This is a genomic window from Neisseria sp. P0020.S003 (assembly GCF_051957095.1).
Lineage (GTDB): Bacteria > Pseudomonadota > Gammaproteobacteria > Burkholderiales > Neisseriaceae > Neisseria > Neisseria subflava.
Genome location: NZ_JBQCWU010000002.1, coordinates 57,672 through 113,630 on the forward strand (window position 1 = coordinate 57,672; position 55,959 = coordinate 113,630).

Consider the following 55,959-nt stretch of genomic DNA (forward strand, 5'->3'; position numbering starts at 1 on the left):
TTGAAGGACGCATTGAAAAACTTGACGCCGCCGCTTCGGACGAATATTTTGAAAGCCGCCCGTATACCAGCCGTATCGGTGCATGGGCAAGCGCGCAAAGCGAAGTGATTTCCAGCAAAGCCGTATTGGTGGCCAAAGCCGCGGCCGTCGGTGTCAAACACCCCCTGCATGTTCCCCGCCCGCCGCATTGGGGCGGATACCTCGTTATTCCCGACCGCATCGAATTCTGGCAAGGACGCCCGAGCCGCCTACACGACCGCATCCAATACCGCTTAGTTGACGGCAACTGGATACGCGAACGCCTTTCGCCATAATTTTCGGATTTTCAAACAAAAATTTACTGGTTGAGTTACAATACAATCTTTCATCGGCAGGCCGTCTGAATTTGATTTTCAGACGGCCTTTTCCCCCAATCCAACCCCTGCCGCAAATGCCGCAGAAGAACCGCTTTTTCAAGCGAGTTAGGAAAAATCATGTCCAAACAGCCTTCCAGCAAACGCCAATGGCGCGACGGCGTATCATCTACCGCCAAAAAACCTTCTAAACCGGCCAAATCCTTTGCCAATAAAAAACGTCCCGACGACGAGCGAAAAACATCAGGCAAACCTTACGGCCAAAAAGTTTCAGACGGCCCCAAAGCTCAAAATACCGCCCCAAAACAACGAGCCGCCAAAGCCAAAAAACTGGTGGTCCGTAATCCCAACCAAAAAATCATGGAGCACGCCCGCGATTTGAAAGAACGCCGCAGCGACCTTTCACGCTTTGAACCCGAGCGCCTGCAAAAAGTCCTGGCCGCTTCCGGTGTCGGCTCACGTCGCGAAATGGAAGAATGGATCAGCAACGGCTGGGTAACAGTCAACGGCCGCGTAGCGCAACTGGGCGAAAAAGTTACGCCTGACGACCACGTTACCGTCAAAGGCAGCATCATCAAACTCAAATGGGCCGACCGCCTTCCACGCATCATCCTCTACTACAAACAAGAAGGCGAAATCGTTTCCCGCGACGACCCGCAAGGCCGCGTCAGCATTTTCGACCGCCTGCCGCAAGCAGCCAGCAGCCGCTGGGTAGCCATCGGCCGTTTGGACATCAATACCAGCGGCCTTTTGATCCTAACCACTTCAGGCGAACTTGTTCAACGCTTTGCCCATCCCAGCTTTGAAGTAGAACGCGAATACGCCGTGCGCGTATTGGGCGAGTTGACCACCGAACAAATGCGCGTCCTGACCGAAGAAGGTGTCATGCTCGAAGACGGTTTGGCTAAAGTAGAACGCATCTACGAACAAGGCGGTGAAGGCGCGAATAAATGGTACAACGTCGTCATCAAAGAAGGCCGCAACCGAGAAGTACGCCGTATTTTTGAAAGCCAAGGCCTGACCGTCAGCCGCCTCGTCCGCGTAGGCTTCGGCCCTATCGGCCTGCCAAACCGCCTCAAACGCGGCCAGTTCTACGAACTCAATCCGGCAGAAGTCGCCAACATCATCAAATGGGCGGATATGCTGCTGCCGGGCGAACGTCGCCGGAAGAAAAGTTAATGTAAGATAAATCGGGGCTCAGACTTTTGCAAAATCGTCTCAGCCCGACAAAATCTTGCCAAAGTCATAAAAATAGTGGGTATTGAAAGGATTTTCTTTATCCAACACATTCATCGGACTGCCATGTCCGACAAATAATACAGGCATTTTTTCATCGTTGCCTCCTTAATATCTGATGAGGCGGATTGTACGGATAAATGATTAAGCAATAAATCTCAATTTATGAACAACATATTTTCCCAGTAGGAAATGATGAAATATTCTTTGGGTTTGCTGCAAAGTTAAAAAGAGGTTCGAAGATTCGAATTTCGATAGCAATACCTAAATCAATCGAACAAATCTGCCTAAGAGCACTGCATTCTATGACTGATAACTCAATGTCAGAATATCATTTATTAATAGCAAATTATAAAAAAATGTTGTCTGAAAAATAAACTTGGTTTTCAGACGACATTTTTATCTTAGAAAGATTAGAAGAATTTTCAATATAGAGATGGTAGAGCAATATTATTGGCCATCTTTAAACTATAGTGGATTAACTTTAAACCAGTACGGCGTTGCCTCGCCTTGCCGTACTATCTGTATTGTCTGCGGCTTCATCGCCTTGTCCTGATTTAAATTTAATCCACTATATACATTCAGACGATTTTTATATATTAGATTGAAAATGTGCAACAACACATTTTGCACTCGGACAGTTTGGATGCGTGGCAGCATTTTCGATTGAAAATCCCCAATCTGTAATCATTTTCCTTGCAAAGGCAACTTTGTTTTTTCCCCGTCTTTTAACAGAGCCAGTTTCTTCGACAATCTCTTTGATTCTCTCCCAAGGCAATTCGGGCGTCTCCTCCGGGAAATCTTCTCCCGTAAAATCTCTAATATCTAAAAATTTTCTCATGGCTTGAGTATCTGCTAGAAACCATGCTTCTATCGCTTTAACCGCAATAAAATAGGCAGTAATTTTCGCGTGATTGATTCTTTCCTTAACATCTTCAACAGGGAGTCCGTCTGAATCCGTTAAAATATACAGTCTTTCTGCTCCATTTGCTTCCAAAACACCAATAAAGGGCTCAATATTACGAGGCAATAAATTACCTGCGCCCTTGGCATCAACAACAGGTTCAACCAACTCAAAACATTCCTGTGTAAAAAGTTCTTGAATGCCTCTGATTCGATAATAATCTTTTCGCATGACCCTTCAACAATAAATCCAACTTTTACCATGGCAATCCACCTCCCAGCAGATTAGTCAGCCAAGCCGTATCTAACGGAATTTTGTTTTTATCGACACCCGACTTCCGAACATCTTTAATTTGGGTTTTGCCTTGAGATTTACTGACAAAATATAATTCTTCCAATTCTAGGCTGCGCACTACCGATTCACTATGAGTTGTCAGAATAATGGGATGGTGAGTGCTTGCATGTTCACGAATAAAGTCAATGAGTTCGCTGATGGCTTTCGGATGCAAGCCTCGCTCAGGTTCTTCAATGATGGTAATACCAGGCTGTTTTACACGCGTTAAAACGGCAACTAGCAGGCACAAGGCATAAATTGTGCCGTCAGAAACCATATGGGCGGGAAAGCGATTGCCACTGTCTTCCTCAAAAAATAGCCCTTTTGAACTGTCTATATTTTGTGTTTTAACAGAAACTTTCTTCATTTCGGGCACAATCAGGCTCATCCATTCAATGATTTGCTCGCGTAATTCATTGTTTTTTTCAAGTTTTTCTAGAACTGCAGCAATATTGCTACCGTCACGATTAAGCTCCTCCAGATTGTTGGCGGTACTGCGGCGATTTTTGATGGTAAAAGGGTCAATACGAAATATTTTGACGTTTTTTAAACCTTGAAGTTCTTTATTTTGTCGGAGAAAACTGTCGTTAGATGAATATTTTTCATCTGTTAATAATTTTAATCCGATACCTGTCGTCACACCATTGATTATATCCTGACCGATTTGATCGCTATCTTTCATCGCGCCCCAGATAAGCCCCCCCAATGCACCTAGTAACCCTGCACCAATTAAATTATCTGATGTATTACTTTCTTTCTTTGCTTCTAGTTCGTTGCGGATTTTATCACTGTCAAAGATTATTTCCCCACTTTTAAGAATCTTTAGCGACTCTTCTTTGACTCTAGAAGCGATATTTTTCAAAGCAATCATTATTTCATATTGATAAATTTGTTTTTCAATTTCAAATTCTATCTTGTAGCTAATGTCTCCAGCCTTATGTTTAGGACTAATTAAATTTTCTATACTACCAAACTCAGATACCGCCTTGCTTACTCCCATATCAATCACTTTTGATAAAAATGCCAAGGCATCGACAAAATTGCTTTTACCCGTACCGTTTGCCCCCGCTAAAACCATAAAAGGAGAAACATCTTTTAGCTCTACATTTTGGATACTTTTAAATCCTTTAATTTCCAAATAGTTAATTTTCATTTTTAATTCTCTTGAATTTATCAACAAAACATGTTTGAAAGCATACAGAGCATTTCATAGGATGGCAACCTTTTTCTTGTGCAAAATCAATCTATATTATTGTTTTAAAAACATTATTCTTACATGAATTCTCAGATAAGTATCAACTTTGCTAGAACGCCGTTTTTAAAATATTGGTATAAAAATTTTTCCGAAACTCTTTTCAGACGACCTAGGCATCGCGTGGGTAGCACAGTATGAGCTTGGCGGATGCACTCAATTCTGGACAACTGGTCGAGCTGTTGCCCGAGCACGCCATTACTTACGAACCGCTTTACCTCTATTACCCCAGCCACCGCGGACATTCGAATGTGTTTAAGCTGATTGTGGATGCGCTGCGGGTGGAGGTCATCTGAAAATGCAAAAGCAGCCTGAGTTTCGTTTGCCGAAATGCAGGCTGCTTTCAAATAATCTCAATATGTCCGTCTGATTTTCAGACGACCTCTCCGTGCCGTCTTCATGACTGAGCGCTCTCGGAGTCCACGCCATTTATACGCGGATTAACTTTAATCACCATAACAAACGTCGTCTGAAAACCAAACTTCCAGTTTTCAGACGACGTTTTCAGTTCATAAACCGAAGCGTTATTTCTCTGCTTTCAACACCCGTTGACGGCGGGTTTCGCTCAATACCATGCCTGCGCTGACGGAAACGTTCATGCTTTCTACCGTGCCAAACATCGGAATCGATACCAGCATATCGCAATGTTCGCGCGTCAGGCGGCGCATGCCTTCGCCTTCGTTGCCCATTACCCAGGCCACGCTGTCGGGCAAGTTGCAGTGGTAAAGGTCGGAGTCGCCGCCCATGTCCGTGCCGACAATCCAAATGCCGTATTCTTTCAGCTCGCGCAGGGTGCGGGCAAGATTGGTTACGGTAATATACGGCACGGTTTCCGCCGCGCCACAGGCAACTTTACTGACGGTCGCATTCAGGCCGGCACTTTTGTCTTTGGGCGCAATCACGGCATGCACGCCCATCGCATCGGCGGTACGCAGGCATGCGCCGAGGTTGTGCGGGTCGGTAATGCCGTCCAATACCAGCAAAAACGGAGGTTCACTCAGGTTTTCCAACACATCTTCCAAGTGAACATGGTTTTTGGAAGCATCGATAAACCCTACTACGCCCTGATGGCGCGCCCCTTTACTGATGGCATTCAGGCGGTCGGCATCGGCAAAATGTACGCGCACGTTTTCAGAGGCCGCTTTATCCAATACATCGCGGGTGCGCGCATCGGATTTGCCCTCTTGGATATAGAGTTCGGTAATCGATTTCGGGTTTTGCCACAAACGGGCATTGACGGCGTGAAAGCCATAGATGAGTCGTTGGTTTGCCATGTTTTTGCTTTATCAAAAAATTCAGACGGCCATTATAACAAGTAAGGCCGTCTGAAAATTTTTTATTTCATCAAATAACCGAGTATACCCGAAGTGCCAACGCCGATTAATACCGTCACCAACATCGAAAACCGGCTGGCCGCCAATACCGTCAAAGCAATAGCAATCAGCTCATGCGGTTTATCTGATACAAAATAAGGCGCAATCACAGAAATCAACACACAGCCCGGCGCAGCCTCCATAACCACTTGCGCACGACGGCTCAACGTACGGTTGCGCAAGGCAAAAAAGCCGATTAATCGGGTTGAATAAGTAACGGCCAACATGCTTAAAAACAGCAGAAACGATTGCAGCGACAACAAATCCTTCATTTTTGCTCTCCCCACAAATACGCCGCCAACAAGCCAGACAACGTTCCGGCCGGAACATACCATGCACCATCCACGGTCAAATAGGTTACACACGCCACAATCAGGCTGACAAACCAAGGGCGTGAAGCCGCAAAGCTCTTCCACATACCGCGCAGCAACACCAAAAACACCGCAGGAAACGCCATGCCGAAGCCCCAAGCCGCCACATCGCCGAACATCGGGCCGACTGCCGCGCCAAATGCCGCAAAACCAATCCAAGTTACATACAAAATAAAACACACGCCGGCATAAAACGGCATATTGAACGCTGGCAAACCTGCCGCCTTACGCTTTTGAATTTCAGCAAACGCCATTGCCCAGCTTTCATCACACATAAAAAACAGCGCGGGCATCGCCTTTTTCAGCGGCATATCCCTCATATACGGTGCAATCGCCGCACCCATCAGTATATGGCGCGAATTGATCATAAACGTAACCGTTGCAATCAGCATAATCGGCAAAGGATTTGCCCACAAATTGACTGCGGCAAATTCCGAGCCTCCGGCAAAGTTCATGCCCGTCATCAGCAGCATTTCCAGCCAACTCATGCCTTTCTGCCCGCCCTGCATGCCCAAAATCAGCGCCCACGGCAACAAGCCGATCAGCATGGGCGATGTTTCTTTGATACCGCGCAGAAATTCTGAGCGAGGAGAAGCAGTGTGATTCATTTTGATTGGAATGGTTTATTAAAAAGAAGCGACGTATTATAAAGCAGGCCGTCTGAACAAGGTATAATACGGAAAAATTAGATTTATTTACGGAAACCGATATGACCCACACCGTCCATTTGCAGTTTGAAGAAATTGACAATACCGTGTTGCAACGCCTGTGCGGCGCGCTCGACAGCAATCTCGAAGCCTTAGGCAAAGCCCTTGATATCCAAATCAGCCGCCGCTTCGAGCATTTCACCTTCATGGGCGAATTGGCACACGCCGGCCGTCGTGCCTTGCTGTCGCTTGCCGAAGCCGCAGAAAAAGGCGACTTGGACGACAACGCCATCAGCCTCGCGGCCGTTGAAGCAAAAACCGCAGATGAAAAACACGAAGAAAAACACCACGACCAACAATACTATTTCCGCACCAAACGCGGCAGCATCGGCGGCCGCACCCCGCGCCAAAACGGCTATATCCGCGCCTTGCTCAACCACGATGTCGTGTTCGGCTTAGGCCCTGCCGGTACGGGTAAAACCTATCTTGCCGTTGCCGCCGCAGTCGATGCCATGGAAAAACACCAAATCGAACGCATTGTTTTGGTACGCCCTGCAGTCGAAGCAGGCGAAAAATTGGGCTTCCTTCCGGGCGATTTGGCGCAAAAAGTCGATCCCTACCTGCGACCACTTTACGATGCACTGTATGATTTAATGGGCTTCGACCGCGTAACCAAACTGATGGAAAAAGGTTTGATTGAAATTGCGCCGCTGGCCTATATGCGCGGCCGCACCTTAAATGGCGCGTATGTCATTTTGGACGAAGCACAAAACACCACGCCCGAACAAATGAAAATGTTCCTGACCCGTATCGGCTTCGGTGCCAAAGCAGTCATTACCGGCGACATCAGCCAAATCGACCTGCCGCGCAACATCAAATCCGGCTTGAAAGATGCACGCGAAAAACTGCGCGATGTAGAAGGCCTGTATTTCCACACCTTCACCAGCGAAGACGTCGTCCGCCATCCTTTGGTGCAGAAAATCGTCGAAGCCTATGAAGCAGCAGAAGAACAAGCTGAAAAGAAAAACGGCGAATAATCTTTTCAAACACTCAAGGCCGTCTGAAAATCAAATTTCAGACGGCCTTACTACATCATTCTCCCCATAATACTGCTATAATCCAAAAATCAAGTAAAACAACGACTTCAAAAGGAAAAATATGACCCTCAAGCCACCCGTCCGAATCGCCGTTACCGGCGCGGCAGGCCAAATCGCCTACGCCACCCTCTTCCGTATCGCCGGCGGCATCATGCTCGGACGCGACCAACCCATTATCCTGCAGCTGCTCGACCTGTCGCAGGCACAACAGGCATTGCGCGGCGTGATTATGGAAATGCAGGATTGCGCCTTCCCGCTCCTTGCCGACATCTTCGCGACAGACGACCCCGAAGTCGCCTTCAAAGATGCCGACATCGCCCTCTTGATTGGTGCACGTCCGCGCACGCAAGGCATGGAGCGCGCCGACTTGCTGCACGCCAATGGCGAAATTTTCAAAGTACAAGGCGCAGCGTTGAACAAAGTTGCCAATCGCAACGTTAAAGTCCTCGTCGTCGGCAATCCGGCCAATACCAACGCCTACATCGCCATGAAATCCGCACCCGATATCCCGCCGGAAAATTTCACCGCCCTGATGCGACTCGACCACCACCGCGCCGTCAGCCAAATTGCCGAAAAAATCAACCGCCCGATTACTTCCATCGAGCAAATGTGCGTCTGGGGCAACCACAGCCCGACCATGTACGCCGACTACCGCTACGCCACTAGCAACGGCGAGTCCGTCCAAGACATGATTACCGAACCCGACTGGAACACCGAAGTCTTCATGCCGAAAATCGCCGGACGCGGTGCCGCCATTATCGCCGCACGCGGCTCTTCATCTGCAGCCTCCGCCGCCAATGCCGCCATCTACCACCTGCGCGACTGGTTGCTCGGCAGCAGCGGTAAATGGGTGACCATGGGCGTTCCATCCGATGGCTCTTACGGCATTCCCGAAGGTTTGATTTTCGGCTTCCCCGTCATTTGTGACGAAGGCAGCTACCGTATCGTCCAAGGCTTAGATTTATCGGACGAATTCAGCCAAAAACGTATTGCCGCTACGCTGGCCGAATTAGAAGAAGAGCGTTCAGCCATCCAGGATTTACTCTAAAACAAAGGCCGTCTGAAAACCAAATTTCAGACGGCCTAAATAATTAAATGCCTGTTCTACAATCATTTTTAAAAACTAGAATGGCACTCTTTGTCCTTGTTTATCTTTAAGATGCCATTGACCTGACGGTGTACAACCGCCACCACTACCGCCGACAGCATAATGATCACAATTCGGGTCAAGCCGTTTCCCTTGAGAATATGAGCCATTTGTCAAACCGTTCCCATCAAAGGAACTGCATGCGCCGATAAAAGCTACACAAAACAGGACTAAAATTTTCTTAAACATTCACATTACCATTTTTTTGTGAAAGTAATACCAATCATAGAACTATGACTTTTGTTTTTTAATATAGTTCTTTAATTTTTGTTTTTTATGCAAATAATTAATAATGATATAAGATTGATTAGTAAGTTTTCTGCGTTTGAAAAAGGCCGTCTGAAATCAAATTTCAGACAACGTTTACCGTGCAGCCTTATTCCGCTACATCAATGCACAAATATTTCAGTTCCAAATACTCATCCGCACCATATTTGCTGCCTTCACGTCCCAAACCGCTGCGTTTCACGCCGCCAAACGGTGCCACTTCATTACTGATTAAGCCCGTATTGATGCCGACCATGCCGTATTCCAAGGCTTCGCCGATGCGCCATTGGCGGGCGGTATCGGAGGTGAAAAGGTAAGCTGCCAAACCGTATTCCGTATTGTTCGCAGCCTCGATGACTTCGGCTTCGGTTTCAAAACGGAACACCGGACACAAAGGCCCGAAGGTTTCCTCGCGAGCTACCGCCATTTGCGCCGTAACGCCGCTTAAAACAGTCGGCTCAAAAAACGTTCCGCCCAATGCGCTCCGTTTACCGCCGGTCAGACAACTTGCGCCTTTAGCCAATGCGTCGGCGATGTGCTGCTCGACTTTCTCCACTGCTTTTTCCTCAATCAGCGGTCCTTGGTTCACACCATCCTCCAAGCCGTTACCCAATTTGAGCGCGGCCACTTTTTCACTTAATTTGCGGCAAAATTCGTCGTAAATGCCGGATTGAGCGTAAACGCGGTTGGTGCAGACGCAGGTCTGGCCGCTGTTGCGGAACTTGCTGGCGAGCGCGCCTTCGACGGCTTTGTCCAAATCGGCATCGTCAAACACGATAAACGGCGCGTTGCCGCCCAGTTCCAAACTGAGTTTTTTAATGTCCGCCGCGCTGTCGGCAAAAATTTTCGCGCCAACTTCAGTTGAGCCGGTAAAGCTGATTTTGCGCACAGTCGGGTTTGTAGCAAATTCATGGCTGATTTCCGAAGCACTACCACTGACAACAGGCAATAAATCCTGAGGCACACCCGCTTCATAAGCCAGTACGGCCAACGCATACGCACTCAAAGGCGTGAGCGATGCAGGTTTGACGATCATCGCGCAGCCCACCGCCAAAGCAGGTGCAGCCTTACGCGCAATCATCGCAGACGGGAAGTTCCACGGCGTAATCGCGGCGGTAACACCGATAGGCTGTTTCAACACAACCAGTTTTTGCGACGCTTTCACACTCGTCAACACATCGCCGTCAATCCGCCGCGCCTCTTCGGCAAACCAGCGTACAAACGAAGCCGCATAATCAATCTCGCCGCGCGCCTCGGTCAAGCTTTTGCCCTGCTCCATCGTCATGATGCGCGCCAGTTCTTCTTTGTTTTCCTTCATCAGAAAATACCAACGCCACAACACATCGGCGCGCTCCAACGCAGTTTTTGCCGCCCACAATTTTTGTTCCGCCTCCGCCTTCTGAATCAGAAGCTTCAGGCCGTCTGAATCGGTCTTACGGACAAACGCCAAAGTCTCACCTGTTGCAGGATTATCAACTTTAATAGCATTTGGAATCGGAGAAAAGGAAATATCGGGATGGTTGAGCAAGCGGGCAAAATCTTTCATGAGAAACTAGCTTTCTAAAATCTGGAATATGTGTTCATTATCATATTCATGCCATGAAAGCGCAACTGAATCGCAAAATAAGACAACAGCAAAGGCCGTCTGAATATCTTACAGACGGCCTTTGCTTTAGCGACATCATATCCATCTTAATAACGAATGAAATACGATGATTAATACTCTACTTCAAAAGGATAGGACACATGTATGACAACAATTTGCTATAATACAAAACTCATTTCAACCCTCATTCGAAATTCCATTTTCAGACGGCCTTTGTCTGTTTATAAGGCCGTCTGAAATGTTTTCCGTCCATCCTCTTCTGCCGAACCATGATTCCATCTGATTTCATTGACGAGCTTTTGTCCAAAGTCGATATTGTCGATATTATCGACGAGCAGGTTCCGCTGAAGAAAGGCGGGGCGAACTATATGGCTTGTTGTCCATTCCACAAGGAAAAGACGCCGTCGTTTTCGGTCAGTCCGACCAAGCAGTTTTACCATTGTTTCAGTTGTGGGGCGCATGGTTCGGCGATTGGTTTTGTGATGGAGCATCAAGGGCTGTCGTTTCCGGAGGCGGTGCAGTTTTTGGCTGATCGCGTCGGTATGACGGTGCCTAAAGTTCGTGGGCAGGAAGACAATCCAGAAATCCGTGCCGAACGTAAAAAAAAGCAACAAACTTTGGAAGAAACAACAGCGGCGGCAGCGGATTTTTATGCGCAACAGTTGAAATTCAATCCGGCAGCAAAGGCTTATTTGGACAAACGCGGCTTGAGTGCGGAAGTCATCGCGCATTATGGTTTAGGCTATGCGCCTGACGGTTGGCAGCCTTTGGCGCAAGTGTTCCAACCCTATCCTAATACTGCATTGGTGGATACGGGCATGGTCATCAACAACGAAGGCAAACATTACGACCGCTTTCGCCATCGGATTATGTTCCCTATCCGTAATCCGCGTGGACAGGTCATCGGATTTGGCGGCCGCGTATTGGACGACTCCAAACCCAAATACCTGAACTCTCCCGATACGCCTTTGTTTGACAAAGGGAAAAACCTTTACGGACTATATGAAGGGCGTGCTGCCGTAAAAGAGGCCGGACGGATTTTGGTGGTCGAAGGCTACATGGACGTGGTCGCATTGGCTCAGTTCGGCGTCGGCTACGGCGTAGCGGCTTTAGGTACGGCAACCACGGCAGAACACGTCAAAATCCTGATGCGTCAGGCAGACAGTATTTATTTTTGTTTTGATGGCGACAGTGCGGGACGTAAAGCGGCTTGGCGCGCGCTAGAAAATGCATTGCCGCAATTAAAAGATGATAAATCGCTGCATTTTTTATTCTTACCCGAAGAACACGACCCAGACAGCTACATCCGCGCCTATGGCAAAACGCAATTTGAAGATGCCTTGTTAAACCAAAGCAAGCCCCTATCGGAATACTTTTGGGAACATCTTTCAGACGGCCTCAACCTCAATACGCAAGAAGGCAAAGCAGAATTGGTCAAAACCAGTTCTCCGCTTTTGGCTCAGATTACCGCGCCGGCATTGGGCTATCTTCTGAAACAAAAACTCAGCGAGCTGGTGGGCATTGACCCGGACAACCTTGCCCAGTTACTCGGACAAGAAGCGCCAAAGCGGCACGTCAAACAAAAAAGTTACAAACTGCCGCCTATTTCTGTCAAACAACCAACCATGCTGACACTGGTTCAAAGACAGATACGCAGCCTCTTGATAAATCCGGCTTGGGCTTCATATATAGACCTGCCCGATTATCTGGCTTTAAGCGGCGACTTTGCCTGCCTTGCCAATTTGGCCGAAACCATCAAGCATCATGATACGACTCCTGCAACCGCACAAGTGCTTGAATATATGCGCGGTTCGCCCTATGAGGAAACCGTCAATCAAATCTTTTTATCGACCCTTCACTCTGAAGAAATGGAAGGGGATAACGAAGAAGATTGCGAAAGTTTCCAAATCGGCATGAAAAAGTTGTTAAATGAATTAAAATACAGTCAAATCGAAACTTTAAAGCAAAAAAGTATTCAAACTGGTTTGACCGAAAATGAAAAAAGACTATTGCTGTCGCTTTTGACGGCAAAGCAAAACTAACCCCTCAGGCCGCCTGAACAATCTAAATACACGCTGCGAAACATGACACGCAGAACACTCCATCTGTAATATTTTCAGACGGCCTCAGAGTATTAAAGTGAAATCTGATTTCACAACAAAAAGCTCTGCTCCGCCTTCAGGTACGGCCACATCACCGTAAACCGTCGGCATCCTATCAACCTAGAGAGCAATCCATGTCTAAAAATCAAAACTACGAAGAATACCAAGACCAAGACGACAACCGTCCCTTGAGTATCGAAGAGCAACGCGCGCGTCTGCGCCAACTCATTATCATGGGTAAAGAACGCGGCTACATCACTTATTCCGAAATTAACGACGCCCTGCCCGATGATATGTCTGATGCCGAGCAAATCGACAACATCGTCAGCATGATTTCCGGCTTGGGCATCCAAGTAACCGAGCAAGCCCCTGATGCTGAAGACATCCTCTTGAGCGACAACGCCGCCGCCATGACCGATGACGATGCCGTTGAAGAAGCCGAAGCAGCACTCTCCAGCGCAGATTCAGAATTCGGCCGCACTACCGACCCTGTGCGCATGTATATGCGTGAAATGGGGCAAGTCGATCTGTTGACGCGCGAAGACGAAATCATCATCGCCAAAAAAATCGAAAATGCACTGAAAAACATGGTGCAGGCAATCTCAGCCTGCCCAGGCTCGATTGCTGAAATTCTGGCTTTGATCGAGCAAGTCCGCAACGATGAAATCCGTGTGGATGAAGTCGTTGAAGCCATCATCGACCCTAACGAAGTCTTATTGAACGAATTGGGCTTGGGTCATTTGGAAAATGCCAAACCAGATAACGAAGAAGGCGAAACCGATAGCGATGATGAAGATGGCGACGATGAAGATGAAGACGGTTCAGGTAGCGACTCTGAAGCCATATCAGCCGCCCATTTGGCCGAACTGAAACAAAAAGTTTTGGAACACTTCGCCTTTATCGAGAGCGAATACGGAAAAATGATCAAGCAGTTGGAAAAACACGGCAGCCAACATGCCAACTACCTGAAACACCGCGATGCCATTGCCAACAAACTGTTGGAAGTCCGTTTTGCCACACGTCAAATCGAAAACCTGAGCAGCAACCTGCGCAGCCGCGTTGAAAACATCCGCAAACTCGAACGTGAAATCCGCGACATCTGTATCGACCGCGTCCGCATGGAACGCGACTACTTCATCAAAAACTTCCTGCCCGCCATTACTGATTTGAAATGGGTAGAAGAAGAAGTAGCCAAAGGCCGTGTATGGGCAAATGCGTTGGATCGTTTCCGCCACGCCATCCTCGAAAAACAAACCGAGCTGGCAAATATGGAAGCCGAAACCCGCATTTCCATCGAAGAGTTGAAAGAAATCAACAAAAACATGGTGTTGAGCGAAAAAGAAACCTCAGCAGCCAAACAGGAAATGATTCAGGCCAACTTGCGTTTGGTTATTTCCATTGCCAAAAAATACACCAACCGCGGCTTGCAGTTCCTTGATTTGATTCAAGAAGGCAATATCGGCCTGATGAAAGCGGTGGACAAATTCGAATACCGCCGCGGCTACAAGTTCTCAACTTACGCCACATGGTGGATTCGTCAAGCAATTACCCGTTCCATTGCCGACCAAGCACGTACCATCCGTATTCCGGTTCACATGATTGAAACCATCAACAAAATGAACCGTATCTCGCGCCAATACCTGCAAGAAACCGGTGAAGAACCTGATTCCGCCAAACTGGCCGAGCTGATGGAAATGCCGGAAGACAAAATCCGCAAAATCATGAAAATCGCCAAAGAGCCGATTTCCATGGAAACCCCGATTGGCGATGACGATGATTCGCACTTGGGCGACTTCATCGAGGATGCCAACAACGTTGCGCCGGCAGAAGCTGCGATGTACACCAGCCTGCACGAAGTAACCAAAGAAATCCTCGAGAGCCTGACACCGCGCGAAGCCAAAGTTTTGCGTATGCGTTTCGGTATCGATATGAATACCGACCACACTTTGGAAGAAGTCGGCAAACAATTTGACGTAACCCGTGAACGTATCCGTCAAATCGAAGCCAAAGCCCTGCGCAAGCTGCGCCACCCAACTCGCAGCGACCGCCTCCGCAGCTTCCTCGACAGCGAAGAAAACAAATCGTAAAAGCAAACCGCAGGTTGAAAGACCTGCGGTTTTTTATTGAAATACGAAAAGGCCGTCTGAAAAACCAAATCTCAAAAGATTCAATGGTTTCAGACGGCCTTAAATTTATTTTGATAACTTATTCAACCTCAGTGGTTTTCTTTTTCGGACGATGGCGGCGACGTTTGGGTTTTCCATCAGTTGATCCATTTTGTTTCTGACGTTTGTGATCATTGGTCGCAGTCATTTGCTGACGGGTTTCCTCATCGGCATGTTGGAAAGTTGTCCACCAAGAAGCCATCTCTTTATCAACCTCGCCAACCTCGCTACGCAAAATCAGGAAATCATAAGCGGCTCGGAAACGGGCTTGTGATAGCAGGCGATACGGGCGTGCACCGCGCATATTGTCGAATTGTGGCTGAAATTGCCAGATTTCACGCATGGTTGCAGAAAATCGTTGTGGCACGCCCCAACCCTTCTCTACCGTATCCCGCATCGTGTTCATCGCATCCATCAATGCAGGGACAGGTTTTTGTCCATGGCTTAGATGGCGTTGCCACATAGCATTTAGTGTCGGCCACAATACCGCCGCCAATACAAAACCGACGGAAACGGACTTATCCGCACGGATACGCTCGTCGGTATTTTTCAATGCCAACATAATTATACGGTTTTCAGCCGCTTCGGCAGTTTTCAAGGCATCTAAAAGCGGATGGATGCCTTCGGGAATACCCAACTCGTTCAACCGTTTCAAACAGGCACGGGAATAACCGGAAAACAGGATTTTCAAAATTTCATCAAAAAGACGGGCCACCGGCTCATTTTTCAGACGGCCTGCATATTCGGCAATCGGCAAAGCCGTTTGCTCTTCCACTTCAAAGCCCAACTTGCCTGATAAACGTACAGCCCGAAGAATACGGACAGGATCTTCCTGATAGCGTTCGGCAGGATCGCCTATCATCACCAATTTTTTATCAGCAACATCAGCCACGCCCTGATGGAAGTCCCAAATCTCCTCTTTAATCGGGTCGTAATACAGCGCATTGCAAGTAAAGTCGCGACGCATGGCATCTTCTTCAATGCTGCCGTAAGTATTGTCCTTCATAATTCGGCCTTGCGCATTTTGCTGAACCTTATCGCCACCGCGGAACGTCGTCACTTCAATGGTTTCTGGACCAATCATCACATGAACGATTTGGAAACGGCGGCCGATAATGCGGCTGCGGCGGAATACTTTGCGGATTTGCTCCGGCGTGGCATCGGTTGCGATATCAAAGTCTTTGGGCTCGACCCCGAGCAACAAATCCCGAACGGCACCGCCCACAACATAAGCCTGAAAACCGGCTTCATGCAGGCGTTTGGCAATTTTCTCCGCGGCAAAGCTCAACATATCCGCACGGATACCGTGTTGCTCAAGCGGGATAATTTCCTTTTCGGGTAACGATTTGACGTGTTTTTTAGGCAACACTTTATGTAGCCATTTTTTTAACATAAGCAGCTCTTTTCACAATAAAAAAAGGCCGTCTGAAACTTGTCTGGCTTAAGCCTTTGCACAATATTCTGCCGCAGAAGGGGCAAAACATTGAGCAAAGGCTTCAGACGGCCTAAAAAAGACGTGCCATTATACCTTATGGAAGTTCGATTAATTAGCGTATTGGCAAAAAATATCGGCTATAATGACGGTCTGACAACGATTCAGGCAGAACATCATGTACCACTACAAATCCGAAGCTACCCAATTCCTCGACAAACTCATGGAAGACAATCCCGAAATGGAAGCGCAACGCCTCGAAAACCGCCATTTGCTGTGGGATGTTACCCTCAATCCGACAGAGCAGGCCGAATTTGAAGCGGCCAAAGTCAACAAAAAACCCTATACCTACTATCAAGACTAATCCCGTATCGGCATGACAACCAACACGCACAATACCGATCCGGCATTACAACATTACCTCAACAGCATCGGTCAATCCGAACATCCCGTTTTGACCGCATTGCGCGAGCGTACCCAATCACATCGTCTGGGAAAGATGGCCATCGCCCAAGAGCAGGCAGCAATGTTGGTGTGGTTGGCCAAATTATTGAATGCCCAAAAATATTTGGAAGTTGGCGTCTTTACCGGTTACAGCAGCACCGCCATGGCGCTTGCCCTCCCCGAAGACGGCAAAATCACGGCTTGCGACATCAATGTAACCTTTACCGATATTGCCCGCGAAACATGGCAGGCAGCAGGCGTAGCGCATAAAATCTCGCTTCATCTGCAACCGGCTTTGCTGACTTTGGACGATTTGATTGCGCAAGGCGAATCGGAAAGCTACGACTTGGCACTTATCGATGCCGACAAACCACCTACGCCGAAATATTTCGAACGCTGTTTGCAACTGGTACGGAGTGGCGGCGTGATTGCCATCGACAATATCTTGCTGGGTGGGCGCGTCATGAATGAAGCAGCCGAAAACGATCCGCCCAGCTTGGATATCCTGCGCCATTTCAACCAAAATCTGCCGCACGATACACGCATTATTCCCATTACCCTGCCTGTCGGCGACGGTTTGACACTGCTACTAAAAAAATAAAACGACACAATCTGATGAAAACATTATCACATTCTCTGTTTCTTTTGCCGCTTACTCTATTAGCCGCATCGTGCGCCGTTTCCCATCCTCCTCAACCTGCCGACAATCCCAACTTTGTCCTGCCGGATATTCCGCGTGAGCCTTTGCATGAAAAAAGTATTCCCTATCCGCGTTTGGACGCACAAACCCAGATTGACCACTTAGGTATACAAATTGCCCGACTGGAACGCACGGTTGAAGAATTAAATCAACGCTTGCACACATTGGAACAACAACGAAACATCAAACGTACGACTACTTCGGTTTCCAACCCCAAAGCCCAGCGATTGGACGACCGCAAGCTGAAAATGAACTATTTGGCAAATGGCGGCGGCGTGCCGTCTGAAACAGACTCAGCCGCACAAAACGAATTGCGCCTTTATAATCAGGCGCAAAAATACTATCAGCGTAACAACTTCTCTGCCGCAGTAGCCATTTTGAAAGAAGCAGACGGCGGCAACGGCAGCGAAATTGCCCGCCGCAACATGTACCTGCTTCTGCAAAGCCAACAACGTCTGGGCAACTGCGAATCTGTTATTGAAATCGGCAACCGCTACGCCAACCGATTCCGCAACAGCCCGCAAGCTCCCGATGCGATGTACAGCATTGGCCAGTGCCAATACAAACTGCAACAAAAAGACATCGCCCGCAGCACATGGCGCAAACTGATACAAAGCTTCCCCAACAGCGAAGCGGCAAAACGCGCTTCCATCAGCCTTAAACAAAGATAAACGTTCAGACGGCCTTGTCATCCCCAAGGCCGTCTGAATATTTTTTACCCTTAATCCATTCAAGCAAAAGGAACTCCTCATGATCCAAGTCGGCATTATTATGGGCAGCAACAGCGATTGGCCGGTGATGCAGCAGGCAGCACAATTTCTCAAAGAATTCGGCGTTGAATACGAAGCGCGTGTCGTCTCTGCACACCGTACGCCTGATTTGATGTTTGAATACGCCGAAACCGCACGCGAACGCGGCATCAAAGCCATCATCGCGGGCGCGGGCGGCGCAGCGCATTTGCCGGGCATGGTCGCTGCCAAAACCACGGTTCCCGTCTTGGGCGTTCCCGTTCCCAGCAAATATCTGCGCGGCGAAGACTCCCTACTTTCGATTGTGCAAATGCCCAAAGGCGTTCCTGTTGCTACATTTGCCATTGGCGAAGCCGGTGCGGCCAATGCAGCGCTATTTGCCATTTCACTTTTGGCCAACGAAAGTCCTGAGTTGGCTGAAAAACTGGCGGCCTTCCGTGCCAAACAAGAACAAACCGTCCTAGCCATGGAATTGCCCGAAGCATAAGGAACCAAGGCCGTCTGAAAGTTGTAAATGGAAACTTTGATTTCGTTTTACGATTGTTCAGACGGCCTTAGTCTTTTATCAAATTGAATTAATGCCATGAAAACCCTAGCATTCGTCCTACTCTCCACCCTGCTTTGCGCCTGCCAAAGTCCAAGCACTTCTGCTCAATCAACTGCCACCCCATCTCAGCAACAAACCCAAGATACTACCGGCAACCTGATTATCTTCTATAATGCCCAAATCGGTTCTGCGCCATTGCTAAAAGCAGTGAAAACCTCCGGCGCAACTTTGGTTTACGAATATAAAAACCTGCACGGCATTGCTATCCGTCCATCTCCCAAGACCAATATTGAAGATGCCATTGCCTATTTCAAAAAGGTAAACGGCGTTTTGTCTGTTGAACAAGACCGACTGCTTAAACTTCAATAAACAAACTATTTTTTGACCAAATAAAAAAGGCCGTCTGAAACGCATCACTACGATTTCAGACGGCCTTTACCTTTTCAATAAATTAAATCATGCCGCTGCCTTGCGCTTTAGGCTTGGCTTGACCGAATTCCAATTTGCTCAGTGCAGACAGATAAGCCTTGGCAGTCGCCACCAACACGTCGGTATCTGCGCCTTGACCGTTAACCACACGATCGCCACGTTGCAGGCGGACAGAAGTTTCGCCTTGGCTTTCTGTACCTTGTGTCACCGCGTTGACAGAGTAAATCTGCAAGGTCGCGCCACTTTGAGCCACGCTTTCAATGGCTTTAAAGATCGCATCAACAGGGCCGGAGCCGGTAGCGGTAGCGTGTTTTTCTTCGCCGCGAATACTGAACACGATATTGGCACGAGGCTCTTCACCAGTTTCGGTGCTGATTTTTTGAGAGATGAATTTGTAGCTTTCAGCATTCAGGCTGCCCATTTCATCAGACACCAAAGCGTGCAAGTCTTCATCAAAGATTTCGCGTTTCTTATCCGCCAGCTCTTTGAAGCGTGCGAATGCCGCATTCAACGCCTCTTCGCTTTCCAACTCGATGCCTAAATCAGCCAGCTTGGTTTTGAAAGCATTACGGCCGGACAATTTGCCTAAAGTCAGGCGGTTGGTTGACCAGCCGACTGATTCGGCAGTCATGATTTCATAGGTTTCAGGGTGTTTCAACACGCCGTCTTGGTGGATGCCTGATTCGTGCGCAAAGGCGTTTGCGCCGACTACTGCTTTGTTTGGCTGAATCGGATAGCCGGTGATAGTAGATACCAGTTTGGAAACCGGCACAATTTGCGTGGTATCGATGCCGGTTTCCAAGCCAAACAAATCATGACGCACCTTCAACGCCATCACGATTTCTTCAAGGCTGGCATTGCCTGCGCGTTCTCCCAAACCGTTGATGGTACATTCCACCTGACGCACACCTGCCTGAACAGCAGCTAATGAGTTAGCAACCGCCATACCCAAGTCATTATGGCAGTGGGTCGACCAAACTACTTTGTCGCCATTGGGAACGCTTTTGATGATGTTGCTGATACGCTCGTACCATACGGAAGGGATGGAGTAGCCGACAGTATCGGGAATGTTGATAGTAGTCGCCCCCGCTTCGATAACCGCCGTAAAGATTTTGGCAAGGAAGTCCAAATCCGAACGCACTGCGTCTTCGGCAGAAAATTCCACATCGTCAGTGTATTCTTTGGCAATTTTCACCGCTTTGACCGCCGCATCGATGACCTGCTGCGGCTTCATTTTCAGTTTGTGCTCCATGTGGATCGGGCTGGTAGCGATAAAAGTGTGAATACGTTTATTCGGAGCGGGGGAAACAGCTTCGCCTGCTTTGCGCACATCGTTTTCAACGGCACGCGCCAATGAGCAAACTGTAGATTTGGTAATGATTTTGGCAATCGCATTAACCGATTCAAAATCGCCCGGACTGGCTGCTGCAAAACCTGCCTCAATCACATCGACACCCATCTTTTCCAACTGGCGGGCAATACGGATTTTCTCCTCTTTGGTCATGGATGCACCGGGCGACTGCTCGCCATCGCGCATGGTAGTGTCAAAAATAATTACACGATTGGTTTGTGTCATTTCTGTTCTCTCCAGAGATTCGTTTTTTTGTAAAAAAGCATTCAAATCAAGCGGTCTGCCTTGCGCTTCCGCCAAAGCGGTCAGTTTTTGCAACTGAGCCAAAGGCAGGGAACCGCGTGTACGCCATTTGTAGATAGCCGCTGTGGTCGCAGCATTTTCCGGGTCGTGCTGTTTCAGGGCTTCAGCCAGCGCATTTACGCCGCCAAAATAGGCAACCAAACGGTCAATGTCTAATTGCATGATGTTCCTTGTCCAAATATGATTAAGATTATTGTGTTCTGGTTATGCATTATACTCATTTTAGACAAAACGACAATCTATTTTTATCAAAATATTGGTATGAATTTTAAAATCTGAGAAATTTTTATACATTTTGTCTAATTTAGACTATTAAAAGCTCCTCTCAAACCGAACATATCCTAAATATAGTAAACTAATCCCCTATTTCCCCGATTTGAAACACATTATGCCCCACACCATCCCTACCAACCGCTCCGACATCGAATGGCGCAACGAAAGCACACAAAAGCCGCCCAAACAAGCGGTTTACATCCAAGAAGCAGGCGCAACAGAAATTCTAAAAAATGCCCATGCGCAAACTACAACTGTTTGGACTGGCGATTTTCACAATGCCAAGCAAGTCTTGGCCGCAATGAAAAAACGTATCCGCAGGCCGTCTGAAAAAAAGAAAGACGCGCCTGCCGATATTCAGACGGCCTTTCACGCCCACCGTATGAAACAGGCTCAGCAAAGCCGTTTGCTCAATATGCTTGCCGTTGAAATCCAACCGAATTTTCAACTGGACAATGCACGCGCACCCGACATCTACGCCGCCCTATGCGATGTTTACGACACACCAAACGACAAACCGTTTCTATTACCGCTGAATCAATTACTGGGTTTTATCGGCGCGCACGAATGGCACAAAAAAGGTATAGATATTCCGCAGCTAGCCGGAAAAATCCATGTTCCTTTCGGCGTATTCTCTCCACTGCGTGGCGAATATTTGGATTTAATCACCCAAGCACCACTCGCTCCCAATATTCAGACGGCCTTTGACATCGGCACCGGCTCAGGTGTTATTGCCGAAATTTTGGCCAAACGAGGCATATCTAACATCATTGCCACAGACACCAACCCCAAAGCAATTGCCTGCGCCACAGCAAACCTCGAACGCTTAGGCTTGGATAAAGCTGTCAGCATTCAATCGATTGATTTGTTTCCAGAAAGTTGCGCCGACCTTATCGTCTGCAATCCGCCTTGGCTGCCCGCAAAACCGACCTCCGCTATTGAGACCGCACTTTACGACCCCAATCATGCCATGCTGACTGCGTTCCTCAACGGCGTACGCAAGCACTTAAATCCAAACGGCGAAGTTTGGCTGATTATTTCCGACTTAGCAGAACACTTGCATTTGCGCGATAAAGACTTTTTACAACAATGCTTTCAGACGGCCTCACTCAATGTAGTCGATATTTTGAAAACCAAACCGCAACACAAAAAAGCAATAGATGAATCCGATCCTTTGACATTTGCCAGAAACAAGGAAACTACTTATCTATACCGTTTGAAAGCGATATAAAATCAAGGCCGTCTGAACATTCAGACGGCCTTTAAGCATTTCCATAAAAGAAAACGGCATATCCGTAAAGATATGCCGTTGATGAGAGCAGGGACTGCTATATTTGGCAGTGGTTTGTGTTTTAGTCCTCTTGCGCCGCTGTTTGCAGGTAGTTTGGCAAACCAACTTTGCCAATCAATTCCTGCTGAGTTTCAAGCCAGTCGATGTGTTCTTCGTTGATGTCTTTTTGTTTTTCCAACAAATCACGGCTGACGTAGTCTTGTTGCTCTTCTGCAAGAGCGATGGCTGCAACCAGAGTATCATGTTTTTCATACTCTTTTTTCAGATCGCAGGCAATGATTTCCTCGGTAGATTCACCGATTAACAGTTTACCCAGTTCTTGTAGATTAGGCAGGCCTTCCAAGAACAAAATACGCTCGATCAAATCGTCTGCGGATTTCATTTCGAGGATGGATTGTTTGAAGAAGTGTTCGCCCAATTCTTCAAAGCCCCAGTTTTTCAAAATGCGGGCATGCAGGAAGTATTGGTTGATGGTAACCAAAAGCAAGCCCAAGTTTTTATTCAACTCGCGGATAACTAAGCGATCGCCTTTCATATTCAGCTCCTTATACGTTTATACGCTAGATTACAGTTGGCTTTGGTAGTAGTTGCCTTCGCCGACCAATTCGATCAGACGCAGTTGTTGTTCCAACCAGTGAGCGTGATCTTCTTCAGTGTCTTTCAGTTGGGCAACCATCAAATCGCGGGTAACATAGTCTTGAGCTTCTTCGCACAATTTGATGCCTTTTTTCAGCGCATCGCGTACTTCGTATTCAGTGTTCAAGTCTGCTTTCAGGCAGGAAATTACGTCGGTACCGATGTTCAGCTCGGCACGGGTCATTTTAGGAGTACCGCCCAACATCAGGATACGACGGATGAAGTCTTCGGCGTGAGTGGTTTCTTCTTCCATCTCGTGGTTCAAACGTTCGAACAATTTGGTGTAGCCCCATTCAGAGTACATGCGAGAGTGGATAAAATATTGATCGCGAGCAGCCAACTCACCAGACAATAATTCGTTCATGTAATCAATAACTGCTTGGTTGCCTTGCATAATTCTTTCTCTTTCTTTTAAAAGTTGACGATCACGAAATGAAGATTCGTGTGTTGTTATGGAATGACGTAATTGTATGCACAAGTAGCACTTTTGACAAATTTTCTATTTAAAATACAAACAATTATCAAAAAATTTAACCCGCCTAAAAGGCCATCTGAAAAATTAATCCCCTGTTTTTAATAACATTTTTTTGACATTAGTATTAAGAATCCATTGCATCATTCAAAAACATTTACATTCGTTAACCATAAATAAAAGCAAATAATCCAACAAAATCAATCAAATTTAATTATGAATTATTCTCAACTGCTTTTGCCTCATTTTTTTGAATCTTCTACTCCGTCAACACTTAGGAATCGTGCTATAATTACCAGTTATCTTTTTTTTAAGCACCTAGCTGAAACACATAAATCATCATGAAACAAATCCGCAATATTGCCATCATCGCCCACGTCGACCATGGCAAAACCACATTAGTTGACCAATTGCTGCGTCAGTCCGGTACATTCCGTTCCAACCAGCAAGTAGAAGAGCGTGTAATGGACAGCAACGATCTTGAAAAAGAACGCGGCATTACCATTCTCGCTAAAAATACCGCCATCGAATACGAAGGCTACCACATCAACATCGTAGATACCCCGGGACACGCCGATTTTGGTGGCGAAGTGGAACGTGTATTGGGCATGGTTGACTGCGTCGTACTGTTGGTTGACGCACAAGAAGGCCCTATGCCGCAAACCCGTTTCGTGACCAAAAAAGCCTTGGCTTTGGGTCTGAAACCTATCGTTGTCATCAACAAAATCGACAAACCGTCTGCCCGTCCAAGCTGGGTTATCGACCAAACTTTCGAACTCTTCGACAACTTGGGCGCAACCGACGAACAATTGGACTTCCCTATCGTCTATGCTTCCGGCCTGTCCGGCTTTGCCAAATTGGATGAAAACGACGAGAGCAGCGATATGCGCCCTCTGTTTGAGACCATTTTGAAACACACGCCTCCTCCAAGCGGCAGCGCAGACGCAACGCTGCAACTTCAAATTTCCCAACTGGACTACGACAACTACACCGGCCGCCTTGGTATCGGCCGCATCCTGAACGGCCGCATCAAACCCGGTCAAGTCGTTGCCGTTATGAATCATGAAGAACAAGTTGCCCAGGGCCGTATCAACCAACTGTTAGGTTTCCAAGGCTTGGAACGCGTACCTTTGGAAGAAGCTGAAGCCGGCGACATCGTGATTATTTCCGGTATCGAAGACATCGGTATCGGCGTAACCATTACCGACAAAGACAATCCTAAAGGATTGCCAATGTTGAGCGTGGACGAGCCGACCCTGACCATGGACTTTATGGTCAACACTTCTCCTTTGGCCGGTACGGAAGGTAAATTCGTGACTTCCCGCCAAATCCGCGACCGTCTGCAAAAAGAATTGCTGACCAACGTTGCCCTGCGTGTTGAAGATACTGCCGATGCCGACGTATTCCGCGTTTCCGGCCGTGGCGAATTGCACCTAACCATTTTGTTGGAAAACATGCGCCGCGAAGGCTTTGAATTGGCAGTCGGCAAACCGCGCGTGGTATTCCGTGAAATCAACGGCCAAAAATGCGAGCCTTACGAAAATCTGACCGTGGACGTACCGGATGAAAACCAAGGTGCCGTTATGGAAGAGCTTGGCCGTCGCCGTGGCGAATTGACCAATATGGAAAGTGACGGCAATGGCCGTACCCGCTTGGAGTACCACATTCCAGCACGAGGCCTGATCGGTTTCCAAGGCGAATTCCTGACCTTGACCCGCGGTACCGGCTTGATGAGCCACGTATTCGACGACTACGCACCGGTTAAACCCGATATGCCCGGCCGTCACAACGGCGTACTGGTTTCTCAAGAGCAAGGTGAAGCCGTTGCTTACGCCCTGTGGAACTTGGAAGACCGCGGCCGTATGTTCGTTTCTCCAAACGATAAAGTCTACGAAGGCATGATTATCGGTATTCACAGCCGCGACAACGACTTGGTGGTAAACCCTCTGAAAGGTAAAAAACTGACCAATGTCCGTGCCAGCGGTACAGATGAAGCCGTGCGCCTGACTACACCGATCAAATTGACTTTGGAAGGCGCAGTTGAGTTCATCGACGATGACGAACTGGTTGAAATTACACCACAATCCATCCGCCTGCGTAAACGCTACCTGAGCGAATTGGAACGTCGCCGTCATTTCAAAAAACTGGACTAATTCTGTTTGATTGATACGTTTTAAAATTAAGGCCGTCTGAAAAGTGTTTTAGAAATCTTAGATTTCATTTCTACACTTTCAGACGGCCTTTTATCATCTGTTCAAATAAAGTAAATCGGCATTTCTTCCGCTTGTTCTGCCGCTTCATCAGTACGATCATTCTTACGATATTGCCCCGGCGATATCCCATATTGCTTTTTGAATGCCTTGCCGAAATGTGTTTCCGATTGAAAACCGACCGAGAGCGCAACCGATAAAACCGAATCCGCCGTCTGTTTCAACAATAATGCCCCTTGCTGCAAGCGGATACTGTTAACAAAGGCATGAGGGCTTGTTCCCGTCTGCTGCTTAAATACCCGCATCAACTGGGCGCGAGATAAGTTGGCTATTGCGGTCATTTTCTCGATATTCCATTCCTCTTCCGGCTTATCCACTACTGCCTGAAGTAGATTCCGCAGGCGTTTGTCCTGCCAACCATTCAGCAAACCGCTTAATTGCGCTTCCCCATTTTTCTCCAGGCTGGCTCGAAGTAGAAATACCAACAATACCGAAGCCAATGCGTTCACAACCGCTACCGAGCCAGACAAAGCCTGACCGCTCTCATACTGCAACAATGCCACCAAATACTGCAAAGAAGGATGGTTGATATTCAGTAAAACCGTATCAGGCAGCCCTGCCATAATATCCGCCTGCGCTTCATATTCAAACCGTGCGCAGAAAAGATGCAAAGCCGCATCGCCTCCTGCATGACTCTGCTTGACTTTAAATGCGCCTCTTTCACTCGTCAGCACGCTGACACCGAGATTTTCACAACTGCTATCACTGCTCAAAGTGTGCCCTACGCTGCGCGGGAAAAAAATGATATCCCCCGCACTCAGCAGCCTTGCCTCTTGTTCCCCATCAATTCGGATATAACCCGAACCGGCAGTTACGATATGCACCAAACCATGCGCACGCTTTGGTTCATGCCGCACATACCACTCCCCCTGAAACAGACATTGAACATCCACGCTGCCTTTTACCTGCGCCAATTCGACCAGCCTATCCACAATATCCATAGTGTTTTTTACCAATAAATGAGATGTTTTGACGAATTAAATCTTACGATTATTGCAATAATACACACACCAAACACAAACGGATAGGATTTTTTATCTTATCCACTCACATTAAGAAAGGACATATCATGTTTAAAGACTGGCCTGAACATACCGCCTTGGTAAAAAAATCATTCGGCGAACTAGGTAAAAACCATCCTAAAATGCTGCAAGCCTACGGCGCACTGGATCAAGCAGCCGCTGCCGAAGCACTGGATGCCAAAACACGCGAACTGATCGCCATTGCCGTTGCCATTACCACACGTTGCGAAAGCTGCATCAGCGTGCATGCCGCCGCTGCAGCCAAAGCTGGGGCAACCGAAAGCGAAATCGCCGGCGCATTGGCCACTGCTATCGCACTGAATGCAGGTGCCGCTTATACATACGCTTTGCGCGCTTTGGAAGCAGTAGAAACCCAACGCTAATCGGTTTGCAAAATCAGGCCGTCTGAAAGCCTACTCCCCTTTCAGACAGCCTGATGAAATGCTAAACTGATAAAGTTATCATATTGTTTTCTGTCTAATAGGAGATTGAACCATGAAGAAACTGCTAACTGCCGTACTTTTTGCCGCCGCTGTTGCCACTCCTTTGGCCGCTTCCGCTGCCTCTTTGCCTAAAGTTGAAAAAAGCGCGGCACAACCTGCAAAAGCAAAAGGCGTTTGGATTGATGTCCGCTCTGCCGAAGAATTTAAAGAAGGCCACTTGCAAGGTGCACTCAATATTCCGCATGACCAAATCGTTGACCGCATCAAATCCGTCAGCCCGGATAAAAATGCACCGGTAAACCTCTACTGCCGCAGCGGCCGCCGTGCAGAAGCCGCGCTGACTGAGCTGAAAAAAGCCGGCTACACTAACGTAACCAACCATGGCGGTTATGAAGACTTGGTGAAAAAAGGTTTGAAATAAATCTAGCTGATTTTAAAAAGGCCGTCTGAAACTTTTCAGACGACCTTTTTTGCCATTACAGGCAGCAACTTCCAAATCTCAAACGTTTGCTGAGACCGGTTTCGTGAATTAATTGTTTGATAACCAAAATATTGGTGTTATCAGCCAACGCGCGAATGCTGTGTGCTTCCATCGGTTCAAGACGGATAACTTGCAAGCCTTCGGTTTGCAAAACTTCGTCCACCGTTTTGATTTCGGCTTTTCCGTTTAAAACCAAAAGCAAAATAATCGCATCCGCCTCATAGGCCGGAATTTCATTATCCTTCTTCAGTGAAAGCTGAACAATCTCCTGATTGCCGTCTGAAGCAATCACGCCGCCCAATAAAGCTTTGGGGTCTAACTCATAATGTTTCATTATTATCCTTTCCGCCCAAACGTTGCCGATTCATGGACAATCGCTCAAGCAAACCAGTACAATACCGCCCATCTTACCGATAGACACAATATTGTCACATGAACATATTAATCTCAAACGACGATGGTTATCTTGCGCCCGGTTTGGCAGTTTTGGCAAAAGTATGTGCAGAATTTGCCAATGTCAGGGTAGTTGCGCCCGAACGCGATCGCAGCGGTGTCAGCAATTCCCTGACTTTAGACCGTCCTTTACAACTGAAACAGGCGGAAAACGGGTTTTACTATGTGAATGGCACACCCACCGACTGCATTCATGTCGGCCAGCACACCCTCGCCGACTTCAAACCCGACTTAGTCTTGTCCGGCATTAACAACGGCGCAAACATGGGCGACGATACGCTTTATTCCGGTACGGTTGCCGCCGCAACGGAAGCCTACCTGATGGGCATTCCCGCCATTGCTTTCTCGCTCGCAGATTCCAGCGGCCGTTATTGGGAGACTGCGGAAAAAGCCGCTTGGATACTGCTTTCCTACTTTCTCAAATGCCCTATTTCCGAACCCATCTTATGGAATATCAATATCCCGGCCGTCGCACCTGATGATATCCAAGGCATAAAAATTACACGGCTCGGCCGCCGTCATCATGAACAAAGCATTGTTCCCATGTATAATCCACGTGGCGAACAAATTTATTGGATTGGGCCGGTCGGCGATGTTTCCGACAGCGAAGAAGGTACCGACTTTGGCGAATGCGCGTCCGGCTTCATCACGATTACCCCCCTGCAAGTCGATTTGACTGCCTACGGACAAATGGAGCAAACCACTTCCTTTTGGTCAGAAATCCCTGCGCCTTAACAGTCCCTAACAGCCGAACACTTGAGAAACAAGCATATTTTTATTATGATATGCCCCGACGAGAACAATTACCCGAATACGAAAGTCATTAACATGTTGAAAAAAAGTGTATCTTATGCCGGATCGGCAGCTTTGGTTTTATTACTTGCAGCCTGTGCCAGCCAACAACCGGCTCCTGTAGTCGTCGGCACTCAAAGCGGTGGTTCAACAACAAGCTCTACCGCTGACAATCCTTACGGTGCAGCGCCTTACAATACCAACACCAGCCCAGCGGCAGATGCTCCATACACTCCGCCGGCAAGTACACCTGCTCCAACGTATAACAGCGGCAGCACCGGCACTTACACGCCTTCTTATGCGCCTGTTGATATTAATGCAGCGACACATACTGTTGTTCGTGGTGATACCGTTTACAACATCTCCAAACGCTACAACATTACCCAAGACAACCTGCGTGCATGGAATAACTTGGCCGACAACACCATCAGCATTGGTCAGACCCTGCGCGTGAAACCTGAGGGCTACGTTGCACCTGCAGCTTCTGCAAGCAAACCTTCTACTCCAACAACGACAACCACTGCTCCGGCTCCAAGCACTCCTGCCAATACACCAACCGTGTCTACCGGCAGCAGCCGTAACGTCAGCGGCATCACATGGCAGCGTCCGACTACCGGTAACGTTATCGCCAACTTCGGCGGCAGCAACAAAGGCGTAGATATCGCCGGTACGCAAGGCCAGCCTGTTGTTGCAGCGGCAGACGGTAAAGTCGTTTACGCAGGCTCAGGCTTGCGCGGTTACGGCAACTTGGTCATCATCCAACACAACTCCTCATTCTTGAGCGCATACGGCCACAACCAACGCCTGCTGGTTAATGAAAACCAAACCGTTAAACGCGGTCAAACCATTGCGCATATGGGTAATACCGATGCATCTCGTACCCAGTTGCACTTTGAAATCCGTCAAAACGGCAAACCGGTCAATCCGGCAAATTATGTTGCCTTCTAAGCTGATTCAAGCAACCTAATTTCAATTCAATCCCTGCCTAAATGTCATTTAGGTAGGGATTGTTTGTACCGGTTTCCCATGAAATTTCATCTTCCCTTTCTTTATGCCCTGCTATTGGGCGGTTGCGCCGCGTTTTTGCCATCATTGGACGAACGCACCCAAAGCAGTTATCTTGACATACCTGCAACCCCACGGCTGGACAGCGCATTAGGCATTCCTTCTACGTCCTCCAAGACCGATGTTTCCCATATCTATCTGCTGAACGATGCCCATGAAGCCTTTGTCGCCCGTGCAGCCCTGATTGAATCCGCCGACCATACCCTCGATTTGCAATACTATATCTGGCACAACGACATATCCGGCAAGCTTCTGTTCAACCTGATTCATCGCGCGGCCGAACGCGGCGTCCGTGTGCGTTTGCTTCTGGACGACAACAACACCAACGGCATGGATGACCTCCTGCTGGCACTCGACAATCATCCCAATATCGAAGTCCGTCTGTTTAATCCCTTTATTTTCAGAAAATGGCGTGCACTCGGCTACGTTGCCGACTTTCCGCGACTTAACCGCCGAATGCACAACAAATCTTTTACCGCCGACAACCGTGCCACCATTTTAGGCGGGCGCAATATCGGCGACGAATATTTTAAGGTTAACGACGATACCATCTTTGCCGACCTCGATATCCTCGCCACAGGCCGCGTCGTAACCGAAGTATCCCAAGACTTCGACCGCTATTGGGCAAGCCACTCCACCTATAACGCGACCAGCATCATCAAACGGGGAAACCTGAAAAAAGGATTGGCAGAGCTCGATTACACCGACCAAGATAAAAATCAAACGCTCATCCGCTACCGTCAAAGCATCGAACACTCCAACCTCTATCAAAAAATGCAGAGCAACCTTATGGAGTGGCAAAGCGTCAGCACACGCCTGATCAGCGATGACCCGGCCAAAGGCTTAGACCGCGACCGGCACAAACCGCCTATTTCCGAACGCCTGCAAGATGCCCTCAAGCAACCAGAAAAAAGCGTTTACCTTGTCTCCCCTTATTTTGTACCCACAAAATCAGGCGTTAAAGCCATAGAAAAGCTGATTCACAACGGCGTGGATGTTACCGTTCTGACCAACTCCCTCCAAGCGACCGACGTTGCCGCCGTCCATTCCGGCTACGTCAAATACCGTAAGCCTTTGCTTAAAGCTGGGGTCAAACTTTACGAACTCCAGCCCAACCACGCCGTTCCGACCTCCAAAGACCGCGGCTTGACCGGTAGCTCCGCCACCAGCTTACATGCCAAAACATTCATCGTGGACGAAAAACGCATTTTCATCGGTTCATTCAACCTCGACCCACGCTCCGCACGCCTCAATACCGAAATGGGCGTCGTCATCGAAAGCCCCGAAATCGCAGGCCAAATGCAGCGCACCCTCGTAACGACTACCCCAAGCTATGCCTATCAGGTAACGCTTGGCAATTACAACAAACTATACTGGTATGACCCAAGCGAAAAACGAACTTACGCACACGAGCCTGAAGCCAAGTTCTGGAAACGGATTACTTCAAAAATCCTGTCCATCCTGCCCATAGAAGGATTATTATAGAGGCCGTCTGAAAACAAAAATCATGCTGCCGGAGGAATTCACCATGTCCCGACTCATCTGCAAAACCCTATTTGTTTGTACCACCAGCCTATTGTTGGCCTCCTGCGGCACTACCGGCAAACACAAATCCCACAAGCCACAAACAACCGCCAGAACAGTCCAACCTGTCCGTATTTCCCATATCGACCACACCCAAGGTTCGCAGGAATTGATGCTTCACAGCCTAGGCCTGATCGGCACACCCTACAAATGGGGAGGCAGCACCACATCCACAGGCTTTGACTGCAGCGGCATGATCCAATACGTCTATAAAAACGCCCTCAACGTCAATCTGCCACGCACCGCGCGCGATATGGCCGCAGCCAGCCGAAAAATTCCCGACGGCAAATTAAAAGCCGGCGATCTTGTCTTCTTCAATACCGGCGGCGCACACAAATATTCCCATGTCGGCCTCTACATCGGCAACGGCGAATTTATCCACGCCCCCAGCAGCGGTAAAACCATCAAAACCGAAAAACTTTCCACTCCGTTCTACGCCAAAAACTATTTGGGCGCACATACTTTTTTTACTGAATAAATCAAGGCCGTCTGAAAGGTATCGCAATATCATCAATACCTTTCAATCTATTGCCGATGAGTAAAGCTTGATTGCAAGATACGCCCATGCAAAAATTTACCCATAATAAAGCAACAAAAAAATAACAATTAGTTTCAACAACTTAAATCATATTCCGCCCTGTCATTTTACAAATACGAAACCATCAAGGATATATCATGCACACAGAATCCGTTCTAACCCTCCTCAAAACCCTGCAAAACCAAATCTGCGCTGCGCTGGAGCAAGAAGATGGCGAAGCCAAATTTGTGCATGAAGCATGGACTGGGAAACTGGGCATCGGCGAAACCCGCGTATTGAAAAACGGCGCAGTATTCGAGCAGGCAGGTGTGAATTTTTCGCATGTAAAGGGAACCCAAATGCCGGCTTCTGCTACGGCCCATCGTCCGGAATTGGCCGGCGCGGCGTTTGAAGCCATGGGCGTGTCGCTGGTCATTCATCCGAAAAATCCTTATGTTCCTACCAGCCATGCCAATGTGCGCTTTTTTATTGCCTATCCTGAAAATGCCGAGCCGGTTTGGTGGTTTGGCGGCGGCTTTGATTTAACGCCGTTTTATCCTTTTGAAGAAGATATCGTGCATTGGCACACCGTGGCGCGTAATGTATGTGCGCCATTTGGCGAATCGGTTTATCCTGAATTCAAACAATGGTGTGACGAATATTTCTATTTGAAACACCGTAATGAAACACGCGGCGTGGGCGGCCTGTTTTTTGACGATTTAAACCGCTGGGATTTCGATACCTGCTTAAATTTTATCAAGGCAGTCGGGGAAGGCTATATCGCAGCGTATCTGCCGATTGTGGCCAAACGCAAAAATACGCCTTATGGAGAACGTGAACGAGATTTCCAACTCTACCGTCGCGGACGCTATGTGGAATTTAACTTGGTTTGGGACAGAGGCACGCTGTTCGGCCTGCAAAGCGGCGGTCGTACGGAAAGCATTTTGATGTCCATGCCGCCTTTAGTACGCTTCGAGTATCAATATGCGCCGGAAGAAGGTTCTCCAGAAGCCGCATTAAATCAATTTTTGGTAGCGCGAGACTGGCTGCAGGAATTCGGAAAATAATATCTGTTTGCAATCAGGCCGTCTGAAAAGCTGTTTTTAATCATAAATCCTGCTTTTTCAGACGGCCTTTGCTTCAATTGCTTTGAATTTGCATACCTTTGCCTATTGCGCTGTTTCATCTCTATAGAGTTTTTGAGACAATGCGCCCATATAAAAATCACCTCACAAACCACACTAAAAAGGAATAATCGGTGAAACGCATTTTCTTATTTATCGCAACTAATATCGCAGTTCTGGTTGTCATCCGTGTTATTTTGGCCATCTTGGGCATCAACAGTACCGACCAAGTCGGCAGCCTGTTGGCTTATTCCGCCGTCGTCGGCTTCAGCGGCTCGATTGTCTCCCTGCTGATGTCGAAAACCATCGCCAAACATTCGGTCGGCGCCGTCGTCATCGACCACCCACAAAGCGAAGAAGAAGCTTGGCTGTTGGCAACTGTTGAAGCGCAAGCCCGCCAATGGAATCTGAAAACGCCGGAAGTCGCCATTTACGACTCTCCCGAGCCTAACGCTTTCGCAACCGGCGCAACCAAAAACAGTTCACTCGTCGCCGTCAGCACCGGCCTGATCGACCACATGACCCGCGATGAAGTCGAAGCCGTTTTGGCGCATGAAATGGCGCACGTCGGCAACGGCGATATGGTAACGCTGACGCTGATTCAAGGTATTGTGAATACTTTTGTCGTCTTCTTGGCGCGTATCGTTTCCAGCATGGTGGCGCGCAACAATGACGGCAGCACTTCGCAAGGTACATATTTCATGGTCAGCATGGTATTGCAGATCGTATTCGGCTTTCTCGCCAGCATCATCGTGATGTGGTTCAGCCGCCAACGCGAATACCGCGCCGATGCGGGCGCTGCAAAACTGGTGGGCGCGCCGAAAATGATTGCCGCCCTGCAACGCTTAAAAGGCAGCACCAGCGACCTGCCGCAAACTATGACCGCAATGGGCATTGCCAGCGAAGCCAAAGATTCTTGGTTCAGCACCCATCCTTCTTTGGACAACCGCATCAACCGTTTGAAAAACCGCTAATCGAAAAACATCAAGGCCGTCTGAAACATCCATTTCAGACGGCCTTTTTTTATTTCTTCATCAAAGCACGCTTGATGATAATCATCCAGTCTTTCTTATCCAACAGCGGCCGCTGGTTAAACACGTCATATTTGCAACCGTCCAACTTCTGCAAAATCAACTGGCCGCCGACAATAATCATGCGCAGCTCAAAACTGATTCGTCCTTTAAGGGTTTTACCCAACGGCGAGCCTGCCTTCAGCATTTGAAAGGCACGTTGGCACTCGTGCGCCATCAGTCGTTGAAAAGCAAAATCGGCTTTACCGGCCGCAATCTGCTCTTCACTGACTTTGAACTTCTGCAAATCTTCCTGAGGGATGTACACGCGTCCTTTTTGCCAATCTACCGCAATGTCCTGCCAAAAATTAATCAGCTGCAAGGCAGTGCAAATGCCGTCACTTTGCGCCATACTCACTTCATCGGTTTGCCCGTACAAATGCAGCATAATGCGCCCCACCGGATTGGCGGACAAGCGGCAATAGGCAATCAATTCGCCAAAGTTTTCATAACGGGTTTTGACCACATCCTGGCTGAACGCCGCCAGCAAATCATAAAACGGCTGCAACGGTAATTGAAACGGCTCAATCGCTTCGTTATGCAAACGCTGCATCAAAGCCGTTTGCGGTTTCCCGCCTTGTGCAATGCGGTCTAACTCTGCCTTCAGTTCGTCCAGTTGACGCAGGCGTTCGACTGCTTCGGCATTGCCTTCGTCGGCAATATCGTCCGCTGTCCGCGCAAAAGCGTAAACGGCGTGAACCGGCTTGCGCAAACGGCGCGGCAGCACAATGGAGCCGACTGGGAAGTTTTCGTAATGATTGACTGACATGGGAAATCCAAAATTTAAAATAAAATGTTTTTGCTGACAGGCCGTCTGAAATTCAGACGGCCTTACGTTTGGCTGCAAAGAAATCCTGCAAGACGCTTTGGCATTCATCTGCCAATATGCCGCCCAAAATTGCAGTATGCTTGTTCAGACGTTTGTCGGCAAACAAATCGACCACGCTGCCTGCCGCACCGGTTTTAGCTTCGGCCGCACCATAAATCACGCGCCCGACCCGCGCCTGTATCAAGGCAGATGCGCACATGGAGCAAGGCTCTAAGGTAATGTACACATCGCAATCTTCCAAACGGTAGTTTTGCAAGGCCTTACCTGCGACGGCAAGCACGTTGATTTCGGCATGGTGGCTGACATTGTGGTCGCCAATGCAGGTATTGTGTGCCGCTGCGATTACCTTGCCTTGATATACGATGACCGCGCCAACGGGCACTTCGCCCAATGCCGCCGATTGTCTGGCCTGTTCTATCGCCAGCCGCATAAAGGCTTCCATATCGCTTTGAGAAGGGAAAACGGCAACAGGCGGATGTTTTTTCAAAGCCTCGCCCAGCTCCGTCTTTCTCTCCTCGGAAATATGCTGGACATCCACACCCGAAACCAGCGCAGCCAGTTGCCACAAGGTGCTTTTGGTTACGGTCAAACCCGACGCTTTCAGCAATAGAAATGCGCGGACTACGCCGATTTCCTGTAAATCTTCCAGTGTACGAATACCCAATTCTTTTAGTGTGGACAATGTTTTAGGGGCAAGTGGTGGCGTAGTCAGCATGGATTATTCCTGAAAATGCTGACGCGCCAAGGCCAAGGCCGTCTGAACATAATCGCTGTCTGCGTAAGGATCTAACGTATGCGCCAAAGGAATTTTCCGCAACCAGGTCAACTGGCGTTTGGCAAGCTGGCGCGTGGCGACAATGCCTTTTTCGACAAAGGTGTCATAATTGGTTTCGCTTTCGAGATAATCCCAAGCCTGACGGTAGCCCACGCAGCGCATAGACGGCATATCGGCATGTAGTTGCGGATAATCGCGGCGTAAGCCGTGCATTTCATCGAGGAAACCGTGTTCCAGCATATTTAAAAAGCGTTTTTCGATTTGGCGGTGTAATAAATGACGGTCTTCAGGAATCAGGGCAACCGTGCATAAATCAAATAAAGGCGCGGCCTGCTTCTGCTCCGTGAAATGTTCGCTCAAAGGCTTGCCGGTCAGAAGATAGACTTCCAAAGCGCGTTCAATACGCTGGCTGTCATTGGCTTTCAGACGGCCTGCCGTCATCGGGTCAACTTCCTGCAAACGGCGATACAGGCCCGCCAGACCGTGTTCGTTCTTTTCCGCCTGAAGCTGTGTGCGCACTGCCGCATCTGCGCTAGGTAAGTCGTTCAAACCTTCCGTCAGCGCGTGGAAATACATCATCGTACCGCCGACAATCAATGGATAGCGACCGCGCGCATGTATTTCGTTCACCAAGCGCACGCAATCGCCGACGAAATCCGCCGCGCTGTAACTTTCCAGCGGCGAGATAATATCAATCAAATGATGCGGTACGGCGGCAAGCTCTTCAGCAGTCGGCTTGGCCGTACCGATGTCCATACCACGATACACCAGCGCGGAATCCAGACTGATGATTTCCACCGGCAGCGATTGGGCAATATTTAAGGCCAGTGCGGTTTTACCGCCGGCGGTCGGGCCGAGTACGGCGAAGGCTTTGGGCGCGTTCATAAGAAAACGGAAAAATTAAAAATGCGATTATAGCAAACCCGACAAACCATATTTCAGGCCGTCTGAAACATTTGCCCTACATTATCAAAAGCGTTACACTTGCTGCGCCGTTTCAGACGGCCTTTTATATTGATTTCAAACCTGCTGCTGCCGTCATTACGCCGGCAGTCAAGCCGTCAGCGACACTGCGTCGCTGTAAACACGAAAGAACACACTATGACCGTATCTCCCGTAGCCTTGCGCCGTCAAACCGAGCGCAAGCCGCATCCGACCGCGCGTTATTGGAAAAAATGCGATGTCGAAGCCCTGTTCGGGCTGCCTTTCCTCGACCTCGTTTATCAAGCTGCCGAAATCCACCGCCAAAATTTCAATCCGCGCGAAATCCAGCTTTCCACCCTGTTGTCCATCAAAACCGGCGGCTGTCCCGAAGACTGCGCCTACTGCCCGCAATCGGCGCACCACAACACCAATCTGGGCAAAGAGCAGATGATGGATGTGGACGAAATCGTCGAAAAAGCCAAAATTGCCCAATCGCGCGGCGCCAGCCGTTTCTGCATGGGCGCGGCATGGCGTGGCCCCAAACCCAAAGACGTGGCTGTCGTTTCCGAAATCATCAGCGCGGTGAAAGGCTTGGGCATGGAAGTGTGCGGCACCTTCGGCATGCTCGAAGACGGCATGGCTGAAGACTTCAAAAAAGCCGGTTTGGACTACTACAACCACAACCTCGACACCGACCCCGAACGCTACAACGACATCATTCACACGCGAAAACACGAAGACCGCATGGATACTTTGGGCAAAGTCCGCAATGCCGGATTGAAAGTCTGCTGCGGCGGCATCGTCGGCATGAACGAAACCCGCGCCGAACGCGCAGGCCTGATTGCCAGCCTTGCCAACCTCGACCCGCAACCCGAAAGCGTGCCGATCAACCAGTTGGTTAAAGTAGAAGGCACGCCGCTGGCCGATGCCGAAGATTTGGACTGGACGGAATTTGTCCGCACCATCGCTGTGGCGCGGATTACTATGCCGCACAGCTACGTCCGCCTATCCGCAGGCCGCAGCAATATGCCGGAATCCATGCAGGCCATGTGTTTCATGGCTGGTGCAAACTCGATTTTCTACGGCGACAAGCTGCTGACTACGGGCAATCCGGACGAAGACGGCGACCGCCTGCTGATGGAAAAATTGAATTTGTATCCGCTGCGCTTTGAATTGGAAGAAGAATACAAAGCCGCGCAGGAAATACCTAAAATCAAAGTTGATTATTAACAGCCATCATAAAAGGCCGTCTAAAACTTTTTCAGACGGCCTTTTATCATGATTCAACATGAAAACCTTCAATCTTCCGTATCCATTCTTCCTTTTCTGCCTCGCTCAAAAACGAAGCGCGGAACGAATTAGCGCACAAGGTTTTGATTTCTTCCGCACTCAAATCCAAAGCTTCGGCAAGCGCTTCAAAATTTCGGTTCATATAGCCGCCGAAATACGCCGGATCATCGGAATTGACGGTTACCAACACGCCGCGTTGCAACATACGGCGCAAATTGTGTTTTACCATCTCCGGAAATACTTTCAATTTCAAATTGCTCAACGGGCAAACGGTCAACGGCATTTGCTCTTTAATCAAACGCGCCATCAACGCCTCATCTTCTTCCGCCCGTACGCCATGATCGATACGACGGACATGCAGCAAGTCCAAAGCCTCATAAACATATTCCGGTGGGCCTTCTTCTCCGGCATGTGCCACCGTCAACAAACCCTCCGCCCGCGCCTGTGCAAACACGCGCTCAAACTTAGACGGCGGATGCCCCAGCTCGCTCGAATCCAAGCCTACGCCGATGATGTGTTCTTTATAAGGCAAAGCCTGATTTAAGGTTTCAAATGCGCTTTCTTCCGACAAATGGCGCAGGAAACACATAATCAAACGCGTGCTTATGCCCCATTGCTGCCCGGCTTCACGGCAGGCACGGACAATGCCGTTAATCACGGTTTCAAACGCCACGCCCCGCGCAGTATGGGTTTGCGGATCAAAAAATATTTCCGTATGCACGACATTGTCTTCGCGGCAACGCTCAAGATACGCGCGGGTCAAATCGTAAAAATCCGCCTCGTGCAACAATACGCCGGCACCGGCATAATAAATATCTAAAAACGACTGCAAATTGTGAAAATCATAAGCCTGCCGTACCGCTTCGACATTTTCATAAGGAATCGCTATGTGGTTGCGCTTGGCGATTTCAAACATCAATTCCGGCTCGAACGTCCCTTCGATATGGACGTGCAACTCGGCTTTGGGCAGGGCTTGGATCAATTGTTTGATATTCATATTTTCTCTGATTTTCGGTTTATATTTAATATTGAAGGCCGTCTGAAACTTTCAGACGGCCTTTGACCATTTATCTGTTAAAAACCATTTTCCATCATGATTTCGCCGGAGATGCGGTTGCGGTGCATGGCGTAGCCCAAATCCATCAGGGCTTGGAAAGTGTCTTTAACCATTGCCGGATTGCCGCAAACCATAAAGCGCGTATCGGCCTTGGTGAACTTAAAGCCGATTTTTGCTTCCAAACCGCCATTCTTCAGCAATTCGGGAATCCGTTTGCCGCTCAATGCGCCTTCCGTTTCCTCACGCGTGGTAACCGGAACAAAAGTGAATTTATGGAAATATTCTTCAATCAGCGGATGCTCTTTCAAATCGGCAAGGCGTTGGTTGAAAATCAACTCGTCAGCGTAAGAGACAGAATGCGCCAAAACCAAACGGTCGAAACGCTGCCAGATTTCAGGCTGCTCGATAATGGAGAGGAAAGGCGCAATGCCGGAACCCGTGCAGAGCATGACCAAATCTTTTCCGTCGGGGAAACGCTCGGGCAAGAGGAAACCGGTAGCCGTTTTATCCAGCAAAATAGTATCGCCCTCTTTCATCGCGGCAAAACGCGCCGACATCGGGCCGCCTTCGATTAACACCGCGAAATACTCAAGCGTATCGGCGTATTCGGCAGATACGACGGAATACGCGCGCCAAATAAAGCCCTCGCCGTCACGGAAACCAAGGCGCGAAAACTGCCCTGCCGAAAAACGGTAGGACTCGGGACGGCTGATGGCAAAAGTCATCAACTTAGGTGTATGGTGTTTGATCCACAAGACTTTTTCTTCGGTAAACTTGGCTTCTGGAGAAGCTGCCATAATAGGTTTCCTTGATATTCGGTATCAGTTTCAAATAGGGCTTATTATAAAGATTCAAAAGGCCGTCTGAAATATTTATTTTCAGACGGCCTTTAAGATTATTCACGGCGCAAACGGATACTGATGCCTTTTTGTTCTAAAATCAAATCGTTACCGTCAAAACGATAGTTCCACACGCTTTGTTTGCGCAAAAACGCATCTTCCAGCTTCATGTCTTCACACAGCATCATGCTTACCGCAATATGGCCAAAATCAATTTTGTCCGAACCAATCGTATTGGCTTGGAACATCATATCGTTACACCCCATCTTGCCATACGCCTTAGGCATCTCGCTCAAATCCAGATAGGCATCAGTACCGGCCAAATCTTTTTCGGTGAATTTATTGAAAGCGACAACACGCCATTTGGCGGCTAAAGTAAGTTGCGCAGTTTGTTGAGTTTGCACCTGCGATTTAGAGGCTTGTTCAGACTGAGATACTGAAGGAGATGTACAAGCTGCCAAAACCACCATACTCATCAATGAACTGAATAATGTTTTCATATCTATTCCTTATGTATTACTAAAGGCCGTCTGAAAAACCATTCACTTTCAGACGGTCTTTCAATTGGTAAGGTATTAGAGACATAGATAATTTAACCATTTTTTTATTTCCAATACTCCTCAGAACTCGAGTCTAAGTGCGTTCCATGCCAAATGTTATCAACTTCATGAGCGTAAAATGGATCGTTTTGTCTCATTTCTTTTTCAAATAATTCGTCATGAAATTCCGCAAATGGATCATTACCTTGAATCTTGGAATTCCAACCACCAATAGGCATATCAACAGGCCGCCATTTGCCATTGGTTTGTCTCATGTTTGTTTTAACTGTAGCAGAAAAATACTTACTTGCGTGTTTAGATTCGGTGTAATAGTCTACAATGGTAACAAAAACGAGTGATTGGAGTAATCCAATTATCCAAAAACCCTCAACAAAAAGGTTTAATGTCGCTTCGCCTGTACTGAAGTACATTACCGTAGGCGTAGAGATGGAGAATGCCGCTACAAATAAGGTAACAAGCCTAAAAAGTTTTTTAGATTTTGTTTTCAATTTGCACTCCATAATGATTGCTAGCATTTCAGCTACCAATAAGCCTTATTTACAAAGTCGTATCCAATGCTTTGGAAATATCGTTCCAAATATCGTCAACGTCTTCAATACCGACAGAGAAACGCAGCAGGCCGACTTTGATGCCCATTTCCATTTTCACATCATGCGGCACGCCGCTGTGGGATTGGGAATAGCAATGGTTGACCAGACTTTCCACGCCGCCGAGGCTGGAAGCCATTTTGACCAGTTTCATGTTTTTAATCACGCTATTGGCCGCTTCACGCGTGTCATTTTTGAGATAAACCGTAACCACGCCGCCGATGCCTTTGGGCATTTGTGCTTGAGCGAGTTCATAATGTTCGTGCGACGGCAGGCCGGGATAGAACACTTTTTCAATGGCAGGATGAGCTTCCAAACGGCGTGCGATTTCGAGTGCGTTTTGGCAATGGGCATTCATGCGCAGAGCCAGCGTTTTGATACCGCGCAACACCAACCAGCAGTCCATCGGGCCTGCAATCGCGCCGGTATGCACCATCATGTCGTGCAAAGGCTGAGCCAGCTCTTTGGTTTTGGCAACGACTACGCCCATCAGTACGTCGGAATGGCCGCACAAATATTTGGTAGCGGAATGGAACACAAAATCGCAACCCATATCCAACGGCTGTTGCAAATATGGCGTGGCAAAGGTGTTGTCGATACCCACCAACGCACCGGCTGCTTTGGCTTTCGCAGCAAGGGCTTTGATGTCTACCAATCTCAAAAGCGGATTGGACGGGGTTTCCAGCCAAACCAGTTTGACATTGTGCGCTTTGAGCAGCTCGTCCAAATTATCCGGATTGCCCAAATCGGCAAAAACAACGTTCACACCCCATTTTTGATAAACATCGACCAATAAATCATAAGCGCCGCCGTAAATATCGGCGACCGCGACAATAGTATCGCCCGGGCGCAGGAAAGTACGCCATACGGCATCAATGCCCGCCATACCGCTGGAAAACGCAAAGCCGGCCGCACCATGCTCCAAATCGGCAACGGTATCTTCCAATACCTGACGGGTCGGGTTGCTCAGGCGCGAGTAGCGGTAAGGCACATTTTCGCCAATCTCATGCAACGCAAACATACTGTTTTGATAAATCGGCGGCATCAGCGCACGGTTGTGTTCGTCGCAATCGTAGCTGGAATGAATGGCTTTCGTGGCGAATTTCATTTGGTCTCTGCCTATGTAGATGTGAATAATCGAAGATTTTATCACTATCTGAAAAATAGAAACAATCAATGCAGGCGGATAAAGCAAGTGATATAATCTCGCATTTGCAAATCGGCCGACACGAGCCGATTCCCTCCACACGCATCTCAACAATCCTATCATGAAGGACATACCACGCATGAACGCCATTGCAGACGTGCAATCCAGCCGCGATTTACGCAACCTGCCGATTAATCAGGTCGGCATCAAAGACCTGCGCTTTCCAATCTCCCTTAAAAGCAAAGAAGGCGAACAATCCACCGTCGCCCGCCTGACCATGACGGTTTTCCTGCCTGCCGACCAAAAAGGCACGCATATGTCGCGCTTTGTCGCCCTGATAGAAAAACAAACCGATGCTTTGGATTTCGATACGCTGCACAAGCTGACCGCCGATATGGTTGCCCTGTTGGATTCGCATTCCGGCAAAATCAGCGTTTACTTCCCGTTTTTCCGCAAGAAAAGTGCGCCTGTCTCCGGCATCCAATCGCTACTCGACTATGATGTCACCCTGACCGGCGAAATCAAAAACGGTACATACAGCCACAATCTGAAAGTGATGGTTCCGGTTACTTCATTGTGTCCGTGTTCCAAAGAAATTTCCCAATACGGCGCGCATAACCAACGTTCGCATGTGACGGTCAGCCTGATTGCAAACGCGGATGTAGGCATTGAAGAAATCATCGATTACGTTGAAGCGCAAGCAAGCTGCCAGCTCTACGGTTTGCTCAAACGCCCTGACGAGAAGTATGTAACGGAAAAAGCATACGAAAATCCTAAGTTTGTCGAAGACATGGTTCGCGATGTGGCCACTGCGTTGATTGCCGACAAACGCATCGAGTCGTTTGTTGTCGAAAGCGAAAACTTCGAATCGATACACAACCATTCCGCTTACGCTTATATCGCTTATCCTTAAAGTTAAGCCGAATAGCAACAAAGGCCGTCTGAACATTTCAGACGGCCTTTGGCATAAATTGAACGATAACATGAGACTATCGGTCATGTACGGTTAACTGTAATCCGATATAATTCAAAAGAATTAGACAACTCGCGTAATCTTTAACTTAAATTAAGCCAATTGTTTTCCCCATCATTTATAATGACGGTTTCTCAACGGCATATCCGTGGATATTATGAAAAAATTCCTTTATTTCCTCATTGCATTTTTAGGCTTGAGCAGCTTCGCATTCGCAGTAGATGCCAATGATTTGCTGCCACCCGAGCAAGCCTTTGTTCCTCAAGTCAATGTAACTGATCAAGGCGTCAGCGTGCAATTCAAAATCGCTGACGGCTACTATATGTACCAGTCCAAAATCGTTGCGGTGACCGATCCGGACAAAATCTTGGCCGAACCCAAATTCAGCAAAGGCGAAGAAAAAGAAGACGAATTCTTCGGCAAACAAACGGTTTACCACCATACCGCACAGGTTGACCTGCCTTACAAACAAGCCGCGCCGCAATACAAACTGACGCTGACTTATCAAGGCTGTGCCGAAGTGGGTGTGTGTTATCCGCCTGTGGACACCGAGTTTGACGTAAAAGGCAACGGGGTTTACCAGCCGCAAAGCGACGAGCCGGTTTCTGCCAAAGACCGATTCTTGCAACCGTCCGCCTCTTCAGACGGCCAAATGCCCACGCAACCCAGTACAAACAATCCCGACAGCAGCCGCTTCAAGCTCTCTTGGGATACTTTAAACGCCAACCTGTTGGCGTTTTTTGTCGCAGGTTTGGGCTTAAGCTTTACCGCCTGTATGTATCCGCTCCTGCCGATTGTTTCCAGCATTGTCGTGGGCGATAAAAAAGCCGGCAAAGGCCGCGCGTTCACCTTGTCGATGGTGTATGTACAAGGCTTGGCATTGACCTATACCTTGGTTGGCGTGATTGCCGGTTTGACAGGCGCGCTGTTGACCGTATGGCTACAACAGCCTTGGGTCGTACTTGCCGCCGCTGCGTTGATGGTGGTACTGGCGATGTCCATGTTCGGCCTCTTCAATATCCAGCTGCCAAACTCAGTCCAATCCTATTTCCAAAACCAAAGCAATAAACTCTCCGGCGGCAAAATCATTTCCGTCTTCATCATGGGTATTTTGTCCGCCCTGATTGTCGGCCCTTGCGTTGCGCCTCCGCTGGCATTTGCTCTGGGCTATATCGGCCAGACCGGCGATGCCGTATTGGGCGGCCTTGCACTTTATGTATTAGCACTCGGCACCGGCGTGCCGCTCATCATCATCGGCACATTCGGCGGCCATATCCTGCCTAAAGCAGGCGACTGGATGAACGGCATCAAATACGCATTCGGCTTCATCTTACTGGCCGTTGCCGTATATCTTGCCACACCGCATCTGCCTTATTTCGCAGTAGTCGGCCTCTACACCTTGCTGATGATTGTTCCCGCCCTTATGCTTTTGGCGAAATCCGGCAAACAAAAAGGCCGTCTGAAAACAGTTGCCGCCGTATTAGGCTTTTTACTGCTGATTGGCGGCTCATGGTTTGGCTGGCAAAGCTTCAATAAACAAACCACTACCCTGCACCACTTCTTAACGCTGGTTCCGCCATCCGAAACCGGCCAAGAAACCGACCACGGCAAGATGTTTACCGATGTCGGCGAACTCAAAGCCGCTATGGATGCCGCCTTGAAAGCCGACCCAAGCAAGCCCGTGCTGATTGATTTCTACGCCGACTGGTGCGTATCCTGCAAAGAAATGGCCGCCTACACGCTCAACCAACCGCAGGTACACGAAGCAGTCGATATGCAGCGCTTCTTCCAAATCGACGTAACCGCCAACACTCCTGACCATCAGGCCTTACTGAAAGAATACGGCCTCTTCGGCCCTCCAGGCGTGTTTGTTGTCCGCGCCGACGGTAGTCATAGCGAAGCCTTATTAGGCTTTGTCAAACCCGATGCCTTCATCGAATGGTATCGCAAAAACGAGAAATAGCCGTCTATAAAAAGGCCGTCTGAAAACAGATTTTCAGACGGCCTTTTCTTATGTTCAGAAATTAAAATTCATCTTGATGCCAACGCGTAGAACGCAAAATGCTGGAATCCACATCTTGAATATTGCGATGACCGGTAAACGCCATGGAAATATCCATTTCTTTATACAGGATTTCCAGCGCACGGGTTACGCCTTCTTCTCCATACGCACCCAAACCATACAGAAACGCCCGGCCTATCATCGTACCTTTCGCACCCAAAGCCCAAGCCTTCAAAATATCCTGACCGCTGCGGATACCGCTGTCCATCCAAACCTCGATGTCGCTGCCCACCGCGCTGACCACATCAGGCAAAGCCTTAATGGCTGACACGGTATCGTCAAGCTGACGGCCGCCATGATTGGAAACGACCAATGCGTCCGCGCCACTTTTTGCTGCTTTTTCCGCGTCTTCCGGTTCCATAATGCCTTTGATAATCAGCTTGCCGCCCCACAAATCTTTAATGCGCGCCACATCGTCCCAGCTCAGGCGCGGGTCGAATTGTTCGGAAGTCCACGAAGACAGCGAAGACAAATCACCCACGTTTTTCGCATGGCCGACAATATTGCGGAAGGTGCGGCGTTCCGTGTTCAGCATTTTCATACACCATTCCGGTTTGGTCGCCAAATTGATTAAATTGGCGATGGTCGGTTTCGGCGGCGCAGACAGGCCGTTTTTAATGTCTTTGTGGCGCTGACCCAAAACCTGCAAATCGGCAGTCAATACCAAAGCCGAACAATTAGCATCCTTCGCACGCTTAATCAGGTTCTCCATAAACTCGCGGTCGCGCATCACATAAAGCTGAAACCAAAACGGCGAGCTGGTGTTTTCAGCCACATCTTCAATCGAACAAATGGACATGGTCGACAGCGTAAACGGAATACCGAATTTTTCCGCCGCCCGTGCCGCCAAGATTTCGCCGTCGGCATGCGCCATGCCCGTGAAACCTGTCGGCGCAATCGCTACCGGCATTTTCACATCCTGACCGATCATTTTGGTCTCAAGGCTGCGTCCTTCCATATTAACCAATACTTTTTGACGGAAACGGATGTCTTTAAAATCCGAAGTATTTTCACGATAAGTGGTTTCCGTCCAAGAGCCTGAGTCAATATAGTCATAAAACATACGCGGCATTTTACGTTTGGCAACAAGGCGCAAGTCTTCGATACAGGTTATTTTGCTTAAATCAGATTTCATTGTTGATTGCCTCTGTTAAGGTAAAGATGGACGATCAAGGCCGTCTGAACATTTCAAACACCTCATTCATTTTACGCCATCAAAACAACTAAATTTTAAGAATAATTTTGATAATCTATATCAGTATCAATATTAAATCAAAACATTTTAACCCTGATATTTGTAGGGTTGATAGCCTTTTTTCAGACAGCCTTAAATCCAAATTACAGAAAAATAAAGAAAATATTTTCCAATTTAAAAATCAGACAATGCCACCATTTAAACAAACAATCAAACCGAGCCACCACATACTTGACTGAAACACTCAGATATTAGACAATTCTCCCCACTAATAAAAACGCCCCACACAGGCAACCACACCATGAGACTGACTACCAAAGGGCGATTTGCAGTAACCGCCATGATAGATTTGGCGATGAACGCGCAAACCGGCGCTGTTAAACTCAGTGCCATCAGCGAACGACAAAGCATATCGCTTTCCTACCTCGAACAATTATTCAGCAAACTGCGCCGTGCCGGATTGGTTGAAAGCCTACGCGGCCCCGGCGGAGGCTACATCCTTGCCGCTCCCGCCGAGCAAATCAATATTGCACAAATCATCTCCGCAGCCGAAGACCGACTGGATGCCACGCAGTGCGGCAGCAAAGCAAACTGCAACCACGGCGCCCCCTGTCTGACCCACGACCTTTGGGAAAACTTAAACAAAACCATCAATGATTACCTCAGCGGCGTTACGCTGCAAAGCATCATTGAACAAAAAAACTGCAGCGACAGCAGTCATGTCGTTACCTTTACACACATTCATTAAACCGACTTGCGGCAAAGACCGCAGGCAGATGACCAAACGAAAGAGCAAACCATGACCGTCAAAACCCCCGTATACCTCGACTACGCCGCCACTACTCCCGTTGACCGCCGCGTTGCCGAAAAAATGATTCCCTACCTGTCCGATATTTTCGGCAATCCAGCCTCCAACAGCCACAGCTTCGGCTGGGAAGCAGAAGAAGCCGTAGAAAAAGCACGCGCAGACATTGCCGCACTGATTAACGCCGACTCTAAAGAAATCGTTTTCACCAGCGGCGCAACCGAGTCCAACAACCTCGCCATCAAAGGCGCGGCGCACTTCTACAAATCCAAAGGCAACCACCTCATCACCGTAAAAACCGAGCACAAAGCCGTACTCGACACCATGCGCGAACTCGAACGCCAAGGTTATGAAGTAACTTATCTAGACGTACAAGAAAACGGTTTGGTTGATTTAGACGTACTGAAAGCCGCCATCCGCGAAGACACCATCCTCGTTTCCGTCATGTGGGTAAACAACGAAATCGGCGTGGTTCAAGATATTCCTGCCATCGGCGAAATCTGCCGCGAACGTAAAATAATTTTCCATGTTGACGCAGCACAAGCATGCGGTAAAGTACCTGTCGACGTTGAAGCTGCCAAAGTTGATTTGCTGTCTATGTCCGGCCACAAAGTATACGGCCCTAAAGGCATCGGCGCCCTGTATGTACGCCGTAAACCACGCGTCCGCCTCGAAGCCCAAATGCACGGCGGTGGCCACGAACGCGGCTTCCGCAGCGGCACCCTGCCGACCCACCAAATCGTCGGCATGGGCGAAGCCTTCCGCATCGCCAAAGAAGAACTCGAGCAAGACATGGCACACTACCGCAAACTGCGCGACATCTTCCTCAAAGGCATCGAAGGCATCGAAGAAGTCTATATCAACGGCGACCTCGAACACCGCGCCCCAAACAACCTGAACGTCAGCTTCAACTTCGTCGAAGGCGAAAGCCTGATTATGGCGGTCAAAGAACTCGCCGTATCCAGCGGCTCCGCCTGTACTTCTGCCAGTCTCGAACCAAGCTACGTCTTGCGCGCACTCGGCCGCAACGACGAATTGGCACATTCTTCCCTGCGCATCACCTTCGGCCGCATGACCACCGAAGAAGAAGTGCAATTCGCAGCAGAACTGATTAAATCCAAAATCGGCAAACTGCGCGAACTGTCTCCGCTGTGGGAAATGTTTAAAGAAGGTATCGATTTGAACTCGATTGAATGGGCGGCGCATTGATAAGAAGAAAAGGTCGTCTGAAAGGTATTTTTCAGACGACCTAAACGCCAAATCAAGCATACTTAGGTTGGGTTAATAACTTAAACTGCTTAATCTTGTGTTGTTTGATGTATTTTTGATGTTAATTTGACTAACCTTAGGAGACTACTAGAATGAAAACTTTAGAAAAGCATTTTGAATACAATAATGGAATATACTCAATTGTTGAGTTAGAAAATTATCGTATTGAAGAGGGAGAACAAGATGACGAACTGGTCAAAATTAGACCTAAAGAAAATGAGGAAGAGAAAGTAACAAACATTTGGCTTGTTATTTATCAAGCTGGGAAATTATTAACAAATGATGGTAAAACTTTAACTCAAAAAGAATTTGATGATTTCTTTAAGGATTTTGAAAATATTCAAGTTGATATAGAGAGAACTTTTCTAGTTCCATTTACACTTAAAAACGAGACTTTACCTAGAGGATACATGATTACACCATTCTATAAAGATGGAGTGAAGAGAAGTGCGGAAATTGAGTTTAACAAAGATGATTTTGATAGTTTAAGAAAGTTATAAATTCTACAAAAAGCAAGCGTAGGTTGAACTGTAAACCAAATGAAACCGTAAACTTGCTCAAAACGTTAGGTCTGATAACCTACACAATCTATACATTAAAAAACAAAAAAGGTCGTCTGAAAACCATAAAAACCTTTTCAGACGACCTAAAAGCCACAATCTTCAAATTAAGGATACAAGCCCATGGACGAACAAGAACTCGACCTCGACAATCTCGACAACCTGCTTGAAGATTTTGACGGCGTTACCGTAGAAGGCGGCGTCGATTCGGAAAACGACGACGGCTGCGAAGGCGGCGCGTGTAAAATCTAAACTTCAGGCCGTCTGAATATTCGTAAACAAACCATTTACACCACTAAAAACACAAAGGAAACCACATCATGGCATACAGCGATAAAGTAATCGACCACTACGAAAATCCCCGCAACGTCGGTACTTTCGACAAAAATGACGAATCTGTCGGTACCGGCATGGTCGGCGCACCGGCCTGCGGTGACGTAATGCGTCTGCAAATCAAAGTAAACGATGAGGGTATTATCGAAGATGCAAAATTCAAAACTTACGGTTGCGGTTCTGCCATCGCGTCTTCCAGCCTGATCACCGAGTGGGTCAAAGGCAAAAGCTTGGATGACGCGCTGGCAATCAAAAACAGTGAAATTGCCGAAGAGTTGGAATTGCCGCCAGTTAAAATCCACTGTTCCATTTTAGCTGAAGATGCAGTAAAAGCAGCCGTTGCCGACTATCGCAAACGTCAGGAAAACAAATAATCTTGTTTGCCAGATACTTTGTTTGCAGATATTAATGCCTAAATCGGCTTGATAGGCCCAATTTGCCATATAAGTGCGCCAGTACCTGCAAAATCAAAGGAAGCGAAATGCCTTTTACTGATAAAGAAGTCCAATCCCTACTTGCTGTCAAAGGCATAGGTAAAACCATATTACAGCGTTTGCAGCAAATGGGGTTGGATGATGTTGCCAACCTGGCGGCGGCAGATTTGGACGATATTTTGGAACAGGGCGCACAATTGACCGGCTCGACCTGTTGGAAAAACAGTCCGCAGGCAAAAGCTGCCATTGCCGCTGCAATAGAGTGGGCAAAACAGCGTTTTCAGACGGCCTGAGCGTCAAGAGGCCGTCTGAAATAAAAAAACAGGCAAAACAGAAAATGATTGCGAAATGAGGAAAAAAGCATGATTACCATCACAGAAAATGCAGCCAAACACATCAACGGCTACCTGACCAAACGTGGCAAAGGGTTAGGTGTGCGCTTGGGTGTGAAAACCAGCGGCTGCTCGGGCATGGCATACAACCTTGAATTTGTCGATGAAGTGAACGAGGATGATCTGATTTTTGAAGAACACGGCGCGCGCGTTTATATCGATCCAAAAAGCTTGGTTTATCTAGACGGCACGCAAGTCGATTACACCAAAGAAGGCTTACAGGAAGGTTTCAAATTTGAAAATCCGAATGTCAAAGACTCTTGCGGCTGTGGTGAGAGCTTCCACGTTTAAAATATAAAAAATGGCGGGAAAGTATCAAAACCATCCCGCCATTTTTTGGCTTCTTGCCTATTATAGCTGCCCTTGCCTTTTCTTTTTCGTTCTACTTTGTGTCGGAACAAATCAGATTTGACTAAGGCTTTTAAGGCATTGTCCCGTATTTTGCCTTTATTGTGTTGTACCTTACCTGTCATATTGTTTTCCTTTCGTATAAACAGTTTTTGGATTATATCGTAAAATAATCTTCTTCTTTAGATTTTTTCCTTTAATATCATGTCTCAATACTTCAACCTCTTCCAGCTTGAGCCATCTTTCAATATTGATACCGAAGCACTCGAACAGACCTATCGAGCTTTAGCTGCCCGTTTTCATCCCGATAAATTTGCTTCCGCCTCAGCTTTTGAGCAAAAACAAGCCGTCATGATGTCTTCTACAATTAATGATGCCTACCGCACATTAAAAAGCCCTATTGATCGGGCTGCTTATCTCTTGAAAAGCCAAAATATCGATGCTGATGCACCTGAACACACTTCGTTTTCACCAGAATTCCTCATGCAGCAGATGGAATGGCGGGAAACATTAATGGATGCACAAATGGAACAAAACCATGATGCCATCCGAGCGCTGGATCAAGAAATCCAAGAAGTACAAAGCAACCTATATCAAGATTTGCAACAAGCATTTGAACAACAGGATTATGAATCAGCCGCACAATGGGTACGGCATGGACGCTTTCTTAATAAACTTCGCAATGAAATTGCTTCAATCTTATAAAGTACATACGCTGTTACGTTTACCTAAGTTTTATAGCAAATAATTTTATATGTAAAACAAAAACCGTATCAGATAAATCTGATACGGTTTTCTTATATTAACTACCTATTAGCGTTTTTTACCAGTAACAGTAGCAACAGCCAGGTTTTCGTTACGTTTCAGAGAAACGCTTTCAACACCTTCTGGCAATTTGATGTCTGACAAGTGCAGAATGTCGCCGGCAACTACTGATGCACAATCCAGCTCCAAGAAAGCAGGAATATTTGCAGGCAAAGCAACTACTTCAACAGAAGTGTTCAACAAAGATACGCGACCACCTTGCAGTTTAACAGCTTGAGAGTTTTCAGCGTTAACAATGTGCAGAGGAACACGGATGCGTACAGGTTGATCAGCTTTTACAGCTTGGAAGTCGATGTGTTGAACTTCGCGGCGGAATGGGTGCATTTGGAAGTCACGCACGATAACGTCTTTAGTTTCACCGTTCAAAGACAGTTTGATCAAAGCAGTATGGAAAGATTCTTTTTCCAATGCGTAGAATACAGTTTTGTGGTCTACAGCGATAGCAACAGGCTCTTGACCTTCACCGTACAGGATGCCAGGAATTTGGCCTTCGCGACGCAGGCGGCGGCTCGCACCAGTGCCTTGGGCTTCGCGAACAGAGGCTTGAATTTCGTAAGTCATGTTTAATACTCCAATTTAGATAAAATCGTCGTCATCGGCCGCGACCAGCTTAAGACGACATCGGGTTATGGCAGCAACATGCCGCCAGTCATCACATCTTCATTGAAAAGATATGAGACGGATTCTTCATTGCTGATACGGCGTACCGTTTCAGCCAGCAAACCGGCAATGGTAACTTGACGGATGCGTTCACATTTTTTAGCTGCTTCAGACAACGGAATCGTATCTGTCACAACTACTTGGTCAATTTCGGAAGAAGCAATTCGATTCACTGCTTCGCCGGAGAATACTGCATGGCTGGCGTATGCCAGTACACGATCCGCACCGCGCTCTTTCAGGGCAACAGCCGCTTTACATAAGGTGTTTGCTGTATCGATCATATCATCTACGATTAAGCAAGTACGGCCTTGAATATCACCAATAATATTCATCACTTCAGCCACGTTGGCTTTAGGACGACGTTTATCAATAATGGCCAAATCAGCATTTAAAGATTTAGCAACAGCACGTGCACGTACAACACCACCGATATCAGGGCTGACAACAGTCAGATTGTCGATACGTTGTTGTTTAATATCGTTCAATAGAATCGGGGTAGCGTAAATATTATCTACCGGAATATCGAAGAAACCTTGAATTTGATCGGCATGCAAGTCAACAGTCAATACGCGGTCGATACCTGCTGAGTACAACATATTCGCTACCAATTTAGCAGAAATCGGTACACGGACAGAGCGAGGACGGCGATCCTGACGCGCATAGCCAAAGTATGGAATCGCGGCAGTAATACGACCGGCAGAAGCACGTTTGAGTGCATCGGCCATAGTCAAAATTTCCATCAGGTTGTCATTGGTTGGCGCGCAGGTAGGTTGCAAAATAAACACATCGCGACCACGCACATTTTCCAGCAATTCAATGGCTACTTCGCCATCAGAGAATTTGGAAACAGTGGCTTCACCGAGTGAAATATCCAAATGTTTGACAACACGTTGCGCCAATTCCGGATTTGCATTACCGGTAAACACCATTAAACTGTCATAAGCAGCCATATCTTCACCTGATTCTAGATTTAATTTACGCGCAGAAAACATTACGCTTCCCTTTGCCCTATGTCTAAGACACTAATTGCGCGATTATACGCGTAAAGACGGGTAAAAAAAAGTTTTTCAGCGTTATTTTGCTCTTAGCGTAAAAAAGCGTGTAAGAGAACTTACACGCTTTTATTTGGCTGGGGAGGAAGGATTCGAACCTTCGCATGCTGGAATCAAAATCCAGTGTCTTAACCGCTTGACGACTCCCCAATAAAGGGTGTTGGCTGGGGAGGAAGGATTCGAACCTTCGCATGCTGGAATCAAAATCCAGTGTCTTAACCGCTTGACGACTCCCCAACAAAGGGTTTGGCTGGGGAGGAAGGATTCGAACCTTCGCATGCTGGAATCAAAATCCAGTGTCTTAACCGCTTGACGACTCCCCAACTTACTAAATCATATGAAATAGCGGATGAATATCTAATCCTTCCACACAATAAGCTTCATATAATTGAGAAACCTGTTGGTAAATTGTATTTGCTTCTTGATGAGGTACACTTGCTATAAATAAACAAGCTCCAGAACCGGTCATTAATGTATAACCATATTGGGATAACTCAACATAAGCCTTCCAAACTTCAGGATATTCCTGAAACACAACCGCCTGCATATCATTTCGAAACGGCTGTAATGATTGGAAAGTCGGCATTATGCTGGGTTTGGAATCACGTGTCAAGCCTTCATGTACAAAAATTTTAGCTGTTGCCACATGGACGGGGGGCTTAACGATAACATACCATTGTTTAGGGACATCTATTTCAGCCAGCTTCTCGCCTACTCCTTTGGCAAAAGCACTTCTTCCAAAAATAAAAAAAGGAACATCCGCACCAAGACTTACACCTAAATCAATCAGTTGCTGCCTGCTCAAGCCACATTGCCACCATTGGTTTAAAACCATTAAAACTGTGGCCGCATCAGAGCTGCCGCCGCCCAATCCGCCTCCGGTCGGAATCACTTTATCCAACCAAATTTCAACGCCGTGCGGTACGCTTGCATATGGCAGTAATAATTTAGCCGCCCGATAAGTCAAGTCTTGCTCAGGCTTAAGCCCTTCGACCGGCGTATGCAGAATAATTTGTCCATCAGTACGCATTTTCAGATGAACGGTATCGTATAAGCCGATCAAACAGAAAATACTTTCCAAATTATGATAACCATCGCTCCTGCGGCCGGTAATCCTTAAATCTAAATTTAATTTAGCCGGCGCAGGAAAGGCTTGGGTTTCCTCTGAAACAGACATGGCATCCTCTATTTGCGTGCTGCGCATCGGGTTTGTCCATTCTTATCCAAAGAGTGGTTTACCGTGTCGAATACCAAGCGGATATTAAACTTGGCATTCTCAAGTTGAAGCGTTTTGGGCTGTCCTGAACTATTTAAAGTGCGCGATATTGTCCAGTCAAACTGCTCCAGACGGCCATCAGGCAGGATTTTGTATGGCGCATTGGCAACGCGTTTACCATCCGCCCAAATATGCAGATATTGAACCGGCAAAGCAAAGCCTAAAAGCTGTCTGCTTAATTCCTCAGCCGTTTCCGCCTGATAGACCTTACCCTTACTGTCTACTGCCAATACACCTTCACTGTCTTGACACAGCTGGCCTACGGTATTGCCCAATGGTGTATTGACATCAATGGTTTGAACCGCATTCTGATAAGTCCAGTCGAAATTGGCATAAGAGCCTTTGCCTTCCACTTTAACAGCCAATCGACCATCTGCGCTAAAATCCTGCACCTGCTCTGCTGCTTGCCAACTGTTTTGTTGAGGTAAGTTTGGCTGCGCACAGGCAGCCAAAAGCAATAAGGCTGTAACCGATGATAATTGTTTTAAATTCATGGATATTCCTTCATAGGCCGTCTGAAATCATACGCTTTTCAGACGGCCTTTTGGTTTTATTTGTGTTTTTGAATATGCGGTTTACTGGGCGTTATACCGAATTTGGACATTGTCTCTTTCAATACTCGGAGATTGCTTCCGCGCTTCAAACCATCATTCCAGATTTCTTTGGCCTTGTCTTGGTCTCCAAGCGTCCACAGGACTTCGCCCAAATGCGCAGCGACTTCGGCTTCAGGTTCTTTTTCGTAGGCATATTGGATATATGGAAGCGCCATTTGCGCATCGCCTTTAAGATAATAAGCCCAGCCTACACTGTCATTAATTGCTGCGCTTTCCGGCTCCATTTGATAGGCCGTCTGAACCATTTTGAATGCCTCCTCCAAATTCTTGCCGTTTGACAACAAGGTATAGCCCAAAGCATTCCAACCGTGCGGATTATCCGGATACAGCTCTACCACACGGTGCAAATCGGCAATCGCCTTGCCTGGCTGATTCAGCTTCTCATACACCATCGAACGCTGATACAACACATTGGCAAGCAGCTCGGGAGAAGCTTGGGTTTTCAAGGATTTTTCAGTGGAATTTACCAAGCTGTTCAAAGCGTTCAACGATTCTTGAAGATTGGTATTTTTAGACAATACAAACAAAGCCGTATTCAGCAAATCACTGGCTTCAAAATAACGTCCTCTTTGCTCGGGCATTTTTTGTGCGCGTTGCACCAAAGCCCAAGCCTCTTTATGGTTGCCCTGTTTGGCTTCGATAGAAGCGGCCAAAATAGTTTTATCAAACGTATAAGCCGTTGCCGTTACCTTGTCCAGCCATTGTTTGGCTTTCGCAAATTCTTCAGCATCATTATAAGAAACCGCACCAATCAAAGCCGCACGGCTGCGCTGCTCTTCCGTACCGGCTTTATAAGCCTTTTCCAGATAGCTGTTTACCGCAGAAATATTTTCCGTCTTGCTGGCGGACAAT

The 55,959-nt window shown here is 47.8% G+C and carries 59 protein-coding genes, 3 tRNA genes and 2 pseudogenes (2 of these 64 running past the window's edge); 33 read left to right on the forward strand and 31 right to left on the reverse strand.

Features of this window, described 5'->3' with window-relative positions:
* Both pdxH and ACTHTQ_RS01965 read left to right on the forward strand, forming a co-directional pair.
* Positions 1-314, forward strand: the end of a protein-coding gene (gene pdxH / locus ACTHTQ_RS01960) for a pyridoxamine 5'-phosphate oxidase (protein ID WP_003686383.1). 319 nt of this gene lie to the left of the window's left edge; 314 of the gene's 633 nt are visible here — the last part of the coding sequence; the start codon falls outside the window, past its left edge; the stop codon is at positions 312-314.
* A gap of 159 nt (positions 315-473) precedes the next feature.
* Positions 474-1,532, forward strand: a complete 1,059-nt coding sequence (locus ACTHTQ_RS01965) for a pseudouridine synthase (RefSeq protein ID WP_003686367.1) — start codon at positions 474-476, stop codon at positions 1,530-1,532.
* Positions 1,533-1,613: 81 nt separating this feature from the next.
* On the opposite strand, the pseudogene ACTHTQ_RS01970 reads toward ACTHTQ_RS01965, so the two are convergent.
* The 3 genes and pseudogenes from ACTHTQ_RS01970 to ACTHTQ_RS01980 form a co-directional block, all read right to left on the reverse strand.
* A pseudogene (locus tag ACTHTQ_RS01970) lies at positions 1,614-1,679 on the reverse strand (dioxygenase); the annotation flags it as partial.
* A gap of 502 nt (positions 1,680-2,181) precedes the next feature.
* Entirely contained in the window at positions 2,182-2,724 is a 543-nt protein-coding gene (locus ACTHTQ_RS01975) for a hypothetical protein (protein WP_440362925.1), read from the reverse strand.
* 25 nt (positions 2,725-2,749) lie between these two features.
* The gene (locus ACTHTQ_RS01980; protein WP_440362926.1) at positions 2,750-3,979 is read right to left on the reverse strand and encodes an AAA family ATPase; all 1,230 of its coding nucleotides are present in this window, start codon (positions 3,977-3,979) and stop codon (positions 2,750-2,752) included.
* Positions 3,980-4,215: 236 nt separating this feature from the next.
* On the opposite strand from ACTHTQ_RS01980, the gene ACTHTQ_RS01985 reads away from it, so the two are divergent.
* The gene (locus ACTHTQ_RS01985) at positions 4,216-4,374 is read left to right on the forward strand and encodes a LysR family transcriptional regulator (protein ID WP_440362927.1); all 159 of its coding nucleotides are present in this window, start codon (positions 4,216-4,218) and stop codon (positions 4,372-4,374) included.
* Between the two features lie 228 nt (positions 4,375-4,602).
* Here ACTHTQ_RS01985 and rlmB read toward each other — a convergent pair whose 3' ends face one another.
* The 3 genes from rlmB to ACTHTQ_RS02000 form a co-directional block, all read right to left on the reverse strand.
* A complete protein-coding gene (rlmB, locus tag ACTHTQ_RS01990) occupies positions 4,603-5,352 on the reverse strand; it encodes a 23S rRNA (guanosine(2251)-2'-O)-methyltransferase RlmB (protein ID WP_283121256.1) in 750 nt (249 codons plus the stop codon).
* Positions 5,353-5,414: 62 nt separating this feature from the next.
* Positions 5,415-5,723: an AzlD family protein gene (locus ACTHTQ_RS01995; protein ID WP_003680717.1), complete on the reverse strand. Its 309-nt coding sequence runs from the start codon at positions 5,721-5,723 to the stop codon at positions 5,415-5,417.
* Entirely contained in the window at positions 5,720-6,430 is a 711-nt protein-coding gene (locus ACTHTQ_RS02000) for an AzlC family ABC transporter permease (RefSeq protein WP_440362928.1), read from the reverse strand. The genes ACTHTQ_RS01995 and ACTHTQ_RS02000 overlap by 4 nt, the downstream gene beginning before the upstream one ends.
* A 101-nt stretch (positions 6,431-6,531) precedes the next feature.
* Between ACTHTQ_RS02000 and ACTHTQ_RS02005 the strand changes: the two genes are divergently transcribed.
* Together ACTHTQ_RS02005 and ACTHTQ_RS02010 are read left to right on the forward strand one after the other, a co-directional pair.
* A complete protein-coding gene (locus ACTHTQ_RS02005; protein ID WP_004520317.1) occupies positions 6,532-7,506 on the forward strand; it encodes a PhoH family protein in 975 nt (324 codons plus the stop codon).
* 121 nt (positions 7,507-7,627) lie between these two features.
* Complete coding sequence (locus ACTHTQ_RS02010) at positions 7,628-8,614, forward strand: malate dehydrogenase (RefSeq protein WP_440362929.1); 987 nt, start codon at positions 7,628-7,630, stop codon at positions 8,612-8,614.
* A 475-nt stretch (positions 8,615-9,089) separates the two neighbouring features.
* Here ACTHTQ_RS02010 and ACTHTQ_RS02015 read toward each other — a convergent pair whose 3' ends face one another.
* A complete protein-coding gene (locus ACTHTQ_RS02015; RefSeq protein ID WP_440362930.1) occupies positions 9,090-10,526 on the reverse strand; it encodes an NAD-dependent succinate-semialdehyde dehydrogenase in 1,437 nt (478 codons plus the stop codon).
* 329 nt (positions 10,527-10,855) lie between these two features.
* Between ACTHTQ_RS02015 and dnaG the strand changes: the two genes are divergently transcribed.
* Both dnaG and rpoD read left to right on the forward strand, forming a co-directional pair.
* A complete protein-coding gene (dnaG, locus tag ACTHTQ_RS02020; protein ID WP_283121261.1) occupies positions 10,856-12,628 on the forward strand; it encodes a DNA primase in 1,773 nt (590 codons plus the stop codon).
* 194 nt (positions 12,629-12,822) lie between these two features.
* Positions 12,823-14,775, forward strand: coding sequence for an RNA polymerase sigma factor RpoD (rpoD, locus tag ACTHTQ_RS02025; RefSeq protein WP_003686285.1), 1,953 nt, complete (start codon positions 12,823-12,825; stop codon positions 14,773-14,775).
* Positions 14,776-14,893: 118 nt separating this feature from the next.
* On the opposite strand, the gene ACTHTQ_RS02030 is transcribed toward rpoD, so the two are convergent.
* The gene (locus tag ACTHTQ_RS02030; protein WP_440362931.1) at positions 14,894-16,246 is read right to left on the reverse strand and encodes a polynucleotide adenylyltransferase PcnB; all 1,353 of its coding nucleotides are present in this window, start codon (positions 16,244-16,246) and stop codon (positions 14,894-14,896) included.
* Between the two features lie 217 nt (positions 16,247-16,463).
* On the opposite strand from ACTHTQ_RS02030, the gene ACTHTQ_RS02035 reads away from it, so the two are divergent.
* From ACTHTQ_RS02035 to ACTHTQ_RS02055, 5 genes are all read left to right on the forward strand, one after another.
* Positions 16,464-16,649, forward strand: coding sequence for a DUF3460 family protein (locus tag ACTHTQ_RS02035; RefSeq protein ID WP_003680728.1), 186 nt, complete (start codon positions 16,464-16,466; stop codon positions 16,647-16,649).
* 12 nt (positions 16,650-16,661) lie between these two features.
* On the forward strand, positions 16,662-17,330 hold the full coding sequence (locus ACTHTQ_RS02040) for a class I SAM-dependent methyltransferase (protein WP_440362932.1): 669 nt from the start codon (positions 16,662-16,664) through the stop codon (positions 17,328-17,330).
* Between the two features lie 14 nt (positions 17,331-17,344).
* Positions 17,345-18,100, forward strand: coding sequence for a tetratricopeptide repeat protein (locus tag ACTHTQ_RS02045; RefSeq protein ID WP_440362933.1), 756 nt, complete (start codon positions 17,345-17,347; stop codon positions 18,098-18,100).
* A 79-nt stretch (positions 18,101-18,179) separates the two neighbouring features.
* Positions 18,180-18,665, forward strand: a complete 486-nt coding sequence (gene purE, locus ACTHTQ_RS02050) for a 5-(carboxyamino)imidazole ribonucleotide mutase (protein ID WP_371464706.1) — start codon at positions 18,180-18,182, stop codon at positions 18,663-18,665.
* Between the two features lie 96 nt (positions 18,666-18,761).
* A complete protein-coding gene (locus tag ACTHTQ_RS02055) occupies positions 18,762-19,094 on the forward strand; it encodes a hypothetical protein (protein WP_440362934.1) in 333 nt (110 codons plus the stop codon).
* An 82-nt stretch (positions 19,095-19,176) separates the two neighbouring features.
* On the opposite strand, the gene ACTHTQ_RS02060 is transcribed toward ACTHTQ_RS02055, so the two are convergent.
* Positions 19,177-20,970, reverse strand: coding sequence for a 2-isopropylmalate synthase (locus ACTHTQ_RS02060; RefSeq protein WP_003686450.1), 1,794 nt, complete (start codon positions 20,968-20,970; stop codon positions 19,177-19,179).
* A gap of 226 nt (positions 20,971-21,196) precedes the next feature.
* Here ACTHTQ_RS02060 and ACTHTQ_RS02065 point away from each other — a divergent pair, with 226 nt between their 5' ends.
* Positions 21,197-22,312 (forward strand): methyltransferase, encoded by a 1,116-nt coding sequence (locus ACTHTQ_RS02065; protein WP_440362935.1) that lies wholly within the window; start codon positions 21,197-21,199, stop codon positions 22,310-22,312.
* A gap of 121 nt (positions 22,313-22,433) precedes the next feature.
* Here ACTHTQ_RS02065 and bfr (ACTHTQ_RS02070) read toward each other — a convergent pair whose 3' ends face one another.
* Together bfr (ACTHTQ_RS02070) and bfr (ACTHTQ_RS02075) are read right to left on the reverse strand one after the other, a co-directional pair.
* Positions 22,434-22,907 (reverse strand): bacterioferritin, encoded by a 474-nt coding sequence (gene bfr / locus ACTHTQ_RS02070; protein ID WP_440362936.1) that lies wholly within the window; start codon positions 22,905-22,907, stop codon positions 22,434-22,436.
* Between the two features lie 30 nt (positions 22,908-22,937).
* Complete coding sequence (bfr, locus tag ACTHTQ_RS02075; RefSeq protein ID WP_003686357.1) at positions 22,938-23,402, reverse strand: bacterioferritin; 465 nt, start codon at positions 23,400-23,402, stop codon at positions 22,938-22,940.
* 419 nt (positions 23,403-23,821) lie between these two features.
* Between bfr (ACTHTQ_RS02075) and typA the strand changes: the two genes are divergently transcribed.
* Positions 23,822-25,633, forward strand: coding sequence for a translational GTPase TypA (gene typA, locus ACTHTQ_RS02080; RefSeq protein WP_440362937.1), 1,812 nt, complete (start codon positions 23,822-23,824; stop codon positions 25,631-25,633).
* 101 nt (positions 25,634-25,734) lie between these two features.
* On the opposite strand, the gene ACTHTQ_RS02085 is transcribed toward typA, so the two are convergent.
* Positions 25,735-26,691 carry a cupin domain-containing protein gene (locus ACTHTQ_RS02085; RefSeq protein ID WP_440362938.1) on the reverse strand — a complete coding sequence of 319 codons (957 nt, stop codon included), beginning with the start codon at positions 26,689-26,691 and terminating at the stop codon, positions 25,735-25,737.
* Between the two features lie 128 nt (positions 26,692-26,819).
* On the opposite strand from ACTHTQ_RS02085, the gene ACTHTQ_RS02090 reads away from it, so the two are divergent.
* Both ACTHTQ_RS02090 and ACTHTQ_RS02095 read left to right on the forward strand, forming a co-directional pair.
* Positions 26,820-27,155: a carboxymuconolactone decarboxylase family protein gene (locus ACTHTQ_RS02090; RefSeq protein WP_003680742.1), complete on the forward strand. Its 336-nt coding sequence runs from the start codon at positions 26,820-26,822 to the stop codon at positions 27,153-27,155.
* A 112-nt stretch (positions 27,156-27,267) separates the two neighbouring features.
* On the forward strand, positions 27,268-27,636 hold the full coding sequence (locus tag ACTHTQ_RS02095; RefSeq protein ID WP_250600383.1) for a rhodanese-like domain-containing protein: 369 nt from the start codon (positions 27,268-27,270) through the stop codon (positions 27,634-27,636).
* A gap of 55 nt (positions 27,637-27,691) precedes the next feature.
* Here the strand turns inward: ACTHTQ_RS02095 and ACTHTQ_RS02100 are convergent, their stop codons facing one another.
* Entirely contained in the window at positions 27,692-28,030 is a 339-nt protein-coding gene (locus ACTHTQ_RS02100) for a hypothetical protein (RefSeq protein WP_440362939.1), read from the reverse strand.
* A 98-nt stretch (positions 28,031-28,128) separates the two neighbouring features.
* Between ACTHTQ_RS02100 and surE the strand changes: the two genes are divergently transcribed.
* The 6 genes from surE to htpX all read left to right on the forward strand — a co-directional run bounded on the left by surE (position 28,129) and on the right by htpX (position 34,205).
* Positions 28,129-28,884: a 5'/3'-nucleotidase SurE gene (surE, locus tag ACTHTQ_RS02105; protein WP_440362940.1), complete on the forward strand. Its 756-nt coding sequence runs from the start codon at positions 28,129-28,131 to the stop codon at positions 28,882-28,884.
* A gap of 93 nt (positions 28,885-28,977) precedes the next feature.
* On the forward strand, positions 28,978-29,889 hold the full coding sequence (locus ACTHTQ_RS02110; protein ID WP_063075820.1) for a peptidoglycan DD-metalloendopeptidase family protein: 912 nt from the start codon (positions 28,978-28,980) through the stop codon (positions 29,887-29,889).
* A gap of 78 nt (positions 29,890-29,967) precedes the next feature.
* Positions 29,968-31,491 (forward strand): phospholipase D family protein, encoded by a 1,524-nt coding sequence (locus ACTHTQ_RS02115; RefSeq protein WP_440362941.1) that lies wholly within the window; start codon positions 29,968-29,970, stop codon positions 31,489-31,491.
* Positions 31,492-31,534: 43 nt separating this feature from the next.
* Entirely contained in the window at positions 31,535-32,068 is a 534-nt protein-coding gene (locus tag ACTHTQ_RS02120; RefSeq protein WP_440362942.1) for a C40 family peptidase, read from the forward strand.
* Between the two features lie 197 nt (positions 32,069-32,265).
* Positions 32,266-33,174, forward strand: a complete 909-nt coding sequence (hemF, locus tag ACTHTQ_RS02125) for an oxygen-dependent coproporphyrinogen oxidase (protein WP_440362943.1) — start codon at positions 32,266-32,268, stop codon at positions 33,172-33,174.
* 191 nt (positions 33,175-33,365) lie between these two features.
* Positions 33,366-34,205, forward strand: coding sequence for a protease HtpX (gene htpX / locus ACTHTQ_RS02130; protein ID WP_440362944.1), 840 nt, complete (start codon positions 33,366-33,368; stop codon positions 34,203-34,205).
* Between the two features lie 49 nt (positions 34,206-34,254).
* Here the strand turns inward: htpX and hpnC are convergent, their stop codons facing one another.
* The 3 genes from hpnC to miaA are packed head-to-tail and all read right to left on the reverse strand — an operon-like array spanning position 34,255 to position 36,790.
* A complete protein-coding gene (gene hpnC, locus ACTHTQ_RS02135; protein WP_440362945.1) occupies positions 34,255-35,070 on the reverse strand; it encodes a squalene synthase HpnC in 816 nt (271 codons plus the stop codon).
* A 52-nt stretch (positions 35,071-35,122) separates the two neighbouring features.
* Entirely contained in the window at positions 35,123-35,845 is a 723-nt protein-coding gene (gene tadA / locus ACTHTQ_RS02140; RefSeq protein WP_440362946.1) for a tRNA adenosine(34) deaminase TadA, read from the reverse strand.
* A gap of 3 nt (positions 35,846-35,848) precedes the next feature.
* Complete coding sequence (miaA, locus tag ACTHTQ_RS02145; protein ID WP_440362947.1) at positions 35,849-36,790, reverse strand: tRNA (adenosine(37)-N6)-dimethylallyltransferase MiaA; 942 nt, start codon at positions 36,788-36,790, stop codon at positions 35,849-35,851.
* Positions 36,791-37,006: 216 nt separating this feature from the next.
* Here miaA and bioB point away from each other — a divergent pair, with 216 nt between their 5' ends.
* Positions 37,007-38,059, forward strand: a complete 1,053-nt coding sequence (gene bioB, locus ACTHTQ_RS02150; RefSeq protein ID WP_440362948.1) for a biotin synthase BioB — start codon at positions 37,007-37,009, stop codon at positions 38,057-38,059.
* Positions 38,060-38,105: 46 nt separating this feature from the next.
* Here the strand turns inward: bioB and ACTHTQ_RS02155 are convergent, their stop codons facing one another.
* From ACTHTQ_RS02155 to ACTHTQ_RS02175, 5 genes are all read right to left on the reverse strand, one after another.
* On the reverse strand, positions 38,106-39,116 hold the full coding sequence (locus ACTHTQ_RS02155; protein WP_440362949.1) for an adenosine deaminase: 1,011 nt from the start codon (positions 39,114-39,116) through the stop codon (positions 38,106-38,108).
* Between the two features lie 77 nt (positions 39,117-39,193).
* Positions 39,194-39,973 carry a ferredoxin--NADP reductase gene (locus ACTHTQ_RS02160; protein WP_440362950.1) on the reverse strand — a complete coding sequence of 260 codons (780 nt, stop codon included), beginning with the start codon at positions 39,971-39,973 and terminating at the stop codon, positions 39,194-39,196.
* A 98-nt stretch (positions 39,974-40,071) separates the two neighbouring features.
* Positions 40,072-40,515, reverse strand: coding sequence for an META domain-containing protein (locus ACTHTQ_RS02165; protein WP_440362951.1), 444 nt, complete (start codon positions 40,513-40,515; stop codon positions 40,072-40,074).
* Positions 40,516-40,619: 104 nt separating this feature from the next.
* Positions 40,620-41,063 (reverse strand): hypothetical protein, encoded by a 444-nt coding sequence (locus tag ACTHTQ_RS02170; protein ID WP_440362952.1) that lies wholly within the window; start codon positions 41,061-41,063, stop codon positions 40,620-40,622.
* 49 nt (positions 41,064-41,112) lie between these two features.
* Complete coding sequence (locus tag ACTHTQ_RS02175) at positions 41,113-42,270, reverse strand: trans-sulfuration enzyme family protein (protein WP_049344451.1); 1,158 nt, start codon at positions 42,268-42,270, stop codon at positions 41,113-41,115.
* Between the two features lie 178 nt (positions 42,271-42,448).
* On the opposite strand from ACTHTQ_RS02175, the gene folE2 reads away from it, so the two are divergent.
* Both folE2 and dsbD read left to right on the forward strand, forming a co-directional pair.
* Positions 42,449-43,222 (forward strand): GTP cyclohydrolase FolE2, encoded by a 774-nt coding sequence (gene folE2, locus ACTHTQ_RS02180; RefSeq protein WP_440362953.1) that lies wholly within the window; start codon positions 42,449-42,451, stop codon positions 43,220-43,222.
* Between the two features lie 217 nt (positions 43,223-43,439).
* Positions 43,440-45,245, forward strand: a complete 1,806-nt coding sequence (gene dsbD, locus ACTHTQ_RS02185; RefSeq protein WP_440362954.1) for a protein-disulfide reductase DsbD — start codon at positions 43,440-43,442, stop codon at positions 45,243-45,245.
* A 61-nt stretch (positions 45,246-45,306) separates the two neighbouring features.
* Here dsbD and ACTHTQ_RS02190 read toward each other — a convergent pair whose 3' ends face one another.
* Positions 45,307-46,479, reverse strand: a complete 1,173-nt coding sequence (locus ACTHTQ_RS02190) for an alpha-hydroxy acid oxidase (RefSeq protein WP_250590057.1) — start codon at positions 46,477-46,479, stop codon at positions 45,307-45,309.
* Positions 46,480-46,840: 361 nt separating this feature from the next.
* On the opposite strand from ACTHTQ_RS02190, the gene iscR reads away from it, so the two are divergent.
* From iscR to iscA, 7 genes are all read left to right on the forward strand, one after another.
* Complete coding sequence (gene iscR / locus ACTHTQ_RS02195; protein ID WP_003680774.1) at positions 46,841-47,287, forward strand: Fe-S cluster assembly transcriptional regulator IscR; 447 nt, start codon at positions 46,841-46,843, stop codon at positions 47,285-47,287.
* Positions 47,288-47,338: 51 nt separating this feature from the next.
* The gene (locus ACTHTQ_RS02200) at positions 47,339-48,553 is read left to right on the forward strand and encodes an IscS subfamily cysteine desulfurase (RefSeq protein WP_063067760.1); all 1,215 of its coding nucleotides are present in this window, start codon (positions 47,339-47,341) and stop codon (positions 48,551-48,553) included.
* A 152-nt stretch (positions 48,554-48,705) separates the two neighbouring features.
* Positions 48,706-49,113: a hypothetical protein gene (locus ACTHTQ_RS02205; protein ID WP_440346322.1), complete on the forward strand. Its 408-nt coding sequence runs from the start codon at positions 48,706-48,708 to the stop codon at positions 49,111-49,113.
* A gap of 183 nt (positions 49,114-49,296) precedes the next feature.
* Positions 49,297-49,425: a hypothetical protein gene (locus ACTHTQ_RS02210; protein WP_004519897.1), complete on the forward strand. Its 129-nt coding sequence runs from the start codon at positions 49,297-49,299 to the stop codon at positions 49,423-49,425.
* A 68-nt stretch (positions 49,426-49,493) separates the two neighbouring features.
* Positions 49,494-49,880, forward strand: coding sequence for a Fe-S cluster assembly scaffold IscU (iscU, locus tag ACTHTQ_RS02215; RefSeq protein ID WP_003674559.1), 387 nt, complete (start codon positions 49,494-49,496; stop codon positions 49,878-49,880).
* Positions 49,881-49,987: 107 nt separating this feature from the next.
* Positions 49,988-50,233 (forward strand): recombinase RecA, encoded by a 246-nt coding sequence (locus ACTHTQ_RS02220; RefSeq protein WP_440346321.1) that lies wholly within the window; start codon positions 49,988-49,990, stop codon positions 50,231-50,233.
* Between the two features lie 69 nt (positions 50,234-50,302).
* On the forward strand, positions 50,303-50,623 hold the full coding sequence (iscA, locus tag ACTHTQ_RS02225; protein WP_063075834.1) for an iron-sulfur cluster assembly protein IscA: 321 nt from the start codon (positions 50,303-50,305) through the stop codon (positions 50,621-50,623).
* On the opposite strand, the pseudogene ACTHTQ_RS02230 reads toward iscA, so the two are convergent.
* Positions 50,583-50,805: pseudogene (locus tag ACTHTQ_RS02230) on the reverse strand (alternative ribosome-rescue factor A). The gene iscA and the pseudogene ACTHTQ_RS02230 overlap by 41 nt on opposite strands.
* A gap of 79 nt (positions 50,806-50,884) precedes the next feature.
* Between ACTHTQ_RS02230 and hscB the strand changes: the two are divergent.
* Entirely contained in the window at positions 50,885-51,385 is a 501-nt protein-coding gene (hscB, locus tag ACTHTQ_RS02235; protein WP_049351512.1) for a Fe-S protein assembly co-chaperone HscB, read from the forward strand.
* Between the two features lie 108 nt (positions 51,386-51,493).
* Here the strand turns inward: hscB and ACTHTQ_RS02240 are convergent, their stop codons facing one another.
* The 8 genes from ACTHTQ_RS02240 to ACTHTQ_RS02275 form a co-directional block, all read right to left on the reverse strand.
* Positions 51,494-52,066: a 50S ribosomal protein L25/general stress protein Ctc gene (locus ACTHTQ_RS02240; RefSeq protein WP_004519902.1), complete on the reverse strand. Its 573-nt coding sequence runs from the start codon at positions 52,064-52,066 to the stop codon at positions 51,494-51,496.
* Between the two features lie 65 nt (positions 52,067-52,131).
* Complete coding sequence (locus ACTHTQ_RS02245) at positions 52,132-53,115, reverse strand: ribose-phosphate pyrophosphokinase (RefSeq protein ID WP_101755247.1); 984 nt, start codon at positions 53,113-53,115, stop codon at positions 52,132-52,134.
* Positions 53,116-53,291: 176 nt separating this feature from the next.
* A tRNA-Gln gene (locus tag ACTHTQ_RS02250) sits at positions 53,292-53,367 on the reverse strand.
* An 11-nt stretch (positions 53,368-53,378) separates the two neighbouring features.
* Positions 53,379-53,454, reverse strand: a tRNA-Gln gene (locus tag ACTHTQ_RS02255).
* 10 nt (positions 53,455-53,464) lie between these two features.
* Positions 53,465-53,540 (reverse strand) — tRNA-Gln (locus ACTHTQ_RS02260).
* A gap of 5 nt (positions 53,541-53,545) precedes the next feature.
* A complete protein-coding gene (gene ispE, locus ACTHTQ_RS02265; protein WP_440363037.1) occupies positions 53,546-54,394 on the reverse strand; it encodes a 4-(cytidine 5'-diphospho)-2-C-methyl-D-erythritol kinase in 849 nt (282 codons plus the stop codon).
* An 8-nt stretch (positions 54,395-54,402) separates the two neighbouring features.
* A complete protein-coding gene (gene lolB, locus ACTHTQ_RS02270; RefSeq protein ID WP_049351229.1) occupies positions 54,403-54,987 on the reverse strand; it encodes a lipoprotein insertase outer membrane protein LolB in 585 nt (194 codons plus the stop codon).
* A gap of 56 nt (positions 54,988-55,043) precedes the next feature.
* A protein-coding gene (locus tag ACTHTQ_RS02275) for a tetratricopeptide repeat protein (RefSeq protein ID WP_440362955.1) crosses the window boundary here: on the reverse strand, positions 55,044-55,959 show its final stretch. It continues 947 nt past the right edge of the window; only the last 916 of its 1,863 coding nucleotides appear in the window; the start codon falls outside the window, past its right edge — the gene reads right to left on this strand; the stop codon is at positions 55,044-55,046.

Bases quoted from the DNA above. Each gene is read 5' to 3' on its own strand.
- ACTHTQ_RS01965 (WP_003686367.1), top strand. From the start codon at position 474: ATGTCCAAACAGCCTTCCAGCAAACGCCAATGGCGCGACGGCGTATCA.
- ACTHTQ_RS01975 (WP_440362925.1), bottom strand. From the start codon at position 2,724: ATGCGAAAAGATTATTATCGAATCAGAGGCATTCAAGAACTTTTTACA.
- ACTHTQ_RS01980 (WP_440362926.1), bottom strand. From the start codon at position 3,979: ATGAAAATTAACTATTTGGAAATTAAAGGATTTAAAAGTATCCAAAAT.
- ACTHTQ_RS01985 (WP_440362927.1), top strand. From the start codon at position 4,216: ATGAGCTTGGCGGATGCACTCAATTCTGGACAACTGGTCGAGCTGTTG.
- rlmB (WP_283121256.1), bottom strand. From the start codon at position 5,352: ATGGCAAACCAACGACTCATCTATGGCTTTCACGCCGTCAATGCCCGT.
- ACTHTQ_RS01995 (WP_003680717.1), bottom strand. From the start codon at position 5,723: ATGAAGGATTTGTTGTCGCTGCAATCGTTTCTGCTGTTTTTAAGCATG.
- ACTHTQ_RS02000 (WP_440362928.1), bottom strand. From the start codon at position 6,430: ATGAATCACACTGCTTCTCCTCGCTCAGAATTTCTGCGCGGTATCAAA.
- ACTHTQ_RS02005 (WP_004520317.1), top strand. From the start codon at position 6,532: ATGACCCACACCGTCCATTTGCAGTTTGAAGAAATTGACAATACCGTG.
- ACTHTQ_RS02010 (WP_440362929.1), top strand. From the start codon at position 7,628: ATGACCCTCAAGCCACCCGTCCGAATCGCCGTTACCGGCGCGGCAGGC.
- ACTHTQ_RS02015 (WP_440362930.1), bottom strand. From the start codon at position 10,526: ATGAAAGATTTTGCCCGCTTGCTCAACCATCCCGATATTTCCTTTTCT.
- dnaG (WP_283121261.1), top strand. From the start codon at position 10,856: ATGATTCCATCTGATTTCATTGACGAGCTTTTGTCCAAAGTCGATATT.
- rpoD (WP_003686285.1), top strand. From the start codon at position 12,823: ATGTCTAAAAATCAAAACTACGAAGAATACCAAGACCAAGACGACAAC.
- ACTHTQ_RS02030 (WP_440362931.1), bottom strand. From the start codon at position 16,246: ATGTTAAAAAAATGGCTACATAAAGTGTTGCCTAAAAAACACGTCAAA.
- ACTHTQ_RS02035 (WP_003680728.1), top strand. From the start codon at position 16,464: ATGTACCACTACAAATCCGAAGCTACCCAATTCCTCGACAAACTCATG.
- ACTHTQ_RS02040 (WP_440362932.1), top strand. From the start codon at position 16,662: ATGACAACCAACACGCACAATACCGATCCGGCATTACAACATTACCTC.
- ACTHTQ_RS02045 (WP_440362933.1), top strand. From the start codon at position 17,345: ATGAAAACATTATCACATTCTCTGTTTCTTTTGCCGCTTACTCTATTA.
- purE (WP_371464706.1), top strand. From the start codon at position 18,180: ATGATCCAAGTCGGCATTATTATGGGCAGCAACAGCGATTGGCCGGTG.
- ACTHTQ_RS02055 (WP_440362934.1), top strand. From the start codon at position 18,762: ATGAAAACCCTAGCATTCGTCCTACTCTCCACCCTGCTTTGCGCCTGC.
- ACTHTQ_RS02060 (WP_003686450.1), bottom strand. From the start codon at position 20,970: ATGCAATTAGACATTGACCGTTTGGTTGCCTATTTTGGCGGCGTAAAT.
- ACTHTQ_RS02065 (WP_440362935.1), top strand. From the start codon at position 21,197: ATGCCCCACACCATCCCTACCAACCGCTCCGACATCGAATGGCGCAAC.
- bfr (WP_440362936.1), bottom strand. From the start codon at position 22,907: ATGAAAGGCGATCGCTTAGTTATCCGCGAGTTGAATAAAAACTTGGGC.
- bfr (WP_003686357.1), bottom strand. From the start codon at position 23,402: ATGCAAGGCAACCAAGCAGTTATTGATTACATGAACGAATTATTGTCT.
- typA (WP_440362937.1), top strand. From the start codon at position 23,822: ATGAAACAAATCCGCAATATTGCCATCATCGCCCACGTCGACCATGGC.
- ACTHTQ_RS02085 (WP_440362938.1), bottom strand. From the start codon at position 26,691: ATGGATATTGTGGATAGGCTGGTCGAATTGGCGCAGGTAAAAGGCAGC.
- ACTHTQ_RS02090 (WP_003680742.1), top strand. From the start codon at position 26,820: ATGTTTAAAGACTGGCCTGAACATACCGCCTTGGTAAAAAAATCATTC.
- ACTHTQ_RS02095 (WP_250600383.1), top strand. From the start codon at position 27,268: ATGAAGAAACTGCTAACTGCCGTACTTTTTGCCGCCGCTGTTGCCACT.
- ACTHTQ_RS02100 (WP_440362939.1), bottom strand. From the start codon at position 28,030: ATGAAACATTATGAGTTAGACCCCAAAGCTTTATTGGGCGGCGTGATT.
- surE (WP_440362940.1), top strand. From the start codon at position 28,129: ATGAACATATTAATCTCAAACGACGATGGTTATCTTGCGCCCGGTTTG.
- ACTHTQ_RS02110 (WP_063075820.1), top strand. From the start codon at position 28,978: ATGTTGAAAAAAAGTGTATCTTATGCCGGATCGGCAGCTTTGGTTTTA.
- ACTHTQ_RS02115 (WP_440362941.1), top strand. From the start codon at position 29,968: ATGAAATTTCATCTTCCCTTTCTTTATGCCCTGCTATTGGGCGGTTGC.
- ACTHTQ_RS02120 (WP_440362942.1), top strand. From the start codon at position 31,535: ATGTCCCGACTCATCTGCAAAACCCTATTTGTTTGTACCACCAGCCTA.
- hemF (WP_440362943.1), top strand. From the start codon at position 32,266: ATGCACACAGAATCCGTTCTAACCCTCCTCAAAACCCTGCAAAACCAA.
- hpnC (WP_440362945.1), bottom strand. From the start codon at position 35,070: ATGTCAGTCAATCATTACGAAAACTTCCCAGTCGGCTCCATTGTGCTG.
- tadA (WP_440362946.1), bottom strand. From the start codon at position 35,845: ATGCTGACTACGCCACCACTTGCCCCTAAAACATTGTCCACACTAAAA.
- miaA (WP_440362947.1), bottom strand. From the start codon at position 36,790: ATGAACGCGCCCAAAGCCTTCGCCGTACTCGGCCCGACCGCCGGCGGT.
- bioB (WP_440362948.1), top strand. From the start codon at position 37,007: ATGACCGTATCTCCCGTAGCCTTGCGCCGTCAAACCGAGCGCAAGCCG.
- ACTHTQ_RS02155 (WP_440362949.1), bottom strand. From the start codon at position 39,116: ATGAATATCAAACAATTGATCCAAGCCCTGCCCAAAGCCGAGTTGCAC.
- ACTHTQ_RS02160 (WP_440362950.1), bottom strand. From the start codon at position 39,973: ATGGCAGCTTCTCCAGAAGCCAAGTTTACCGAAGAAAAAGTCTTGTGG.
- ACTHTQ_RS02165 (WP_440362951.1), bottom strand. From the start codon at position 40,515: ATGAAAACATTATTCAGTTCATTGATGAGTATGGTGGTTTTGGCAGCT.
- ACTHTQ_RS02175 (WP_049344451.1), bottom strand. From the start codon at position 42,270: ATGAAATTCGCCACGAAAGCCATTCATTCCAGCTACGATTGCGACGAA.
- folE2 (WP_440362953.1), top strand. From the start codon at position 42,449: ATGAACGCCATTGCAGACGTGCAATCCAGCCGCGATTTACGCAACCTG.
- dsbD (WP_440362954.1), top strand. From the start codon at position 43,440: ATGAAAAAATTCCTTTATTTCCTCATTGCATTTTTAGGCTTGAGCAGC.
- ACTHTQ_RS02190 (WP_250590057.1), bottom strand. From the start codon at position 46,479: ATGAAATCTGATTTAAGCAAAATAACCTGTATCGAAGACTTGCGCCTT.
- iscR (WP_003680774.1), top strand. From the start codon at position 46,841: ATGAGACTGACTACCAAAGGGCGATTTGCAGTAACCGCCATGATAGAT.
- ACTHTQ_RS02200 (WP_063067760.1), top strand. From the start codon at position 47,339: ATGACCGTCAAAACCCCCGTATACCTCGACTACGCCGCCACTACTCCC.
- ACTHTQ_RS02205 (WP_440346322.1), top strand. From the start codon at position 48,706: ATGAAAACTTTAGAAAAGCATTTTGAATACAATAATGGAATATACTCA.
- ACTHTQ_RS02210 (WP_004519897.1), top strand. From the start codon at position 49,297: ATGGACGAACAAGAACTCGACCTCGACAATCTCGACAACCTGCTTGAA.
- iscU (WP_003674559.1), top strand. From the start codon at position 49,494: ATGGCATACAGCGATAAAGTAATCGACCACTACGAAAATCCCCGCAAC.
- ACTHTQ_RS02220 (WP_440346321.1), top strand. From the start codon at position 49,988: ATGCCTTTTACTGATAAAGAAGTCCAATCCCTACTTGCTGTCAAAGGC.
- iscA (WP_063075834.1), top strand. From the start codon at position 50,303: ATGATTACCATCACAGAAAATGCAGCCAAACACATCAACGGCTACCTG.
- hscB (WP_049351512.1), top strand. From the start codon at position 50,885: ATGTCTCAATACTTCAACCTCTTCCAGCTTGAGCCATCTTTCAATATT.
- ACTHTQ_RS02240 (WP_004519902.1), bottom strand. From the start codon at position 52,066: ATGACTTACGAAATTCAAGCCTCTGTTCGCGAAGCCCAAGGCACTGGT.
- ACTHTQ_RS02245 (WP_101755247.1), bottom strand. From the start codon at position 53,115: ATGGCTGCTTATGACAGTTTAATGGTGTTTACCGGTAATGCAAATCCG.
- ispE (WP_440363037.1), bottom strand. From the start codon at position 54,394: ATGTCTGTTTCAGAGGAAACCCAAGCCTTTCCTGCGCCGGCTAAATTA.
- lolB (WP_049351229.1), bottom strand. From the start codon at position 54,987: ATGAATTTAAAACAATTATCATCGGTTACAGCCTTATTGCTTTTGGCT.